35 protein-coding genes are annotated in these 42,198 nt (G+C 58.1%); 28 read left to right on the forward strand and 7 right to left on the reverse strand.

The genetic code is table 11. From position 1 onward, the window contains the following. Nucleotides 1–557: 557 nt before the first annotated feature. The 3 genes from IRZ24_RS00810 to IRZ24_RS00820 form a co-directional block, all read right to left on the reverse strand. Nucleotides 558–2,135: a phospholipid carrier-dependent glycosyltransferase gene (locus tag IRZ24_RS00810; protein WP_297159647.1), complete on the reverse strand. Its 1,578-nt coding sequence runs from the start codon at nucleotides 2,133–2,135 to the stop codon at nucleotides 558–560. A gap of 235 nt (nucleotides 2,136–2,370) precedes the next feature. Continuing rightward, complete coding sequence (locus IRZ24_RS00815) at nucleotides 2,371–4,263, reverse strand: AAA family ATPase (RefSeq protein ID WP_297159649.1); 1,893 nt, start codon at nucleotides 4,261–4,263, stop codon at nucleotides 2,371–2,373. Between the two features lie 179 nt (nucleotides 4,264–4,442). Then, nucleotides 4,443–5,105 carry a hypothetical protein gene (locus IRZ24_RS00820; protein ID WP_297159652.1) on the reverse strand — a complete coding sequence of 221 codons (663 nt, stop codon included), beginning with the start codon at nucleotides 5,103–5,105 and terminating at the stop codon, nucleotides 4,443–4,445. Between the two features lie 471 nt (nucleotides 5,106–5,576). Between IRZ24_RS00820 and IRZ24_RS00825 the strand changes: the two genes are divergently transcribed. From IRZ24_RS00825 to IRZ24_RS00845, 5 genes are all read left to right on the forward strand, one after another. Further along, nucleotides 5,577–6,110, forward strand: coding sequence for a glucosaminidase domain-containing protein (locus IRZ24_RS00825; RefSeq protein ID WP_297159655.1), 534 nt, complete (start codon nucleotides 5,577–5,579; stop codon nucleotides 6,108–6,110). A gap of 219 nt (nucleotides 6,111–6,329) precedes the next feature. Continuing rightward, on the forward strand, nucleotides 6,330–7,607 hold the full coding sequence (locus IRZ24_RS00830) for a hypothetical protein (protein WP_297159657.1): 1,278 nt from the start codon (nucleotides 6,330–6,332) through the stop codon (nucleotides 7,605–7,607). Between the two features lie 24 nt (nucleotides 7,608–7,631). Beyond that, complete coding sequence (gene rsmD / locus IRZ24_RS00835; protein WP_297159658.1) at nucleotides 7,632–8,276, forward strand: 16S rRNA (guanine(966)-N(2))-methyltransferase RsmD; 645 nt, start codon at nucleotides 7,632–7,634, stop codon at nucleotides 8,274–8,276. Next, nucleotides 8,251–8,634 (forward strand): VOC family protein, encoded by a 384-nt coding sequence (locus IRZ24_RS00840; RefSeq protein WP_297159661.1) that lies wholly within the window; start codon nucleotides 8,251–8,253, stop codon nucleotides 8,632–8,634. Before rsmD ends, IRZ24_RS00840 begins: the two co-directional genes overlap by 26 nt. Nucleotides 8,635–8,692: 58 nt before the next feature. Next, the gene (locus IRZ24_RS00845) at nucleotides 8,693–9,196 is read left to right on the forward strand and encodes a helix-turn-helix domain-containing protein (protein ID WP_297159663.1); all 504 of its coding nucleotides are present in this window, start codon (nucleotides 8,693–8,695) and stop codon (nucleotides 9,194–9,196) included. Between the two features lie 113 nt (nucleotides 9,197–9,309). Here the strand turns inward: IRZ24_RS00845 and IRZ24_RS00850 are convergent, their stop codons facing one another. Together IRZ24_RS00850 and IRZ24_RS00855 are read right to left on the reverse strand one after the other, a co-directional pair. Continuing rightward, on the reverse strand, nucleotides 9,310–10,272 hold the full coding sequence (locus IRZ24_RS00850; RefSeq protein WP_297159666.1) for an HAD family hydrolase: 963 nt from the start codon (nucleotides 10,270–10,272) through the stop codon (nucleotides 9,310–9,312). Between the two features lie 108 nt (nucleotides 10,273–10,380). Continuing rightward, entirely contained in the window at nucleotides 10,381–10,896 is a 516-nt protein-coding gene (locus IRZ24_RS00855; protein ID WP_297159669.1) for an AAA family ATPase, read from the reverse strand. 332 nt (nucleotides 10,897–11,228) lie between these two features. Here IRZ24_RS00855 and alaS point away from each other — a divergent pair, with 332 nt between their 5' ends. From alaS to IRZ24_RS00895, 8 genes are all read left to right on the forward strand, one after another. Beyond that, nucleotides 11,229–13,871 carry an alanine--tRNA ligase gene (gene alaS, locus IRZ24_RS00860; protein ID WP_297159672.1) on the forward strand — a complete coding sequence of 881 codons (2,643 nt, stop codon included), beginning with the start codon at nucleotides 11,229–11,231 and terminating at the stop codon, nucleotides 13,869–13,871. A gap of 464 nt (nucleotides 13,872–14,335) precedes the next feature. Next, on the forward strand, nucleotides 14,336–15,670 hold the full coding sequence (locus IRZ24_RS00865) for a cell division FtsA domain-containing protein (RefSeq protein ID WP_297159675.1): 1,335 nt from the start codon (nucleotides 14,336–14,338) through the stop codon (nucleotides 15,668–15,670). 175 nt (nucleotides 15,671–15,845) lie between these two features. Then, complete coding sequence (locus IRZ24_RS00870) at nucleotides 15,846–18,503, forward strand: baseplate J/gp47 family protein (protein WP_297159679.1); 2,658 nt, start codon at nucleotides 15,846–15,848, stop codon at nucleotides 18,501–18,503. A gap of 305 nt (nucleotides 18,504–18,808) precedes the next feature. Further along, the gene (ruvX, locus tag IRZ24_RS00875) at nucleotides 18,809–19,300 is read left to right on the forward strand and encodes a Holliday junction resolvase RuvX (RefSeq protein WP_297159681.1); all 492 of its coding nucleotides are present in this window, start codon (nucleotides 18,809–18,811) and stop codon (nucleotides 19,298–19,300) included. After that, a complete protein-coding gene (gene mltG, locus IRZ24_RS00880; RefSeq protein ID WP_297159684.1) occupies nucleotides 19,297–20,406 on the forward strand; it encodes an endolytic transglycosylase MltG in 1,110 nt (369 codons plus the stop codon). Before ruvX ends, mltG begins: the two co-directional genes overlap by 4 nt. Nucleotides 20,407–20,436: 30 nt before the next feature. Beyond that, nucleotides 20,437–21,330: an undecaprenyl-diphosphate phosphatase gene (locus IRZ24_RS00885; RefSeq protein ID WP_297159688.1), complete on the forward strand. Its 894-nt coding sequence runs from the start codon at nucleotides 20,437–20,439 to the stop codon at nucleotides 21,328–21,330. A 221-nt stretch (nucleotides 21,331–21,551) separates the two neighbouring features. Beyond that, complete coding sequence (locus tag IRZ24_RS00890; RefSeq protein ID WP_297159691.1) at nucleotides 21,552–21,731, forward strand: hypothetical protein; 180 nt, start codon at nucleotides 21,552–21,554, stop codon at nucleotides 21,729–21,731. 286 nt (nucleotides 21,732–22,017) lie between these two features. Next, the gene (locus tag IRZ24_RS00895; protein ID WP_297159695.1) at nucleotides 22,018–22,230 is read left to right on the forward strand and encodes a hypothetical protein; all 213 of its coding nucleotides are present in this window, start codon (nucleotides 22,018–22,020) and stop codon (nucleotides 22,228–22,230) included. A gap of 182 nt (nucleotides 22,231–22,412) precedes the next feature. On the opposite strand, the gene fmt is transcribed toward IRZ24_RS00895, so the two are convergent. Then, complete coding sequence (fmt, locus tag IRZ24_RS00900; RefSeq protein WP_297159697.1) at nucleotides 22,413–23,399, reverse strand: methionyl-tRNA formyltransferase; 987 nt, start codon at nucleotides 23,397–23,399, stop codon at nucleotides 22,413–22,415. A gap of 133 nt (nucleotides 23,400–23,532) precedes the next feature. Between fmt and IRZ24_RS00905 the strand changes: the two genes are divergently transcribed. The 9 genes from IRZ24_RS00905 (at nucleotide 23,533) to IRZ24_RS00945 (ending at nucleotide 35,529) form a co-directional block, all read left to right on the forward strand. Next, nucleotides 23,533–25,701, forward strand: coding sequence for a tetratricopeptide repeat protein (locus tag IRZ24_RS00905; protein ID WP_297159700.1), 2,169 nt, complete (start codon nucleotides 23,533–23,535; stop codon nucleotides 25,699–25,701). A 953-nt stretch (nucleotides 25,702–26,654) separates the two neighbouring features. Continuing rightward, on the forward strand, nucleotides 26,655–28,793 hold the full coding sequence (locus IRZ24_RS00910) for an LCP family protein (RefSeq protein ID WP_297159703.1): 2,139 nt from the start codon (nucleotides 26,655–26,657) through the stop codon (nucleotides 28,791–28,793). A 474-nt stretch (nucleotides 28,794–29,267) separates the two neighbouring features. Continuing rightward, nucleotides 29,268–30,473: a hypothetical protein gene (locus tag IRZ24_RS00915; protein WP_297159705.1), complete on the forward strand. Its 1,206-nt coding sequence runs from the start codon at nucleotides 29,268–29,270 to the stop codon at nucleotides 30,471–30,473. Nucleotides 30,474–30,566: 93 nt separating this feature from the next. Further along, nucleotides 30,567–31,535: a protein kinase gene (locus tag IRZ24_RS00920; protein ID WP_297159707.1), complete on the forward strand. Its 969-nt coding sequence runs from the start codon at nucleotides 30,567–30,569 to the stop codon at nucleotides 31,533–31,535. Nucleotides 31,536–31,627: 92 nt separating this feature from the next. Next, nucleotides 31,628–32,026: a RidA family protein gene (locus IRZ24_RS00925; protein ID WP_297159709.1), complete on the forward strand. Its 399-nt coding sequence runs from the start codon at nucleotides 31,628–31,630 to the stop codon at nucleotides 32,024–32,026. Then, a complete protein-coding gene (dnaA, locus tag IRZ24_RS00930; RefSeq protein WP_297159711.1) occupies nucleotides 32,023–33,579 on the forward strand; it encodes a chromosomal replication initiator protein DnaA in 1,557 nt (518 codons plus the stop codon). The genes IRZ24_RS00925 and dnaA overlap by 4 nt, the downstream gene beginning before the upstream one ends. Nucleotides 33,580–33,654: 75 nt before the next feature. Beyond that, nucleotides 33,655–34,452, forward strand: coding sequence for an HAD-IIA family hydrolase (locus tag IRZ24_RS00935; protein WP_297159713.1), 798 nt, complete (start codon nucleotides 33,655–33,657; stop codon nucleotides 34,450–34,452). Between the two features lie 158 nt (nucleotides 34,453–34,610). Beyond that, entirely contained in the window at nucleotides 34,611–34,931 is a 321-nt protein-coding gene (locus tag IRZ24_RS00940) for a winged helix-turn-helix domain-containing protein (RefSeq protein ID WP_297159715.1), read from the forward strand. A 4-nt stretch (nucleotides 34,932–34,935) separates the two neighbouring features. Continuing rightward, nucleotides 34,936–35,529: a restriction endonuclease gene (locus IRZ24_RS00945; RefSeq protein WP_297159716.1), complete on the forward strand. Its 594-nt coding sequence runs from the start codon at nucleotides 34,936–34,938 to the stop codon at nucleotides 35,527–35,529. 171 nt (nucleotides 35,530–35,700) lie between these two features. Here IRZ24_RS00945 and IRZ24_RS00950 read toward each other — a convergent pair whose 3' ends face one another. Continuing rightward, nucleotides 35,701–36,873, reverse strand: a complete 1,173-nt coding sequence (locus IRZ24_RS00950; protein ID WP_297159718.1) for an acyl-CoA dehydrogenase family protein — start codon at nucleotides 36,871–36,873, stop codon at nucleotides 35,701–35,703. 198 nt (nucleotides 36,874–37,071) lie between these two features. Here IRZ24_RS00950 and IRZ24_RS00955 point away from each other — a divergent pair, with 198 nt between their 5' ends. The 6 genes from IRZ24_RS00955 to IRZ24_RS00980 form a co-directional block, all read left to right on the forward strand. Continuing rightward, entirely contained in the window at nucleotides 37,072–37,650 is a 579-nt protein-coding gene (locus tag IRZ24_RS00955; protein ID WP_297159720.1) for a hypothetical protein, read from the forward strand. 377 nt (nucleotides 37,651–38,027) lie between these two features. Beyond that, nucleotides 38,028–39,320 (forward strand): pitrilysin family protein, encoded by a 1,293-nt coding sequence (locus tag IRZ24_RS00960; RefSeq protein ID WP_297159722.1) that lies wholly within the window; start codon nucleotides 38,028–38,030, stop codon nucleotides 39,318–39,320. Between the two features lie 316 nt (nucleotides 39,321–39,636). Further along, on the forward strand, nucleotides 39,637–40,587 hold the full coding sequence (locus tag IRZ24_RS00965; RefSeq protein ID WP_297159723.1) for a Phenylacetic acid catabolic protein: 951 nt from the start codon (nucleotides 39,637–39,639) through the stop codon (nucleotides 40,585–40,587). 5 nt (nucleotides 40,588–40,592) lie between these two features. Next, nucleotides 40,593–40,946 (forward strand): metal-sulfur cluster assembly factor, encoded by a 354-nt coding sequence (locus IRZ24_RS00970; RefSeq protein ID WP_297159724.1) that lies wholly within the window; start codon nucleotides 40,593–40,595, stop codon nucleotides 40,944–40,946. Continuing rightward, nucleotides 40,943–41,221 carry a hypothetical protein gene (locus IRZ24_RS00975; RefSeq protein ID WP_297159725.1) on the forward strand — a complete coding sequence of 93 codons (279 nt, stop codon included), beginning with the start codon at nucleotides 40,943–40,945 and terminating at the stop codon, nucleotides 41,219–41,221. The genes IRZ24_RS00970 and IRZ24_RS00975 overlap by 4 nt, the downstream gene beginning before the upstream one ends. 192 nt (nucleotides 41,222–41,413) lie before the next feature. Beyond that, nucleotides 41,414–42,198 (forward strand): Phenylacetic acid catabolic protein (locus IRZ24_RS00980; RefSeq protein WP_297159726.1); only part of this gene is annotated, 785 nt, incomplete at its 3' end.

The raw sequence follows: 42,198 nt of genomic DNA on the forward strand, positions 1-42,198 counted from the left end.
GCTCTACTGCTCCCCATATCACGCTCTACATAGTAGTGCCATGTTGTGGCTGCTCCAGCGCAGTCTGGACCGCTATGGGAGCCACTGCCGATGCTGCCTGGCGCACCGGAAGGACTGGCGCCTTGCTCTCCTTTGCTGCTACCTAATGATATCATGCTAGCGAGACTTTGCCCACCGGCTCACCGCACCGGCTCGCTATTCGGTTGAGCAGCAGCAAAAGGCTGCAGCACGGATGCTGCAGCCTATCGATCTCCACCTAGATCTGTGGGCTGATGCCTGGCCTTCTCTGTGGGCAGGCGCCTCTGCAGGTGCAATGCAGTGCAGGCCGAAGCTCCAGGTAGGGCACTGGCTCTAGCGCTGCTCTGTTTGTCGGCGCGCTTGGAGGAACGAGAGAATCAACGATCCAACCAGGACACCCAGCAAGAGCAGCTCCATTGTACTGAATGTGCGGCGTCCCGTCATGGGCACCACTCCTTTCCGCTTCATGGCTTGCTTATTAAGCGAGTAACTGCTGCTTTTGCCAGAGCTAACCTGGCCAGCTACTCAACCAGGTTAGCTCAACGCACCCATAATTCTTGAGGATATCCTATGCTATCCTTGCCGTAGACACGCACCAAATGGAAATGTTGTGTCACCCAGCTATGATACTCCTCAACCTCTTGCAAGTGGAAGCGTGAGCTAAAGAAGAGGACGGCACGTACCTGCGGCTGCTCGCTGGCCTTGATGAGATCCTGCAGGGTCAAATAGCCGCTCTGGATACGCACCGATGACGGATCGACCAGCCAAGGAGGAGTATCGCGCCCAGCGAGAGCAACTGCTAGCGGTTCATCGCTGATTACCAGATCACCCGGCTGTGTAAAGCGCTTCAGATCGCTCGCTGCCTGCTGAAGCGGCCCTGTAGGTGTCACCGGAGGAGGCGGCTTCAATAGATAGATGATGTCTTGCCCGAAGGCATAGGCGCAGCCCACCGCCAGAACAATCGTGACGATCGCGCTGGTCCGAGTGAAGGAACACTGAGTCTGGCTCCTCTTGACCGAGAGCTGGCTGAACAGCGGCGAAAGGGCGGAACAGCCCAAGACACTCAAGCTGACGAGTGGCGGCACCAGCGCGACAAGGTGGTGGGCAAACAGCGGTCGTTGCTCCAGTAGGACAAGGATCGTGCCCAGGAACCAGACAAACAGTGGGATCACACGCCAGTCACGGCGCAGCACGGCTACCATTATCCCCGCAAGACCAGTGAACGTTAAGGGCGTTGAGAGGCCTTGTAGCAGCAAAGGGAACGTAATCGTGCGCAAGGTGTAACGAAAGATCACATTTGATTTTGTATGAAAAGAGACGATGCTCTGGAACATGGTGGAAAAGGAGCTAGTCCAGGGCAGGAAGAGCGCAAGTGTCACCAATACGAAGGCCCCTATACCAGCCACTGGCGCCCAGTAGGCCAGGGGCGTTGAGGAACGTTTCCCCTCAGATGGGCGTGTCAATTGCCAGAAGCGCATCAGCACCAGGATGCCGACGGGTAATAAGGCTGGGGCCACTAGAAACTTCGTCATAATACTCAGCGCCAGGCTGATTCCGCTCAGAGCTGCGAGCAGCAAGCCACGCCGGCCCGTCGGCTGTTTCCACCATTGAAAGGCCAGGCCTACGCCCAGCAGTGACAGGGCAACTGAGGGGCCATCTGCTTGAAGAACGCGCGCTTCGTGAAGAAACGACACACTGGTCAGAGTTAGAAGCAGCGCTACAAAGGCACCTTTATAGCCATAGAGGGCTTTGCCCAGTAACCAAGCGCCAAGCAGGCCCCAGAGCGAGAGCAAGGCCACGGCCAACCGTCCTGCCCAAAGGCTTTGGCCTGCGAACATATAGATCGGAAAGACCGATTCCAGAAAGAAAGGCGGCTGCGAGTAAAAAACCTGGCTATAGAGAGCAAAGCCGTGGCTCATCGCGCGCAACGACTGCAGATAGACGCCTTCGTCAAAGTCGCGCTCTAACGGCTGCCCAAGCTGATAGAGACGCATGCCCATCCCGATGGCTAGCAGGAGGCACAGCGCAGCTCTCGGCAACCAGCGAGAGCGTACGCTCCGGGAGCCGTCTGTCGCGGATACGGGGGCCTGACTATCCACGATGACCTCGCTAGTCATAATCTAACAAACCTCAAGCGATTCTAGGCTCTCTCCCTTGGAGAGACGTATTCCACTATACAACACAATAGTGCAATGGTCATCATCTTGAGAGAAATGGCCTGGTCTGCTTCGAGGAGCGCAAAAAATTCACGCCGCTCTCTGGGCGGCGTGAACAGCAGTCAGCGCTAAGAAGAAGCACAGCGATAGTGGATAGAGCTGTCCTACTGAGGGCCCTGCTGTCGAGAGAGGCCCATCAGCCTCCCTGGTGAGGAGCACTCTCAGAAGGAGTACTCTCGCCGGCAGCGTGGCCATTGCTGGCTGGCAAGAGAGCCAGATGGCTATCGCCATCGGCTTCATCCTGGCTTAGACCAAGCACCGGAGCCAACTCGGGCAGCAATTCGACAGTCACGCGATGAGTATCGGCCTGATTAATCAGCTCCTCGACCTCTTCGGGGGAAAGCTCGTCGCGCTCAATCAACGACTCGGCCACAGCTATCACCGCCTCGCGATGCTCCTGCAGCAAGCGTTTCACGGCCTTGAACTGCGATTGAAGTACAGCTTCAATTCGCTCTCTGAGCTGATCCATCGGGAACGAGGAGAGTATACTGCCTATGTCGGAGTCTTCAGGAACAAAGGCGCCGTAGGAGACCAAAGTACCGTCCATGCCGTAAAGGCCAATATAGGAGGCAGCCAGCTCAGTGGCGTGACGCAGGTCGCCAAAGACCCCGTCCAGTTGCGTATTCAGAAACAGTTCCTCAGCGGCGCGGGAAGCCAGACTCACCTGAATGTGGGCAAGCAACTCCTCTTTGCTCGTGGTCACAATTGTTTCCTTGGGACGTGGGAGAGCGAAGGCCGCCGCGGTCTTCAAATCGCTGCGCTGATGAATCGTCACGAATGGTGGCAGATAGCGATCCCGCAGATAGTAGGAAGCCACGGCATGGCCTGCCTCGTGATAGGCGATCCGTCGGCGCTCCAGGAGGGAGAGGTTGCTCTCACGGCGATAGCCCAACTCATGAATGTCCTGGGCCTCGATAATATCCTGATAGATCACCTCATCGCGCCCAGAGAAGTAGGCAATGATCACTGCCTCGTTGATCACGTGCTTGATCTCCACCGGCGTGTAGCCGGCCATGCGGTAGACCAGGGTATTAATCGGGATATTGGGATCATGCTTGACTTTATCCAGGTAGTACTGAATCACCTCGCCGCGGTACTTATCCGTGGGCGGAGCCACATTGATACGCCGATCAAAGCGCCCTGGGCGCAGCAGAGCCGGATCAAGCGCCTCGGGTAGATTCGTGGCCCCAATGGTCAGCACCGGCTCGCGTTGGACTCGACCGTGATAAAGGCCCAGGACGCGCAGAATCTTCTTAAACCAACCAGTTTCGACGGGCGGCGGGTCCATCTCCATCAGTAGCTGATTGAGGGCTCCCCCAGTGCCCATGAAGCCGAAGAGACCGCCGCCCATAGCGGGAACGGGCATGCGGCCCGGGCTGGTGCGCGAGGCTCCCAGGGCATCGATCTCGTCCAGGAACAGGATACAGGCCCCGTACTCACGCGCCAATTTGCGCGCCCGCCGATAGAGACGCATGATAATCAGCACGTCAATGCCCCAGAACATATTGCGGAAGCTGGCAGCACTGGCGTAGCCAAAGGGGACCTGAGCTTCACTGCTGATACACTGAGCCAGATAGCTTTTGCCTGTGCCGGGCGGTCCAGAAAGCAACAGCCCCCGAATGGGCTGGCCACCCATATCGCGGAACTCTTTGATCCCTTGGAGGATCGTCACGATTCGCCGTGCCTGCTCCAAAACCTCAGGATTGCCCTTATAGTCCTTGAAGCTAACCCCCGTCTCGCCAGGCATCAGCCAGTAGAGGCGGGGACGGCCCAAAAACCAGAAGAGGGCAATGAATTGGATCAGGATATAGAAGATGGCAAAGGCGACCTCAAACAGGTAGGCAAAAATTGCCTCAGGCGAAGGAGCACTCAACTGGGGGAAAATATTGCTGAAAAAGTACCAGAGAACAAAGCCTCCAAGAAGGAGCCAGAACCAGTTATGACGGACGAAGCGTCCAAACTGGTCGAGGCCCAGATCGATTGACCTGTCCAGCTCCTCTTGTTTCTCGAAAGGTTTCTCTGTCGCCATGAGCAGTCCCCTTTTTTTTCTTACTAGCCGGGGTCGGCGAGCGACCTCTTTGCTGACTGTAGCAGACAAGCAAACGAGACTAGTCGGTCCTGTCTCGCCTGCGCTCAGATAATGGCAGCCACGAACCTAGAGCCTGATTGATCCGACCAATGATTTCATCAGCGGCTGAGCTGCTCACGCTAGCTCAGGGCGTTTCGGAAGCTCACAAGGTCGATCCAGAGCAGCAAACCCCCATTCTGAGGCAGGGTCGTAAAGTGCCAGAGCATGAAACCGCTGGTGCCGCCGCCCGGTCCGCGCGCTCCCAAATTGACACTCACCAGACTATCGACAGTCGTATCTGATTGCTGGTAGACGCCGATCACGTGGATATCACGCCAGACCAGATTCGTTTGCTTTTCACTGTACTGGCTGACCAGCTCGGCTGGATCGGGGGGCTGAGCCATACGTAGCGTTGATTGCAGCATACGCAACGTAGACACATCGCCGTCACGCAGCGCATAGAGCCAGTCTTTCACTTTATCGCCGCCACCGCTGCCGCCATTGATATGGAAATTGAACTGATCCTGGGCGATGCCGAGCGGCCACTCGCCGGTCAGCGCATAGTTGGTGACAGTGGCGGTGGCCAGGAAGATCACGACGACCCCCAGGCTGAGCAATTTGTGATTACGAATCAGTGTGGCCAGATAGTAGATAGCTTTGATTGGTGGGCGTAAGATGGCCTTAACCTTGCGCGCAAGAGGTCTCTGCCCCAGGCGTGGGCGCAGCGGTGTGGCTCTTGGCTGCTTAAGCTCGTTCCTCTTCGCTTCCGGTAATCGCGGATAAGTGGGTGAAGGGTGAAGCATAGGACGTGCTCCTCACAGAGAAAGTCGGGGCAGAAAAGCTGCCCATGTGCGAGTTGATCCGCTCGCCGTGACAGTCCCCCATCCTGCTGTCTCTCTCGACTCTCCTCTGAGTTATAGCCTGTTTTCCTGTATCTAGCGGATCTTGCCCCTTACTTGCCTTCCTCATAAGATCGGGTGCCTTATTTTTACTGTATTGTACGGTGCGCTAGCCTGGCTGACAAGTGATTCTTATGAGGAAATCATCGACTGCTTTCCAACTGACGCCTACCTGACAAGTCCAGCAAGCGGCTGGCGTTTTCCCCTCTTCCATGCGATAATAGCCCCCGGTGGAAAGCCGACAACGGTCTTTATGCTTAGCAGCACTGCCAGGGCATGATACGCAGGAAGCAGACTCGTAGAGGAAAAACCAGAGGAGGTCGTCGCCGCCCTCGAAGCCGCAACCGGCAAAAGCGGCGCCTGCTAAGCGAGTGGATGCTAGTGCCGTTTGCCGCGCTAGTCATGATGGCGCTGCTCTGGCTAATCGCGGATCCTCTCGCTCTGCGGGGGGGAAGTCACTACGCGGTGGTCGGCGCCCCCTCAGTGTCAGCCAACTTCATTGATCAAGTACTGACGGCTTATGAGTCGCCGGCGGCGGGCAAGGGCCAGGCGCTGTATGCCGACGGCATAGCTTACCATATCGATCCTGTCTATGCCTTAGCTTTCTTTCTGGTAGAGAGCCGCTTTGGTACTGCTGGCGTAGCGCGCGTCACGCACTCCCTGGGTAATATCCGCGCGCTTCCTGGTGAGGCGAGCTATGAAGGCTACCGACGCTACACGAGCTGGGAGCAGGGTTTTGCTGATTGGTATCGTCTGATCGACGAGGAGTACGTTGCTCGAGGCTTGATCACCATCGACCAGATTGTGCCAGTCTATGCCCCTGCCACCGACAGCAACGATGTGGCGGCCTATATTCGTACAGTAAAGCTGGCCGTGGACACCTGGCGAGCAGGGAAGGTCTTCGTCTAGCCAGTCGTGCGCTACCTGTATGCCAGGTCTGAACCCTACTTGCGGGCACCAGAGAGATATTCATTTGGGGTATAATTGGGAGAACCAACCACGAGAAGCTCGGTGCGGTCTACTCGAGCAGCGTCATTGATTAGTGGCCTACTGGCGATGGTGGAGAGGGCGGACGGCATCTTGCCCGGTGGCGCCTTGACTGACGCGGACAGAAAGGCAGGTCTTGCTATGGATGAGGCTGTAGCGAAGGAGAGAACTTCAACTGGTGGGGCCTATATCTGGTTCCACTACAAAACACAGTTTGCTGCTCACGGGCGTCTCCATATCGTTCAAGTGGAGGTACCGGTGCCTGTAGATGCTGGCGCTGAGGAGCGTGAACGTCTCCTGGAGGAAGCTCTGAGCGGTTTGGATCAGTTCAGCACTCGTCTGGAGCAGCGTCTCAAGCAGATGGTGGCGCCATCCACGATGCCTGAGGCCTCACCCCCTGGAGATGAGAGTGGGCGCCCACCGTCCTCACATCTTGCCAGCTCGCGCGAGTCCTTGGAAGCGACGCGCTCTGCGCAACGACCGCCCTCGGCTCCTGCCGCTTCGGCCACCAGCCAGAGGCTGCCATCCGCCTCACAGCTCCGACGTCGCATGGCGCCTGCTTTGCCCTCAACTCCGGGCGTTTTTGGCAATCTCAATAGCGATCTCACTCTCCCTCAATTTTTGCAAATCCTGCGTGATAACTTCAACATGGATTCGAAACAGGCCATGAAGCTGCTCGGAGTGAGAAGCCTCAGTAATCTCAACTTGCGCGAGGCTCTGGACCAGCTCCGCTACCTCGTCGCCCAGCGAAGCCAAGCGACGAGTCCCTCCATGCCTGGCAAAGCGGCCTCTCTGGAATCTGCCTATCCTGGCTATCCCGCTGTCTTTTCGCAGCGCGAGTGGCATCAGGGGCATGCTCGCGGAAAGCTGATGATTGAAGCGGAGGAGCAAGAGCAAGAGGAGGCATATCAGGAGCCATTGGAGAAGGAACGCGCCGGGCAAACCTCTGCCCACGAGGCTTTCTACGCTGAAAGCGATATCGATGAAGAATATCAAAAAGCATCTTATCCAGAAGAAAGCAGCTTTCAACAAGATATAGTATACGAAAATGAAGAATGTGATGGCGGTCTAAATAAAGATAGTGAAGAGAATGAAATGGGAGAGGAGGGAGAGGAATGGAGTGCCGAGAGCCAAGAGGGACGACAGCTCTCAGTGCGGGAGCGCGTTCATGCGCGGACACTCTTAAACAAGCTGCGCGAAGTGCGCGGCAACACACCGGTCAGCCAGACACATCTGGCTGTTCTCTGGAACGTCATCGGAGACCAGATCAGTGAGGACGAGCTGTGCGAACTGATAGGCCGCATCTGGGGGGTCACGGCTCTCAAGCAGCTCAGCATCGATCAAGTCGAGGCCTTGATCACCTGGGCCAAACAGGATGACTTCGAGCGCGACGTTGCCATGATTCTGGCCCTGAATTGAGCGAGCTGGACAGGAGAGACAACTATGCGCGTGGTTGCTGGAGAGGCCAAAGGGCGGCGTCTCAAATCGCCACGTACGCCCGGTACCCGCCCAATTATTGATCGCGTCAAGACAGCGCTCTTCGATATTCTGGCTACACGCCTTGAGGGTGCCCGCTTTCTAGACCTCTTTGCCGGGACCGGTAGCGTGGGCATCGAGGCACTCAGCCGAGGCGCGGCCTTTGCCACCTTCATCGAGATCGATCCGCGCGTCCTTAAGGTCCTGCGTGAGAATCTCCAACTGACGGGACTGCTTGAGCGAGCTGAGACGCTGCGTGCTGACGCCTTCAAATGGCTAATGGCCCAAGCTCAGCAGGAAAGCAGGCCAGGGGTCAGCAGCGCTACGGTTCCCCCATCTGTACGGGCAGCCTATGATATCATTTATGTAGCCCCGCCACAGTATCATCAGCTAGCTGCTCGGGCGCTAGCTCTGCTCGATCGCTCACCACTCCTAAGCGAGAGTGGTCTCGTGATCGTCCAGATTCATCCTCGCGAGCGAGATGAACTGCTGGCGGTGCCGCTGACGCGCCTGACCGTGGAAGACGAACGGCGCTACGGCAGTACCCTCTTGCTGTTCTACGCCGTCAAAAAGGAGCTTACTGGCTATGACACTCAAGCTGGAGAAGCCTGACTATATTGTGGTTTACGTCAGCGATATGGAGCGCTCAACGGCCTTCTATCGCGATGTGCTCGGCTTACCTCTGCGCTTCAGTTCGCCGGGCTGGACCGAGTTTGAGACCGGCTCCGTGCGCCTGGCGCTCCATCGCGCTGGAGGCCAGGGACAGGCTCAGTTCTATCCTGGACGGCCACCGGCTGGCGTCGCTCATTTGGCCTTTGTAGTTCCCGATATCCAGGCGGCCTATGAGGAACTGAAGGCACGCGGAGCGACCTTCTCGCAGCCGCCGGAGAAGCAAGTTACCGGCAATCTGATCGCCGTCTTGCATGATCCCGACGGCATGGGGATTACGTTGCAGCAGCGTCTGACATAACGGGTGATAGCAAGGTGGCCACTCGCCTCACGTTGACAGGGGCAAAGGAGTTCAGACTATGACCACCGGTGGACCGGCCCGCGGGCGCTTCGCCTTTCTGGATGCTGGCGAAACAGCCCGCCGTTTAGGGATTGATCGACGCACACTGGAACAGTGGGTCCAACAGGGACGGATTCGGGCCTACAAGGGAGTAGGGCGCGACTACTTTTTCAAGACCGCCGACGTGGAAGCTCTCTACAAAGAGCTACACCCTGAACCTGAGCTGGCTCAGGCCATTGCTGCCGATGAGCAGGAAAGCGCCGAGGCTGCAGGCGGCTCGGGCGGTCCACAGCCGCTGCAATTCATACCGCGGCGCAAGCAGCAGGACCCGGCCATGCGCGTCTACCTGCGCCTGCAAGCCGACACCAAGTGGTACGATGTTTCTGAGGAAGACATCCGAACCTGGTTCATGCAGCTTGCCCCGGAAGGCTATGAGCGCAATCGGCGCAATGCCTTGCATGCCATTCAGAAGCTGCAATACCTCGTTAGCCTGATTGAAGAGGCGCAGAAGCGTGGGCCCTGACTAGCAAGTCGGGGCCGTGCTTTGCCGGGGGGCCAACGACTCCAGTGCTTGACCTACCGGAGGAGGCCGGCACTGGAGTCGCTGGCAGCTTTTTTCTCACAGAAGAAGGCGGCTTAGAGAGAGGACAGACAGGGAAGCAGCTCGGCTACCTCGCGGATAATCAAATCAGCACCGCGTTCCCGATACAGATCCACCTCATCGGGGAAGACGCGCATCACCGCTAGAAAATCCGGCTCGCCCGGGGCCTGGGTACGCCGATAATTCAGGACCAAATCGAGATCGTCAGCCGTATCGCCCACGTAAAGACCACCAGCGGCCCCCACAGCCGCAATGGCCAGGCGCAGCGCGCGCGGATCAGGCTTCAAACAATCATCGCCGCTGATCACCACATCCCACCAGGGTCCACCACTGTGAGCGGCCAGCCGCTCCAAAGCACTATCGACCTCGGGGCCGATGCGGCCAGTGATCAGCCCCAGCTTACGCAGGCCGGCGTCATGCAGGCGCATTGGCAGATCAGGAGGCAGCAGCAACGTCTCACGATGAACGAAGCCAGGCCAATCAGGCAGATAACGCGGTTCGCGTCCGAAGCGTCGGCGATACTCAGCCGCGCCCCAGTAGAATTCATGGCACAACTCGCCCACCAGCTCAAAGTCGGGCAGAGCGCTGGCAGGAATCACCGAGCGCACCCACTCCAGGCCGCCATGTCCCTCCAACATTGCCGCCCGTGCCAGTTGCATCCATTCGCGATTACTGCGCTCCGCCAGCGGGGTCCCACGCCACTCACGCAGCTTTGCCGTATAGAGTCCCGCCAACAAGTAGCACATATGCCAATCGTCATTGAAGCCGCCGGCCTGTTTAAAGAGCTTGACATCATCGAGCGTGAGCAAGGGGCGACCCGCAGAGCGGCCCCAATCCAGGCCGTGGAGCGTTCCCACAATATACTCAGCCACAGCGATATCGGTAGCACGGAACGATTCGCTCGTTTTGATCAAAACGCCATCAACATCAAAAAAGAGCGTATCGCAGGGAACCGGAAGACGCAGACCATCACGTTTCCACGGGAAGATCGAATCCATCGAATAAAGGCAATCCTTTCTCTCAAAGTTGAGTTAATCTCATAACAGAGCAGAAAGAACAGGGCGAGCTGACCTGAGTGCCATAGTAGGCATGGCACAGGTCGAGAATCAAGGATCGATTTCGATGACAGCCTCCATATCCCGCTCATCGAGCAGATAGACACGATCCCATTGCTCGCTTGGGATCTCCTGCAGGGCCTTTTGCAGGAGGCGAGCATGGTACTCGATCACCTGGGGGCCAACCTGGCGCTCGCGCTGGCGGTCGCGCTCCAAGCAAGTAGCGGGCGAAACGTTGAAGACCACCAAGCATTTCAGGTAGCCGAAATGGAAAGCCAGCTCCCAGAGCTTGCGACGAGCCTCTGCATGGAGGGCTGTGCTATCCGCGACCGTAAAGCGTCCATTGAAAAGGCGCTTCCTGATTATATAGTGGAAAACGTCGAAAGTATCGCGGTTGACCTGCTGATTGGTCGGATCGTCGCAGACCAGGGCCCGGCAGTAGTCGGAGGAGACCACCATTGTTGGCACTGCACTGAAGTAGCGCGCTGCAAAGGTACTCTTGCCGGAGCCGGCTGGCCCGCAGAGGACCATGAGCGTGCGACGGGGAAGCTTCATTGAAACAGGCATGCACCTCGCTCCTTTCCACAGGCATTGCGATAGGTCCCTGGCTTTGATATAATGCCCGTGCACAAATGGCTCTAGTATTACCTATGCCCGATCTGGCGGGACGCGGCATCGTGCTGGGGAGGACGCTGGTTCTATTATCCACACCGGATCTCATCTACGCTACGTATAGCGATCTGGACCGATGAAGTGGCGCGCTTGAGCGCTCACCATACCAACCAAGACCAAGGTGCTGAGCCTATCAAGCCGATCTGTTTTGGATTGGTAACTTCCAAGCCGTCCCGCTCAGGTGCCGCGGGTGAGCCCGGCCCGATTGTACTAGTGAGGAGGCAGCTGTGTCTGTAAAAGTGCAGCCTACCACTGCAGAAATTCGCCAACGCTTCCTGGACTTCTTTGTCCAGAAAGGTCACTATCTGATGCCCAGCTCGTCGCTCATCCCGCGCGACGATCCGACGGTGCTCCTGACCACCGCCGGCATGCAGCAGATGATTCCTTTCTTTCTGGGGCGCGAGACGCCTCCCGCCACGCGGCTCACCTCGGTGCAGAAGTGTTTCCGCACGACGGATATTGATAAAGTGGGCAATGAGCGCACGCTGACCTTCTTCGAGATGCTGGGCAATTTCTCGGTGGGAGACTACTTCAAGCGTGAGGCGATCGCCTATGCCTGGGAATTTCTGACCCAGGTCGTAAAGATCCCTCCTGAGCGTCTCCATCCAACGGTCCACCCCGAGGATGACGAGGCCCCGCGCTACTGGACGGAGATCACCGGCATTCCTGATGAGGCCATTGTGCGCCTGGAAGATAACTGGTGGGGGCCGCCGGGAGCCGCTGGCCCCTGTGGACCGGATTCGGAGATCTATTACGATCGCGGCGTCGAGCATGGCTGCGGTAGACCAGACTGCAAGCCCGGCTGCGAATGCGAGCGCTTCCTGGAGATCTGGAACCTGGTCTTTATGCAGTTCTATCAGGATCTCGATGGCAAGCGCACACCTCTGCCGCGCAAGAACATTGATACGGGCATGGGCCTGGAGCGCCTGACGATGGTCCTCCAGGGCAAGCAATCGGTCTTTGAGACGGACGTCTTCCGAGCGATTATGGACCGCTTCGCCAGCCTGGCCGGCACGGCCTATGGCCGCGATGCCCGCACCGATACGTCGCTGCGCGTCATCGCCGACCACGGGCGCGCCCTGGTCTTTCTGGCTGCCGATGGCGTGCTGCCCAGCAACGAGGGCCGCGGCTATATCTTTCGCCGCATCCTGCGTCGCGCCGTCCGTCACGGTCGCTTGCTTGGACTGGAGAAGCCCTTCCTGGCCGAGGCTGCCGATACCGTGATCGAGCTGATGGGCGGCCACTACAGCGAGCTGCGCCAGCACCGCGATCGCATTGTGGCTCTGCTCAGTATGGAAGAGAAGAAATTTAATCAAACGCTCTCCACCGGTCTGCAGCTGCTGACCGAGCTGCTAGCTGAACTGAAGGAGCGCGGCGCGACGGTTATCCCCGGGGTCGAGGCTTTTAAGCTGTACGATACCCACGGCTTCCCCTTGGAATTGACTCAGGAGATTGCGGCGGAGCAGGGCTTCACCGTCGACGTAGCGGGCTTCCAGGAGGCCATGCGCCAGCAACAGGAGCGCAGCCGTGCTGCCAGCCCCTTCGCCCAGGCCCGCAACGATCAGCAGCTCGCCGAAGTCGCAGGCCGTGTCACCTCAACCACCTTCCTCGGCTATGAAACCACCAGCGCTAGCGGCACGGTTGTGGCGCTGCTGGTCAATGGTGAAGAAGTCGAGAGCGTCAGCGCACCGCAAGAAGCGCTAGTGATTCTGGATCGCACCCCGTTCTACCCCGAGGGCGGCGGCCAGATCGGCGATCGAGGCCTGCTCAAAGGAACGGTAGGGACCTTTGTCGTCGAAGATACCCAACGCCCTGTCAAAAGCCTGATTGTCCACTATGGCCGCGTCACGGAGGGCTACCTGCGGGTCGGCGAGACGGTCCAGGCAGAGGTCGATGCCCAGCGTCGTGAAGACACTATGCGCAACCACAGCGCCACTCATCTGCTGCATAAAGCCCTGCGAGACCTGCTTGGACCCCAGGTTGAGCAGCGCGGCTCGCTGGTTGAGCCGGAGCGCCTGCGCTTCGACTTTGCCTCTCCTCGTGCTCTCACCAGCGAAGACCTGATCCGTCTTGATGAGCTGGTGAATACCTGGATTCGCGCCGACTATCCGGTTATCACCGAGATTATGCCACTGGAGGAGGCGCTCAAGACAGGGGCGATGGCCCTCTTCGGGGAGAAATATGACGAGCAGGTGCGCGTTGTCTCGATGGGCAGCAGCAAAGAGCTGTGCGGAGGTACGCACTGCCGCGCCACCGGGCAGATTGGCATCTACGTCACAACGCAGGAGACAAGCGTTGCCGCCGGCATTCGCCGTATCGAGGCTCTCACCGGACGCGGCGCTGAGCAGTATCTCCGCGGGCGTAAGACGCTCGTCGAAACCCTGGCGAGCCGCTTGCAGACCCAGCCGGACCATCTGATCGAGCGCGTTGATCAGCTACGCGACGAGCTAGCGGCATTACGTCGCCAGCTGGGGCAATATCAGCGAGAAGAGGCCAGACGCCAGGCGGCCTCCTTGGCAGAGCAGGCGCGCGAGGTGAAGGGTGTACCGGTGGTGGCAGCCAGCCTTTCGGCTCCCGACGATCGCGTGCTGCGTGAGATTGCTGAGATGACGCGCAATAAGTTGGGACGCCCAGGCGTGGTAGCGCTTGCCGCATCCTACGATGAACGAGTAAGCGTGCAGGTCCTGGTCGCTCCCGAGCTGGTCCAGCGTGGTGTACACGCTGGCAAGATCGCCTCCGCCGTGGGCCAGCGGCTCGGCGGAAAAGGCGGCGGTCGGCCAGAATATGCTCAGGGTGGCGGACGCGACAAAGAGGCCCTCAGCGCAGCACTGGCCCTGGTGCCTTCGCTCGTTGAGCAGGCCCTGAGTTGAGAGCTGACCGGCTGGCCCGAGCAGGGGCCTGCCAGGCCTCACCCAGGACAACATCAGCAGGCTCCTACTTGGGAGAGGGCTGGCTCCACAGTGAAGAGAAGCCAGCCGATGGAATCGCTCGCTGGCTCTGCCAGGGCCAACCAACCAATCGACCTGGCTGGAATGAGCCAGGCGTAAAGCAAGGATGCTGCCACACTGAGGTCGGACCCGGGCGCTGCCTACCTAAGTAAGGCCGGCAGCGACCTCGCGGTCAGGAAGACGAGGGAGACTCATCATCACAGGGCAGGCGGTGCACACTGGCTGAGTGGGGCGGCCCACAGAAGGTGCGAAGCTGGTGCCCCTTGTTGTCCAGCAGGCATTGTGTTATAACGTACGTGTAGTGCTCGTGTTCACCTATTAAAGCCTGGACCGAAAGGCGGCATGTTCTCTGTGGCATGCATCAACAGGGGATGTTGTGAGTTCTGATGGTAAAGCTCTTTGACCGCTTGCGCTCTTTCTTCCGAGGACCGATCAGAGAGGGCAGCTATGAGTATATCCCCGAGGACGGCTACGAGGAGCAATACGGCGACGGGGGCGGACGCCAGTTCTATACTGCCCTCGATATTGGTACGGAGTACGCCAAGGCGATCGTCTTCGAAGTAGTGGAGGATCAAGGGATCGTGCTGGGTGTGGGCCGACATCGCCAGAGCTACTCACATATGTCCGATGGCATCGTCACGGATATCGAGGGGGTCATCCATGGCTGCAATGAGGCTCTAATCCAGGCTGAACGAGCTGCCGGTGATATCGTGGCGCCGGATGCCGTGATAGGCATCGCTGGGGAGTTGGTCAAGGGAAGCTCGATTACTGTGACCAAGACCCGCCAACAGCCAAACAAGTTCATCACACCCGATGAGCTGGAGAGCCTGATCGGCATGGCGCAGCAGAAGCTGCTGAAGAATGCCCGCGATCGTATTGCAGCGGAGACGGGGTATCAAAACATCGAGGTGCGTCTTACCAACGCTGCGGTGATCTCCGTGCGCGTCGATGGGCAAGTGGTCACCAACCCCATTGGTTTCCGTGGTCGCCATCTCTCTCTTACTCTCTTCAGCGCCTTTGCGCCCCTCATGCAGCTAGGAGCGCTGGAAACAGTGGCTCAGGGCCTGGATCTGCGCCTGGTGGCCATTGTGGCGGAGCCGTATGCTCTGGCGCGCTGCCTCAGCACCAACGCCAGTGCGGATAGTGGAGCGATCTTCATCGATGTGGGAGGTGGAACCACCGATATTGCCCTGGTGCGCCAGGGAGGCATTGAGGAGACACGGATGTTTGCCCTTGGGGGGCGAACGTTTACCCGGCGCCTCGCGACGGGCAAGGGTCTCTCTCTGAAGGAAGCCGAGAAACTCAAGGTGCTTTACAGCAATGGGGGGATTAAGGGGCATGAGCGCGAAGAGATCAAGGCGATTCTGGCTCCCGAATGCCAAACCTGGATGGATAGTGTAGAATTGCTCATCGAAGAGTTGGCGAAGAACGAGCTTCTACCTCCTGCCATCTATATGGTCGGCGGAGGCTCAGCTCTCCCCGACTTGCAAGAGAAACTGCGTAGCTTCCCTTGGACAGAACGGCTGCCCTTTGCTCGTCCACCGCTCATTGAGACGGTTCAGCCAGATATGGTCACTAGTATCCTTGATCCGCGTCAACTGCTGCGTGATGCGCAGGATATTACACCGATGGCTCTGGCGTATCAGGCGATCGAGCTTCAGAACGAGAACAGCGCTCTAGAGCAAGCGCTCTATAAAGTCATTCAAAATATGCATCTCTGATCCGCCAGCGCGCAGCGAGCGGACAAGCAAATGAGCAGGCATGAAGAACGTTTACCTCTTCAAATGTTCGCCTGAGCTGACAAGCTGAAGAGCACAGACAAGATGGAACAACGACACGAGGCAGGGCCCACGTAGAAGCAGTTGCGTGCTGGCCTGCATGCAGGGAGTAGGGCACATGTCTGACGAGCAGCAGATTATTTATCTTGGTCCCGAGGAAGAACTGACCGACGTGCGCCAACGCCTGGAGAAGGCGCAGGCGCGGCGCCTCATTCTGGTGGTGCCCCCGCAGACCAAATTGCGCAGCCATGTAGGGTGGCGGCTGCTGCATGCACGCACACGTGAGCTGGGCAAAGATGTGCTCGTCGTCAGCTCGGATCGTCAGGTCCGTGTAGTGGTCAAAGCTGCCGGCTTCAAGGTAGCGGAGTCGCTGACCTCTCCGCCCAGCAGTCGGGCGCGGCCTGGCAGCCGGCCTGCACGTGTCCTGCAGCATGGCTCTAGCTCGCGGCCAGCAACACGCGGCTCTACGGGGCGTATGCGGACTGAGCAGCAGCGTAGCGCCTCTGCCGGCGCTGGAGAACGAGAGAGCAAGCCAGTACCGCCGCGCGCGCCCCTGGTTAGCCAGGGTGGGTGGCCAGAAGTGGAGGAGCGCGAGACACTCTCAAGCTCCCTGGGGCGTGTACGCGAAAGCCAGGGTCCTTTCATCGAAGACCTGGCCAGTCCTCAGCATCCCGCTGAAGCCGGCGGCTCTGCCCGCCGATACTCTCAGCCATCGACCGAGCACTCCTATGACTTTCATATCGAACCAATCGATGCCTCCGCGGCGATCTCTCCACTCCTCCCGTCTGAGCAAGAGGAGGATGAGACTGAGGATACGCTGCTGGAGGATTTCCGCACTGCCCAGCACATCCGCCAGGCCGCGCAGCAAGGTTCCACTTACGCTGCGTCTGCCGCCCTGGATCGGCAGTCCTATACTACTGCCCCCCTTGGGACAGAGGAGAGTCACCAAGCGGAAGAGGAAATCTTCGACCCTTTCAGCCGCATCGAGGACCTCTCTCCCAGCCCTCTCCCCGAGCAGCGCGGAGCGTTTGCACCCGTCAACGAGGTGGAGGACGACATTCCGGCGATCTCCAGCCGACGTGGCACCCTTCTGGAAGCCGAGGTCGAGGATCTGGGTGATCAGGGGGATATCGCTCTGCCATCGACGCACTTTTCTGCCGACCGCTGGAGTACCTCTGGTAGGGAAGAGACCGCCGAGGAAGGTGAAGATCTCGCGTCCGCCGTGCCCAGCTCGGAAGGGCGGGCCTATGGCCAGGCGTCAGCTTCGCGATTGAGTGGCCTGGGAAGAGAAAGTATTCTTCCTGGTCCTGAAGAGGAGGGTGATGAAGAGAGTGAAGAAGGGCTACCGGATATTGAGGCACTTCCTACCCGGGCTTTGCCTCCCCGTCCTACTCCCGAGTCTCCTCGTGTCATCAGCGGTTCCCTGGTAAGGACACCGGCGGGGGCTACTTCCTCTCGGGCAGCTTCACCAGGGACAGCCCCACGTGGGCCAGACGAGCCGCTGCCGGGCCGACCTCAGAGCAAAGCTGCTCCTCTTCCCAGTGCCGGTAGTCGAGTGACGGCTGCTCGTGCGCCTCGTCGGCCTGCGGCCGCTCGTGGGGGAGGAGCCAGAGGTCCATTGCTCTTCGTCGGCGTGCTCGTGCTGTTCCTGGCTGTGATCGTGATGCTGGCCTACTATGTTCCCTCTGCAGATGTCAGCTTTACGCTGCCTGCAAGAACCTTCAGTCAGCATCTACAGTTTACCGCTACCTCAACAACACGCCTGAATCTGGCCGCTCGCACCCTGCCAGCACAGGTGCTGTTCTTCAATCGCACCGCTCAGGCTCAAGGGAGGGCCAGTGGACAGGCTAGAGTCGGGGTGGTCAAAGCGCGTGGTACGGTTGAGTTCACCAACAAAAGCACACATTCGCTGGTGATCCCTACGGGAACGATTGTCGAGACTGCCTCTGGCATCCAGTTCAGAACCACTGCCGAGCCGCTGGTTACACCCGGCATGACCTATCCGGTACAAGTTGAGGCGGTCAATCCGGGCACCAGTGGCAATGTGCCAGCCAATAGCATTACCGTTATTCCTCCTGAAAGCCTGCAGCAGATCGGCGCCTCAGCCAGCGAGCTGACCGTGACTAACCCTCAGCCTACCTCGGGCGGCGGCCTGGGCAGTGTCCCCCAGGTGACTAACGCCGATGTCAATGCGCTCAAGACCCAGCTAGAGGCCCGCCTACAGCAACAGATGCACGACTGGCTCAAGCAACAGCTACATAACGGAGATGTAGCCGGTCAGCCAGCGATCCAGGAACAAGTGAATGCCGTCCCCGCTGCCGGTCAGATCGCACCGGGGGGCAGCTTCGCAGCAACGCTTAGCCTGCAGGCCGCTATCCTCGTGGTGCGGGCTGCTGATATTCAGGAGGCAGCGCGTGCTGCCCTCAACGCCGCCATCGCTAAGCAGCAGCATGGCTATGCGCTCGTTGCTGAGAAACCAGTCTCTATTGGGCAGCTCAAGAGCACGCCCAACAACAGCGGTAGCTCGCTGACCGTCGCCTTTGACGCCACTGGCCTTGCGGCGCCGGGCCTTAGCGACGAAGAGCTGCAGAGCCAGCTCAGCGGCAAAGCCAAGGACCAGGCCCTTAACGACCTTAACAGTCTGTTGGCCACTCGCCTTGGGAAGCAGGCGGTAGATATCCAGACAGCCATCGCTGTCACCCCGAGTTTTTACCCCTGGATGCCGCTGCTGCGCGAGCATATCCATATTCACCGGAACATAGTAACCGTCTCTTAAGAGGACAGGAGAGACTGCGGACGAAAGAGAGAGCCGACGGAACAAAGACCGATCAGACTGGTCGGTCACTCCGTCGGCCTTTTTCATTGGCGGGCGACGGGCGCAGCGAAAGACAGAGCCGCTGGCAGAAGGCTTGTCAGTCCCGGCAAAAGGCGCTGGGAATGGGTGCCTGCCCGCCAGTCATTGCCATTCTTTCTCTCACGGCGTAGACAGCGAAGGGTTCCTTCGTTAGAATGCTATGGATACTGCTCTATAGTAAGAAGTAGTAACGGAGAAAGATAGCACGCTTGCCTGTCTGACTTTGTATGGCTCGCATACTGGCTTTAGATGTGGGAGAGGCGCGTATCGGAGTGGCCATCAGTGATGCCTCGCAGATTCTGGCCTCGCCCTATACAACACTGGAGGTAAGCGGCAACGAAGCCCAGCTTTGGGGGGCGTTGCAGCGCATCATTGAGGAGAACGAGGCCGAGGCGCTCGTAGTAGGGCTACCGGTCAGCCTTGATGGACAGATCCATCAACAGGGGCAGCGTGTGCTTGCCTTTGTAGAGCGCTTGAAGCGCCATATCAAGATCCCGGTGGATCTCTGGGATGAACGCCTCTCGACGGTAGAGGCACAGCGTTTGCTCGCAGAGCGGGAGCAAGAGGCAAGGGGGAGGCGTTCCAGGCGTAGTGGTCACCAAGGTGGTCAGGGCAAGAAAGGAAGGAACCGGCAGGGGATCGATGCTCTGGCAGCGACGCTTATTCTGCAGCAGTACCTAAATCACCGGCACCAAGCTTCAGAGGAAGCGTCACAATGAAAGTACGAGGTCCTCACCCTCCCCGCTCGCGGGGGGCCATTCTCATCGTCTTTCTGGTCTTCGCGCTGGTCCTGGGCCTCATCTATGTCTCCTGGAATTTAGTCACAGCGATGTTTGAGCCAGTCAGTCCTCCGGGCCAGGGGCATACAGTGACAATTATTGTCCAGGAGAACGAGACGGTACAGCAGCTAGCCAATGACCTCCAGGCCAAGGGGCTGATTCGGAACACGTTGGCATTTCGTTTCTGGGCCAAGATCAAGGGCCTGGACCAGCATTTGCAGGCCGGCGTCTACCGCAATTTGAACACCAGCATGAACATGAGCGATATCATTGATGCGCTCATGAATGCCCAGCCCGATCAAATCGTCGTCCGTATTCCGGAGGGCTGGCGGCTAGAGCAAATCGCGGACAAGATTGAGGCTGCGGGCCTGCCGCGTTTCAGCAAGCAAGATTTTCTCACCTATACGAAGAATCCGACGAAATTTCCTGATCGCAACAAGTTCCCCTTGTTGAAGCAGCTCCCGTCGGGGGCGACGATGGAGGGTCTCCTTTTCCCCGATACCTACTTTTTCGACCTTGGGGCAACTACGACCGATGTGATTGACCGTCTGCTACAGGAGTTCCAGGCCAAGGTACAACAGTACCATCTTGACACCAAGGCAGCGGCCAACCACATGACCCTCTACCAAATGGTAACGCTGGCCTCGATCGTTGAGCGAGAGGCGGCCTTTGATAGCGATCGTCCCTTGATTGCTAGTGTTTACTGGAACCGTATCTATCGCCCTAACGCAGAGACAGCCGGCTTTCTGGACGCTGACCCGACCGTCCAGTACGCGCGCGATTCGCAGCCTGGGACGAAAACCTACTGGGCGGCGCTGACTGCCGCGGGCAGGCAGGTGCTACCCGACAGTCCCTGGAATACGTATACCCATAAGGGTTGGCCGCCTACGCCGATCTGCAGCCCGAGCCTGGCCAGTCTGGAGGCGGCGGCCTCACCAGCCAAAACCGATTACTACTTTTTCCTGAACCGGCCTGATAATGGGCGGGCCGTCTTTGCAAAGACCAAGGCCGAGTTTGATCAGGAGGTTCAGAAGTACCTCAAGTAAGGAAGCAAAGCAAAGGCGAGAGTTGAGCTAATGAATCTGAATCTCGGACAGGTCATTTTTCTGGCTCTATTGCAGGGGGTTACCGAGTTGTTCCCCATCAGCAGCCTGGGGCATACGGTGGTCATCCCTGGGCTGCTGGGCTGGGGGGATCTTGTGGATAACGAACGCTTTGTTCCCTTGATTACGGCCCTGCACCTGGGAACCGCGCTAGCGCTCCTGATCTATTTCTGGCGTGATTGGCTCCAGGTGGTGCGCACCTTGTGGAAAAGTGTCAAAGAAGGTCGTGTAGAGCGTGGCACTGAAGAGTGGGTAAGCTGGTTGATCATTATTGGCTCAATCCCGACGGGGATTCTGGGAGTCTTCCTTGAGAAGCCCCTCAAGCAACTCTTTGCATCACCGGTCATCGCGGCGACTTTCCTGGTCGTCAATGGTTCGCTCCTCTTCTTTGGTGAAGCCTTACGCCGCTATCTGACAGCGCAGGAAGAGCGGCGTCTTGCGAGGAAGGATAGCAAGGCGGTATTGCGCCCGCTGGCCTCACTGTCCTGGAAGGAAGCGGTACTCGTGGGCTTAGGGCAGTCGCTGGCCTTGATCCCGGGGATCTCGCGCTCCGGAGCCTCAATGGTGGCTGGATTAGGGGTTCGTCTCAGCCATGAAGATGCGGCCCGCTATTCTTTCCTGCTGGGGACTCCGATCATCTTTGCGGCGGCGGTGCTAGAGATCCCACAGCTCTTTGGCCTCCCCTCATCGGTCCTGCTGCTGGTCTTTACCGGCATGGTACTCTCGGGTGTGGCGGCTTTTCTCAGTACTAAATTCTTACTGAAGTACTTCGAAACAGGAAACCTCTATCCTTTTGCCGTCTATTGCTGGGCTGCTGGGCTGATTGGGCTTGTTCTGCTCTTCTTTGTATTGCATAGCGCCTCCTGATTAGGTAGAATTGCTTAGAGGCCGCTGGGGCGACGAAGCCACCGGGGTAGGGCTGGTCAGGCAAAACAAGGCTGGCCCTGTCTGGGGTGGCTGCCCCTGGCCTGGCAAAGGCCCCCGTTCTGGAGAAAGATGGTCCTGCCGTCAGCCCTACAGGTCGCCATCTTTCCTGCGGACCGAGGTCCCTATTTTGAACTTTTGAGGAGAAGGTAGGAACACCGCGTATGAAGAACCAGTATCTTTTTTACGCCGCTCTTGCTGTAGGTATTATCCTGCTTATCCTCGGCGTTGTGTTCGAGGTGTCTCATCATCCTACGCGCGGCCTGGTTAGCCTGATCGTCGGTGCGATCCTGCTGATAGTTGGGATCGTCGGTATGGTCATGGGGCGTCCCAAAACAGCCTAGCCTTGCCGAGCCTGCCCGCTCTCACGGACAGGTAGACAGACAGGGGCTGAGCTGATGGGTAACCAGAGAGGTGGGAGCAGGGAGCAACTCCGAAGGCATGGGCTGATCCTCTCATAGCTGTTCCCTAGTGCTCCCTCCCTTTCTGGTCGTGGGCCAGCGATCAGGAGCTGGCCCGGTTATACTCGCCTGATGCTGGAGCAGCGCTCTCTCCAAGTCCCTATCTCTCACGACAGACGCAAGTTAGTAGCATTAATACTGGTATTTTGCTTTAGGAAAGGGTGGAACAGTGAAAAATTCTTCTAATCCTACAGTATTTGTCTTGGCTATCATCGTAGCGATTGTAGCCTTGATCGCAGGAGTCTATTATCTGATCCCTGGCATTCCTCACGTGCTCGCCTCGCCGCCAACCGCCGTACATGTGAAACATGCGGTGCTCTTTTTTGCGATTGCTGTGATCTGTGTCATTGGAGCCCTGGTGACGCGACCACGAGCGGCCTGAGCCTGGCGCTGGCTGGTTGGGCGAGGGGGAGTGAAGAAAGAAAAGAGAAGAAAGGCGGGGTACTTCCAGTCTTCACTTGAGAAAGGAAACAGATGCAGGCAGAGAGCGCTGGTCACCGTCTCTCTGTCTGCATCTGTTTTATGATATCCCGAACAGCAGGGTGATTTATTATCGGAGAGAGTTTAGCTGGTGGCTCCAAGTACGCTGTCCACGATCTGAGGGTAGCCGCGCAGAAACTCAGCCGCGCTAACCGCCTTGCGTCCTTCTAGCTGCAAGCGGCTCACCAACAGCCAGCCCTCTCCGCAAGCGACTGCCAGTAGCTCATCACCAGCCACCGTGAAGCGCTTCACCGTCCCGGGGGGCAAGCCTGTCGGAAGCGCTTGCCCGGTCATGGCAGTGGCTGTCAGGATCTTGAGCAGCTTGCCGCGCCAGAAGGTATAGCTACCGGGCCAGGGGGTATAAGCGCGTACCATACGTGCCAGCCAGACAGCCGAGCGCTGCCAGTCGATCTGGCCATCCTCCTTGCGCAGCATGCGCGTATAGCTTGCCTGGCTCTCGTCTTGGGGCTGAGGTGTGATCTCGCCGGCGATCCAGCGCGGCAGTGTTTCCAACAAAGCGGTTGCGCCTAGGTCAGCGAGCTTAGCGCTCAGCGTCTCCGTCGTATCGTCGGGAGCGATCGGCAGGCGGCGCTGATGGAGAATAGGGCCAGTATCAATGCCGGCATCGAGGAGCATAATGGTCACGCCGGTCTCGCTCTCTCCCTGGAGAATCGCCTCACTGATCGGCGAGACGCCGCGGTATTTTGGCAACAATGAAGCGTGGATGTTCAACGTACCATAGCGTGGCTGATCAAGCACAGCTTGCGGCAGAATCTGACCGAAAGCCGTGACGATATAGAGATCAGCACCGAAGGCCGCCAAAGCCTCAATCGTTTCAGGACGCTTCAAAGATCCGGGCTGCCAGACACGAAGGCCATGAGCGAGCGCGACCTGCTTGACAGGTGAAAAGGCCACTTGGTGACCGCGGCCTGCCGGCTTATCGGTGCGTGTAATCACAGCCACGATCTCGTAGCCCTCCGGCAAGACCGCCCCGGGCCTGGCTCCGCGGATCAAGGCCTCCAGAGGAGGCACGGCGAACTGAGGGGTACCCATGTAGATCAAGCGAAGCATAGGTCTGCTAAGCCTTCTCCCTTCTACGCGAATAACATTCCTATAGTAGCATTTTCAGGCTATCCGCTCCTTGAGGCGTGCCAATATGGTATACTGCATTCACCACAAGTGAAACATCGAGGTACAGCGTTGTATGCAAGGGTGGGAATACAACAACCTGGTCTCTGGGGGCGGGCAAGCTGGCAGTGGGACGCCGCCACTCTCCGCCGCTCTGCAACCGACACCTCAGCGCCAGCAGCAGTTCACCTTCGGGATCTACTCGACTACACCGCCCGCGACAGATCCTGAAAGTATTCTGCAGCGCGCCGATGAGGTGAATACGGTAAGGCGCATGCTAAGCAATCCCAATACCAGCGCTGTCTTTCTCACTGGCGAGCCGGGAGTCGGCAAGTCAACGCTGGCTGCGCTCGTCTACAAGAGCATCCAGATGATGGCCCAGGTGGCGAAGGAGCCGCCGCTACGACCGCGCTACTTTGTCTGGCTCAGCATCAGTTCTTTTGCCAATCTACCGGATGTGATCGCCGCTATCCTGCGCAGCATCAACGTTGACACCTCTACCTTCTTTCTCCTCAAGCCCGAGCAACAAATCGCGGCTCTGGTGCGGGCTTTGCGTCGTCCGCAGGAGAGCGCCTTCATTGTGCTTGATCAGTTCGAGCAGCTGCTGGATCCGGAGACAGCGCAGGGATTGGTTGGGCGTGGGGCATTAGCGGCTTTCTTTGAAATGCTCCAAATGGATTTAGGTACCAGTCGTCTGCTGCTCACAAGCTATCTGTCGCCCTATGGCCCCCTCAACGATGATGAAAAGCGTGTGCGCTCGTATCTGGTTTCGCGGGTCAGCATTCCAGAGGGCGTCTCGTTGCTGGTACAGCGCGGCCTGCAAGGCTCATACGAAGACCTCTCGCTGGTCTGGCAGCGTTGCGGAGGCCATGTTTTTGCCTTGTTGCTCGTCTGTGCCCTTGTACAACTCTCAGGCGTCTCTCTCCCCTACCTCTTGCATGCCGCCGAATATCAGCCGCTCTGGAGCGGCGATGTGACTCTGCAGACCATTGGGGCCCTCTATCGCCATCTGTCTCCGCTTCAGACCCTGCTTCTGCGAGCGCTGGCACTCTTCTCGGAGCCGGTACCACTGGCGGGCATCGTGATGACAGTCACGGGCCAGTATGCTTCAGCGCATGCCCTGCGTTTCGAGCAGGAGCTGATGCAGCTCGTGCAGCTTTCTCTCGTCCAGCGCTCACTCAATGAAGCAGGAATCACTTGCTACGATCTGCATAGTTTACTGCGCCAGTATGTGCTTGCGGCTTACCTGGAAGGGAATGATCTCCGCCATAGTGAGGCCCTGGAGAGCATGTTAGGTCTGCGCAGCCCCTTGCTGGAAGCCCTAGATGGGCTAAGACCAGATGAGCCAGAGGCACGCGAGATCGCCCTGGCGAACAGCCACTTACAGGTTGCCGCCTACTATCGCCGTCTGGCTCAGGAGCTGTGTCCACCCCCCGAGCAGCGTACAGGCCTACAGGACGTCGTACCGCTGCTCCATGCCATTCGTCATCTCTGCCTAGGCTGGCGCTGGCAGGAAGCTTGCGATCTGCTCTTCAGCGAGAGCTTGCATGAGAGCCTCATGCGTTGGGGAACGTGGAATACATTGATGAGTCTCTATACTGGGATGCTGCCACCCAGTGGCCTGCTGACACGTCATGATGAAGGCTTAGTCAATAGCCATCTGGGACTGCTCTATGCCCGCCTGGGAGAATATGAACAGAGCCAGGCTTGTTATGAACGGGCACTGAGCATTCAGCAGGCGCTAGGCGATCAACATGACGCTGCGGTGACGCTGGTCAATATGGGCGAGCTGTATCGTAGCATGGGGGCGCTCCAGCAGGCCCAGGCCTATTTTGAGCAGGCGCTCTTGCTCAATCGCCAGCTCGCTGAACCTGATCCTGAGATTGAATGCGTAGCACTCCATAACCTGGGGCTGCTCTGCCAGACGCAGAAACAGTATCAGCAGGCTCTGAGCTATTATCAGCAGTCGCTCAAGCTGGCTCTGCGCACACAAGAACGCTATGACATTGGCATGATTGTCACCAATATGGGCATGCTTCTCTATGAGCAGGGAAGACAGGCCGAGGGATTGGCCTTGCTCTTCTTTGCCCTGCAATGGCGCCAGACGCTGCAGGACCCCACAGTGAGCACGATCGAGCTGTTTCTGAACACTCTGGAGCAGCGCCTGGGATCCGAGTCCTTCGCTAGCTTGCGTCAGGCCGCTCTGCTCCAACAAGAACAGCTCATTCATCAGCTCTTTAGCTAGCTGAGCTGGATCAAGACGAGTAGGCTAAGAGCGTTGGCTGTCTCTTTATCCACAGAAGTGGTCAGTGCAACACCCTACGCGCAGGCCACTTGACCGCTGGCAACCCCGAGAACCCCCGGGCTGGCCCAAAAGGTCCTGTTTGCTAACTTGCTGGAACACCATGCGTTATAGTAAGTGACTAAGAAATCAGGAAAGCTTTCCGATTAAAGGCCAGAAACCGTTCGTGCGCTGGCGCCACAAGCGTCCGTGTCGCCACCGACACGGCTGGAAGGATAGGGTACCAAACTGGTTAGTGACCTGTATGCAAGGGAACTAGCCTTGTGGCGCAAGAGGCTGACTTTTTCAGCATCTGACTGACGAACCTGGCCGGCACGGGCCTGCCCACAGGCAGGCGCAGTTGAACTCTCTACCTCGCTCTCTGGCTAGCCAACTAGCAGCCGGGAGCAGCTCCTTTCCCGGATGGGTCAATTCTGCTGCGGTGGGGTCCAATCAACAAGCAGTCGGGTAAGTCAGGCGTGAGCGGTCGCTGCCGCTGATCAGCTTGCTCGTTCGCTGCGAGAACTCTACCATACATACGGTTGCACGCATGCCTTTCCTTTGTCACCTTGCTATTGCTATCCTTCAGGATAGCCATATTTTGTGATTGTCATGGAAAGCGCCTTGCCGAAACGTTGTACTTGTCAGTACAAAAGATGGGCAGGTCTCTTCTGGCGAAGAGTAAGGGCTTCTGGCTTGCTATTTCCTCAGCAAGCCAGCGAGCAAGATCATTGCTGCTCACTGCCAGGCCATTGAATTGAGAGGATCACATGAGGTGGTGGTGGCAGGGCCGGGTAAATACAAGGCTCCTGTAGGGAGTAAAAGTGACTTTAGAACATCATAAGCGCGGTGCGCGCAGCAATATCGGCGCGTGCGCATAAGGCTCGCTGCTAGGAAGTTGTCAGGAAGTGAGTTGAATGACTGCGAAACGCCAGTTTATCAAGAATCCGGCTCAGATTCTCAATGAGCCTGTTGAGCAGGAGCCTCAGTCGGGTCTGTGGTCGCCGGGTGGCGAGCAAATGGGGGGAGAAGCCACGGCGCAAGATCGGCAGGCAGGACCGGCTGCAACACGGTCGACAGGTTCAGGTCTCTGGCAAAAGAATCCGAAGGGAGGGCCACCAATGCTCTCTCTACCTGGTATTCCTGGACCTGCGGCGCCCTCGCCTCTGGCAACGCCTGCTGACCAGTCGCCGCATGGAACCGGCGATCTGCCTCTGCCACTTTCTCAACCGCAGGGCCTACCGCCCTTTTCTTTCAATCAGGTTTCTTCGCATCAGACAGATGCTAATGTATCTTTAAATCATTTACCGGATTTGCTGAAGCAGGGGCCAGCTCAGCCGCTGTTGTCGACCAATGCCTCCGGTGGCCCGCTCAGTGCCCCGGGCTTTGGGCCTTGGCCTGGTCCGGCCCCGCTACCATCAGCTGGACCTGCGACGGGAGAGCTAGGCTCAACTCCAGCTAGTGGTAGTCTTGCGGCGCCGGCGCCGATAGCGGGTTATACAGGCCCGGCGCAGGGTATAGGTCTGACTCCTGGAACTGGGCCACTAGCTATGGAAGGGCCAGCTACAGCTCCTCCTATGACGCCGCTGACCACTCACGCGGCCTCCCTGCCGGGCTTGAGCAGTAGCACGCCTGCCATCGGACCCACGCCAGGCATTGATTGGCCTTCTTCTCCTGGTGGCTGGAGTAGCCCGCCTCAGCAGGCGCCTCTTTATTCGCCGTCACCGGCCAGGCCATCGCTTCCGCGCCCTACCAGGCAAGGGCAGAAACGCCGGCGTCGCTTCCCGCTTTGGGCGCGGATTGTGGCCGCTATCTGTCTGGTTCTCTTCCTGCTTACGGGCGCCGCCGTGGCTTACTACTACTATGCTTTCGCTGGTACCGTCAATAATATCGTTGGCCAGCAAGTGCCGCGTCTGCGAGGAGATAGCGGCTCCGACTCCACCCGAAACAACAGCGGTGGCTCTATCTTGAGCGGAGGACGCTTCAACATTCTCCTGCTCGGCAGCGATACCGACGAGAAATTCGCTGGCCACTATATCGCCCAGACGGATATTGTCGTGACCATTGATCCGGCCACCCATAGTGTGGGCATGCTCTCGATCCCTCGTGACTTCTGGCTGCCCATCCCTGGGGTTGGAATGGGCAAGCTGGATGAGGCTTATGGCTATGGGGGCGTAGCGCTTTCGCGTGCTACCATCCATGCCGATTTCGGTATCCCAATTGATTACTATGCCTGGGTTGGCCTCGATGGCTTCGTCAAAGTGATCGATACGGTTGGCGGCGTTGATGTCGATATCATGCACCCGATTACGGACGATACCTATCCTGATGATGTCGGCAATACAACCGGTGATATCCATGCCTACAAGCGCCTCTATATTGCTCCGGGGCCGCAGCATTTGACCGGCCTCCAGGCGCTGGAATACGTTCGCTCGCGCCATGCCGACTTGGTCGGTGACTTTGGCCGCTCGGCCCGTCAGCAGCAGGTGCTCACTCAGCTAAAAAGCAAACTGGATAATCCTGAGATTTTCAGTAAGCTGCAGGAAATCGCTCAGGATCTCAACGGTTACGTCAAGACGGATCTCACCCTGCCTCAGGTGCTGGAGCTGATGAATTTCGCTCGCACGATTAATACGGCGAACGTACAGCGAGTGACGCTTGGCCCACCCTATTCTCACGCCGCTACTGTGACTCGCAATGGCCAGTCAGTCGATGTGGAGATTCCCAACTGTGAGGCGCTGCTGCCCGTAATAGCCAAGATGTTTGCGCTGGGAGACAAGGCTCAGTGCAATATCGGAACAGCTGACAAGATATCGTCATCGGTAGTGGCTCAGGCGGCGGGTCAGACAGGCCAGGCTTACTCGGCAGTTCAGTCCTCCCTGAATGTCGCTCAAAACGCTCAGGGCGCTAATCCTCTCTCAACGGCTGGCCAGATGGCTAATCTCGGCCTGATGAGTCTGCAGAATGGAAGCAGTGATAATCTCTTGGGTATGCGCAGTCTACTCGATTTGATGTTGGCTGTTGTCTTTGAATCGTTCGATGCAGCACAAGTCTAGTTGGGCGACAGGTAGATAGCTGAAAGAGCGGGCCAGCCGTGGTCTTTCTTGCCTTAGGCAGCTAGGACGCCTGCTATATTGACATGCACCACTAGCCTAGCCTGGCGGCAGAATGGTGAGACGAGACGGAGAGCTGCGGCGATTTTATGATTAAGAGAGAACGGTGTCCGTAAGAGAGGAAGGGAGAGAGGCAATGTCGACGCGGGCTAGCTAGCTGCCCGCAGTAGACGCTCAGCCCACAAATCTCCTGGCCAGTGGAGGGCATGACGACTGGCCGATCTGCACTGCAGTCGGGCAAGCGCTCGGCTTGTAGGCGGTTTGCACGCTGGGAGGCGAGGCTGAGATGAGCAGCATATGGAACTTCCCTCTACCTGCCCGTCACGGGCACCACGGGTATAGTCCCACTTCCTCCCGCCCTACCTACCTAGCAAGCATACGAGCTGAGCGAGCGATCCAGAGAAGAGAAGAAGAGCTATGAAGAAGCACAGCAACTCGTGGCGCCTGGGTATCTTGCTCTCATGCCTGGTGGTTCTGCTACAAGGCTGTCTCTGGTTTGGGGGCAGCGGCAGTAGCTTCAAGCAGACCACAGTCGGGAACCGTCAGGTAGGAGTCAACCAGAATCCCAACATCTTCAAGGGAAAGATTTACCTGACCATCGATCATAACCTGTGGGTGCTGGACGGAGCGACCAATAGCTTGCACCAATTAACCAAAGGCCAGACGGTGAGCGACCCTGCAGTCTCGCCCGATGGGAAATGGATTGCCTTCACAGTGCGTTTCAAGAACTACTCCAATATCGAGTACATGTCGGTCAACGGCGGACCGTGGCATATGCTCCTTGATGGCAATGGTCACTACTACTTTGTGCCTGGCCTGGATGTTCCCAAAGATGATTTCAAATGGAATGCGCAGCCGCGCTGGGCACCAGATAGCAAACACCTGCTCTTTCTGAGCGACTTTCAAAAGGAGGACTGGTATCAGTACACGCACTATGATGCGCCGGTGCTCGACCTACAGATCTACGAGATGTCGATCGATGAGCCGAACAACTACAATGCAGTTAAAGACGTAGCTTACGCCTATGTAGGCGATGGCGGCAACAGTGATCCCAGTTTCCGCCCGGGTCATCCCGACCAGATTATTTATACCCACTATGCCTACGATAATACGCGCACGCAGCAGGTGATACAGCTCTTCATGGAAGATCCAAACGAGATCTCGCGCAAGCCTCACGGCACCTACTATCCCGGACTGCCGGGCTTTGATCCGGGGATCGCCATCACGCCGCCCGATGTCCAGTGTCTGCAACCAGCCTTTTCGCCCGATGGCAACACCATCGCCTACATCCGGCGTGAGAAGGACGGGCAGATGGGTCTTTATGTCATGCCTACACCGGAGGGGATCACAACCAACCCAAACGATCCGACAGTTGAGAAGCAGGCCCTCTTGCCTTACCAGCAGTCAAAGCTGCTCGTCAAAGGACAGTTTGTCAGCCAGCCTGTATGGTCGCCAGATGGAAAGGCCATTGCCTACTTTTTCTACTCCAACGAGGAGTTTAATCTCTGGCTTCTCAAGCTCAACTATAATCAAAAAACCAAGACCTACACTCCCGCTGGTAGTCCGATCCAGCTCACCAGTGGTGGCGTCGATGGTGATTCTCACCCATCCTGGACGGCATGAGTGCTTTGATGATATACTTACCCTGCGCACTATACTGGGAACAAATAACGATCCTTTTTGATATCACCTTGCCGGGGGATCTGAGGTAGAGCATTGAGTCAACTGGAAGGCACGCTCATCGCGGGACGTTACGAGATTCGCGAGCACATAGCCACCGGTGGTATGGCCAGCGTCTTCAAGACATGGGACCATCGGGTGGAGCGCATCGTTGCCATCAAGGTACTTCGCTCGCTCGATAAGAATGACTTGCGCGCCGTGGAGCGCTTCCGCCGGGAGGCACGCGCTGCGGCGGCGCTGGCCCATCCCAATGCGGTCACCATCTACGATTTTGTAGAGGAGGGGGGGCAGTATTTCCTGGTGATGGAGTATATCCAGGGGCCGACGCTCAAGCAGTTGATTACCCAGCGCCGTCGCCTGCAGGTGCGTGAGGCCTTTGAAATCGCCTGCCAGGTCTGCTCGGTGCTACAGGTGGCCCACGCGCGCGGCTTTATTCATCGCGATATTAAACCCCAGAATATTATGCTGACCTGGAATGGAATCACGCCGCACTCCCACGATCTGAGCAGCGGTCTCTGGGTCAAGCTGACGGATTTCGGGATCGTGCGCGTGGCTGAGGATGCTGGGCTGACCAATAGCGGCATTGTGCTCGGCACGGCGGATTATCTCTCGCCAGAGCAGGCGCGTGGCGAAACGCTAACGGCTTCCTCCGACTTGTACTCGCTGGGCGTGGTCCTCTTTGAAATGCTAGCTGGGCGCCCGCCATTTGTAGGGCCGACTGCGGTCTCAATTGCGATGCAGCATGCCTCTACCAATCCCCCGCTCCTGCGCCAGTTCAATCCCTCGCTACCGGTGAGTGTTGAGCGCGTGGTAATGCGGGCGTTGGAGAAGGAACCGGAGGAGCGCTTTCATTCGGCCCTGGAGCTACAGCAGGCGTTGCGGTCCTGCTTACGAGAACTGGTGCAGCAGGGTCATCCTGCTGTGGTCTCTCCCTGGCAGGGCTTGGCCACTCCGACTGGCGGCGCTGGCCCTCTGTTCCCACCCCAACGGGGCCAGTACCTCTAAGAGGATTGGCCCCATCAGTATCATACTCTTAGAAGAGAACCTGGAAGAGAAGGAGGGGCGCTTGAGAGAGCGCCCGCTGTTGGAATTGCCATATGGAGCGAACAAAGATTACTACTGCGAGCGCACCTGCGGCGATCGGACCGTATAGCCAGGCGATCCGCTGTGGCCAGTTTATCTATACCTCTGGGCAGATTGCACTTGACCCAGCCAGCGGCGAGCTGGTTGGCGACGATGTGGCAGCCCAGACTCATCGCGTCCTGCAGAATCTGCAAGCCGTACTGCAGGCCGCCGGTAGCTCTCTCTCGCGCGTGGTCAAGACGACCGTTTTTCTGAGACGCATGAGTGATTTTCAGGCGATGAATGCGGTCTACGCTACCTATTTTGGTGAGCCGGCCCCGGCTCGCTCGACAGTAGCAGTGGCCGAGCTCCCGCGTCAGGCCCTAGTCGAGATCGAGTGTGTTGCACTCGCCGAGGATCAGGCGGGAGAGTGAGCCGCGTGAATCCCGCCATGCTCTGGCACAAGACGCTCCGTCGTCTAGAGCAGTTCCCTGTCGACATTGTGGCCAGAGTCTGGCTGCGCACTGCCCGGCTGATGCCCGTCGCTCCTACGCCCGTAGGTGAACCGCTTGCCGCTGCAACGGAGACACGGGCGCTCTCTTTCTGGCTCCTGGTCCCCGATGCTTTCGCCTGCGCCCTGATTCAAGAGCAGTGGCAGCCTGCGATCGAGCAGGCCTTGACCGAGTTGGTTCAGCAGCCGGTTACGCTCAGGGTGGTGACGGCGGATGATACCCCCCAGGAAGCTCGCGCCGATGAGGAGTTGGAGATGGCCGCTATGGAGGATCGCCAGTCAACGACAGAGACCTTTGTCACTCGCTACAGCAGAGATGACTATATTACTCCTCCTTCTCCCTACTACAGTGATGATCTCCCCAGCAAGTTACCTACACATGAGCCGCGTGATTCCCGGTTGCTGGAGTCACTGGCTGGCGGAGCGCCTTCCTGGGAGCAGGAGAGCGCGGGGGCACTGCCAAATCGCTTGAACCCCCGTTATACCTTCGATGCCTTCATCGTGGGCAATAGTAATCGTCTGGCTCATGCTGCCTCTTATGCCGTGGCTGAGGCACCCGGCGAGGCCTACAACCCGCTCTTCTTGTATGGAGGGGTCGGCCTGGGAAAAACGCATCTGCTGCACGCCATTGGCCATAAAGGCGCCCAGGCTGGCCTGACTGTACTCTACGTCTCGTCCGAGCAGTTCACGAACGAGATCATCAATGCAATCCGCTATCGCACTACCGAGGAGTTCCGCGCCAAGTATCGCTCCGTCGATATCCTGCTGGTCGATGACATCCAGTTTATCGCCGGTAAGGAGTCGACCGAGGAGGAGTTTTTTCATACCTTTAACAGTCTCTATGAGATGAGCAAGCAGATCGTCATCTGCAGCGATCGCCCTCCCAAGGCCATTGTCAGCCTGGAGGAGCGACTGCGCTCGCGCTTCGAATGGGGACTCATCGCTGATATTCAGCCGCCCGATCTCGAGACACGCATGGCGATTCTGCGCGTAAAAGCCGATATGCTGCATTATCCGGTGCCGGATGAGGTCATCGCCTATATCGCCAGCCGTGTCCAGACCAATATTCGCGAGCTAGAGGGTTGCCTCAATCGCCTGATGGCCTATCAGCAGCTACATCGCACAGAGTTGACGCTTGATGTGGCGCGGGCCGCCATGTCGTCCCTGGGCAATGGACCGCGCGAAGTTCAGTTGAGTGGCCGGCAGATCGCTCAGGCCGTGGCCGATTACTTCCATATTCCGCTGGAGGCCATGTGTGGTAAGCAGCGCGATAAACAGGTTGTGATCCCACGCCAAATTGCTATGTATCTGATTCGCCAGGAAACCCAGCTCTCGCTGTTGGAGATCGGTCAACTCTTTGGTGGCCGTGACCATAGTACGGTATTGCACGCTTGCGAGAAGATCGAGCGGGCCATTCAACTTGACCCCGCCTTGCGCCGCGAGGTAGTCGCTATCCGTGAGCTGCTGCCGCGCTAGGTGCCTTCTCCAGTGAGTGCTGTTTCTGACTGTAATTCTAATTTGTGCTTTGCCAACGTTGTGGGAAAAAGGTATATGCTGCCTTATACGACCTACCTGATCGATTTGGACGGTGTGGTTTACCGTGGAAACGAGCTGTTGCCAGGCGCGCGCGAGTTTGTGCAGTGGCTGGAGGCCACCGGTAAGAAATACATCTTTTTAACGAATAACTCGTTCGCCACCGGCTCGCAGATTCTGGCGAAGCTGGAGCGCCTGGGTATCCCGGCGACCCCCGAGCACTTGATGAGCGCTGGCCAGGCGGCGATGCAAAACATCGCCCGCCGGCTGCCTGGGGCGCGTGTCTATATTGTGGGCGAGCAGCCACTCGTCGAACTGGCCCAGGAGTATGGCCTGACGGTGGTGGAGGTGGACGCAGAAGAGGCTGATGTAGTGCTTGTCGGCCTGGATCGCTTTTTTGATTATAGTAAGCTGACCTGTGCGGTGCGCATCGTGTTGGCTGGGGCCCTCTTTATTACGATCAATCGTGACCCCTTGCTGCCGATCGCGGGCGGCGGCTTTCTCCCCGGTTGCGGGACCCTGGCGGCGGCTATTGAGGCCGGTACCGGCGTCACACCGGAGGTCGTAGGCAAGCCGGAGCCAATGCTCTTGTTGGAGGCAATGGAGCGCCTGGGCAGCAAGCCAGAGGAGACGGTCATGATCGGCGATGGCCTGGATGTGGATATTCTGGCCGGTCAGGCCGCCGGAACGCATACCATCCTGGTCCTCTCAGGCCGAAACAACCGCGCCGATATCGAGGTCTCGCCGATCAAGCCCGAGCATGTTTATGAAGATCTGGCCGATCTGCTGCGCCAACTGCAGCAGGTGAAGTCTTGACAATTCGGACCCCTTCTATCTAGCTTCACGGCCTCCGTCTGTCAAGTGGCAAGGATCTCCACCTGCGGAGATCCTGCGCTTTTTGGGAGAGGATGATCGATGCGCAAGCTGTGGTATAATGATGGCACCCTGACAATCCTGCTCTACCACGGATGCTTATGTCTGTCCCAAATTTTCAAGAATTTCTCTGGCCCTTGCTGGAGCTGGCCGGCGATGGTCAGGAGCATACGCTGACCGAGGCGGCTGAGGTTGTAGCTCGACGCTTTGGCCTCAGTGAGGCTGAGCGGAATGAGCCGCTGCCCAGCGGCAAACAGACTAAGTTTTGGAACCGCCTTTCGTGGGCCCGGACCTATCTGCAGAAAGCACAGTTGCTTGTCAGTGCAGGCCGCGCGCGTTTCCGCATTACGGAGCGCGGCAGAAAGGTTCTGTTGGAAAAAACCTCCCGTTTTGGATATAGCCTATCTAAAGCGCTTTCCTGAGTTTATGCAGTTTTTAAACGGTTCAGCTCATAATGGACTACCTTCCTTAGCAGCGCAAGAGGCCCTTGATCATTCTGGTCAGACCCCCCAGGAACTATTAGAGACGACCTATCAGACGCTTAAGCGCGAACTAGCTCAAGAGCTGCTTGAACGCGTCAAGAGGGGAACGCCGGTTTTCTTCGAACGGCTGGTTTTGGATTTGTTACTGGCAATGGGCTACGGTGGCTCACGCAGGGAGGCGGCCCAGGCTCTGGGCGGTACCGGGGATGGCGGAGTTGATGGCGTCATCTATGAAGATCGCCTTGGGCTGGATCGTATTTATATCCAGGCCAAGCGCTGGCAGGGAACAGTGGGTAGACCAGAGGTACAGGCTTTTGCTGGGGCCTTGATGGGCAAAAAAGCCCGCAAGGGGATCTTTATGACAACCGGTACCTTCTCTAACGATGCCCAGGGCTATGCCCGCAGCGTTGATAACCTGAGCATTGTCCTAATCGACGGTGAGCAGATGGCGCAGTTAATGATCGACCACGGCGTAGGAGTGACTGAAGAAACACGCTATATCTTGAAAAAGATAGATAGCGACTATTTCGGAGAATGAGAGATTTGCCATGCTGGCCAGAGAGACATGAAGAAAGAGAGATCGGCCTGTGCCTGCTGGCTCAGCACAGCAAACTGATCTCTCTTCCTGCTGTCCGGGCCGTGCCTGAGATGGACCCGGCTCCGGCCTGGGACAGATCAGCGACTTTCCTGAAGGGGCCGTCGACGACAGCTAATCCCAGGTGCCGAGGCGGACATAGCCTTTCAACAGAGCACGAGCGATAATATAGTGCTGGATCTCATCTGTACCCTCGTAAATGCGCGTCACGCGCACATCGCGATACCAACGCTCAATCGGTAACTCCTTCGTGTAGCCCATGCCACCGTGGATCTGCAGGGCGCGATCAACCACCCGATTAACCATATTCGAACCATAGAGCTTGGCGATACTGGCCTCATAGCGGTTGTCCAGTCCCTGATCGGCCTTCCAGGCGGCATGCAATGTCAGCCACTTGGTAGCCTGGATCTCTACTGCCGAATCGGCCAGCATCCACTGAATGGCTTGGCGATCGGCGATCGGCTTGCCAAAGGTAACACGCTGGCGCGCATAATCGATGGCCATCTGCAGCAAGCGTTCAGCAGTGCCGACTGCCCGAGCGGCGATCAGCCAGCGACCCTGACCAATCCACTGCATGCCCAAGGAGAAGCCCTGACCAACCTCTCCCAGCACATGATCCTCGGGAACGCGCACATTATCAAAAAACAGTTCGGCTGGTGACCAGCCGCCCATTGTAGGGATCGGACGCGAGGTCCAGCCCATAGCGCGGTCGACCAGGAAGCAGGTGACACCACCTTTCTGCGGGGGCTTCTCGCGGTCGGTGACGGCGAAGACCATTGCAAAATCGGCCTCATTGCCGTGGGTGATAAAGACCTTCTGGCCGTTGATCACCCAGTGATCGCCGTCTTTGACGGCAGTCGTGCGGATTGCGGAGGGATCGGAACCGGCGCCCGGCTCGGTTAGGGCAAAGCACGAGATGCGTTTCCCCTCGATCACTGGAATGACATATTCTTGCTTCTGCTTCTCGGTGCTGTAGTGCAGTAGAATATTATCGACGCTACCTCCGAAGCTGAAAGGTACGATAGTGCGTCCCAGCTCCATCTGAATAAGAGCGGTCATCACTGACCCCAGATTGGCGCCGCCGTACTCCTCCGGCGTATTGATCCCCCAAAAGCCCAGCTCCTTCGCCTTGAGCTGCAACGCCCGGTAGCGCTCCGGCTCAATACCCGTGGGGTAGCGTCCTTCATTGCGCAGGACCTCATGCTCCAGGGGAATGAGTTCACGCTCAACGAACTGGCGCACAGTCTGCTGAATCAGCTTTTGCTCCTCTGTCAGGGAGAAATCCACGCTGGCCTCCTTGTCGCTCACTAAAGGGAGATGCCATCGCAGCAGGATGGCTCTGGCCAAGATTATAGCACGTGGATCAGGCGCGCAAGTGAGAGCGCTACCTGCTCCGGCTGCACCGCTCTGCCCTGCTGACCCCAGACCTACCTGAATAGTCCGCGCGAGGCGTCCAAGCTCATGAAGGCAAGAAAGGAGTGGCTTATGCGTGCGATTCGTGATTGTGCTGATCACCCCTTGCATTGGCGCGAGGGAACGCTCCGCCGCCATCGACTCCTGGCGGGAGAAGAGACACTGGCGCTCGTCAGCTTCCTGCGGCTCGCAGACACCACAGCGCTGGCCGAAGTAGCCGAAGGACGTTTCTACTTTGAACGTCGTGGTCTCTGGCTGCCCCAGGTGGCGGTTCGCCAGAACAGTGAAGACGGCGAGGAGCTGGCTGTGTTTGAGCCCCAGCTCTGGAGTCGGGATGGTGTGCTCATCGGTCTGCGCGGGCCTCTCTATCGTTGGAGCCGGGTCAGTAAAGAGCACTCTGAGCAGGGAACTAGCCTTGGCCCCTGTTGGGAATGGCAGGACCTTGCTGAGCGTCCCCTCCTGCATTTCAACCAACTCATTTGTTTTCCCCATCTGCGCATGAGTGGCATGCTTACCATCGAGCCAGCGGCCACCAGACTGAGCCTGCTCCCCCTGCTGGCAACCCTCGGCTGGTACCTGCTCGTGCTCTATGAACATGGAGCAACCAGACCCCTGCCTGAGGTCCATTCAGCACGGCCTCATCGACCATGATCGGCCTAAGGCAAAGTGTGCAGCGTGGCAATGGCATGGGTCAGAACAGGGGGCAGCTCTTGACTCAGCAGAGCACAGCATCAGTGGAGCAGCAACGAGCGCTGAGGTCTGAAAATCAGACCAGGGTCGCGCCTGTCCTGCCCTCCTGCGCTGACCCCAGGCCCTCACCAGCTCTGCTGGTCGCTGGCTTTGCAGAGAAGCACCAGCGGGCAGAGTAGGGCGGGGGGCGATCGACGCTGTCACCAGACGCGCTGAGCAATAGCCCAGAACTGTTATGATATACTGGCTGTAGTATAAGGAATCAGCGCAGATGAATCACTCACTGGCTCCCCTAAGCTAAGCTAGCCTGGGAAATCGGAAAGGAAAGTTACTTCTCTATGGACAGTCAACAGGATCGGCAGTTGCCACCGGACTTCTTCTATCATCGCCTGCCTAATGGCCTGGAAATCATCGGGCAATATATGCCCAGCCTGCGATCGGTAACCTTTGGCTTTCAGCTCGATGCGGCAGTCATTCACGAGCCTGAAGAGAAGAGTGGCTTAGCTCATCTGTTCGAATATATGTTATTTCAAGGAACCAAGGAGAAAGATGCCCGCACGCTGAACGAGGCCTTTGAATCGCTGGGGGCGCGCAAAGGAACAAGCACGACCCTGGAGACAACGCAGGTCTGGGCCCAGATTGTGAATACTAAGCTCGATGCCACCCTGGATCTCTTCCATGAGGTGCTGCTGACGCCGACCTTTCCGCGTGATGAATTGGAGCAGATGCGCAATATTATCCTGCAGGAGATTCGGCGACGCGACGACGAGCCGATGAGTCGCATCTTTGATCTGGCCCGTGCGCATTTCTACGCCGGCAGTGCCCTGGGACGGCAGATTTATGGTACTGCGGAGAGTGTGCGCGCGCTCCAGCAAGAGGACCTGGTCAACTTCTGGCGAGAACGCTATCGCCCCAATAATGCCTTGCTCTCGATCGCAGGTAACTTTGACTGGGATCATGTTGTCACCAAGGTGGAGGAACTCTTCGGCGACTGGCAGGGGCTGGCCAGTCCCTCGCCGCAACAGCATCCACACCCCTCTAACACTATTGTCCTGGAACATCAGGAAGGGAAGCAAGAACACCTGGGCCTGATGGTTCCTTTTCCGAACTATACTCATCCCGACTATTATGCGGCCCAGATCATCAGCGAGGCTCTTGGTGGTAATATGGCCTCGCGGCTCTTTGTCGAAGTACGCGAAAAGCGTGGCCTGGTTTACAGTGTGTCCGCAGGACTGAGCAGCAATAAGGCCATTGGGGCCTTGCGCATCTACGCTGGCACTACACCTGAGCAAGGACATGAGTGCCTGGCCGTGATCCTCAATGAGTTGCAGCGCCTGCGCGAAGAGGGCCTGACTGAGGATGAGCTAGAGCGTGCCCGCGTGCAGCTCAAGAGTGAGCATATTATGCGTAGTGAGGGATCGGGCGCTCGTATGAGTGCTAATGCTCGCTCGTGGTGGTATGAGCGCCGCCTGCGTACACCCCATGAGGTCAAGGAAGCGATTGACGCTGTCACTGCTGAGCAGATTATGCGCGTGTTGCGCGAATTCTCTCCGCTGGAGCCATTGACAGTGGCCGCTATCGGCCCACTCAGCCGCGAAGAGCTGGTAGGCAACCTGCTCCCCTTCCCTTGATCTGTCTCAGTACGCCCTGCTCCGGAGGCTGAGGGTGTTCGCGCCATCTTGACTTCGCCGTGCCCTCAGCGTACAATTTGATATGTCCATATGGATATATGGCTGGAAGCAAAGCCTGGCTTCCCTTAAGGGACAGTCGGCGGCGGCCTTCGTCTGACCGGCCTGGTTGGTTGTCTGGGCTGTGAGCTGTGTGCTGGGGCTGGCGGCGAGGGTGGGCCGAACCGAGGAAGGGGCCTGCGTAGGCTGGTGAGGATGAAGGCGAGGCGTCACGGGGGGGCCGGGAATGGTTTCGTTCCAAGAGCAAGGAGCAACAGCTATGGTCGCGCCAGCCTTGCAGAGCGAAGAAGCTCTTTTGAATCGCATTCGGCGGCAGCAGCTCATCGAATCGGTGGAGCACATGAGTCCACTCTATCTGGAAGGGATCAAGCGCATCCTGACAGTCTCCGCCGACACCGAGCTAATTAGCGCGCCGGCCTACTATCATGCCGCGGTGCATGCCCCTACTCTGAACGCTTTTGGCTCAGCCGTCGCCATCATCCAGGACGAGCTAGGGCACGCCCATATTGCCTATCGTCTCCTGCGTGATCTGGGCGTTGACACCGAGCAACTGATCTTTGAGCGTGACCCGCGCCAGTTCAAGTACCCCTATGCTTTTGATGTGCCGCTTGATAGCTGGGTAGAGCTGATTGTGGCCAATGCCTTCTATGACCGGGCCGGCTATGTGCTGCTCAGCGACATCTACCATAGCACGACCTTCGGGCCGTGGAAGCGGGCGCTAGTGAAAGTAGACAAAGAAGAGACCTTTCATCTGCGTCATGGTGAGCAGTGGATGAGGCGCCTCAACGCCACGCCGGAGGGCCATGAGCAGCTCCAGCGCGCCGTTGACTGGATGTTCCTGCTGACCGTTGAATGGTTTGGCTTGCCCGATGATCTGAAGAAGCATAGCGAGCAACTGGAGTACGGTTTTAAAGGGCACACCAACGACGAACTGCGCCAGATCTGGATGTCAACGGCGGTACCCTTGTGCGAAGAGTTACAACTAAAGGTACCGGCGCACTACGACCCGGAGCAGCAAAAGTACGTCCTTGACTGCCCCTTCCCGGCGCACTTCGATGCCAAAGCCAAGCGCTGGTTGCTAGAGGAAGGTCCCTGCAGTTGGGACGACGTGCTCAAGCGCTGGAAAGCGCGCGGTCCAGCTAATGAGGAGTTTGTTGGCCTGATTCAGCGTGGTAAGCGCGAGATGCTCCGTCTGCTGGAGCAGGAGTAAGAGCGATGACGGCGGTCTATCCATCGCTGCGTACGCATCCTGCTGACGATCCCAGTTGTCCGGCGCTCTGGGATGCCCTGCGCGAGGTGACCGATCCAGAGATCCCGATCAGTGTCGTTGACATGGGGCTGATCGTCGATCTAAAGCAGCGCGATGGCAGCGTAGAGGTCAAGCTCACTTTCACGGCCCTGGGCTGCCCTGCGATGGAGTTCATTATAGACGATATCCGGGCGCGCCTCTTGCGTGAACCGGGAGTACGTGAGGTGCGCATCGAGGTAGTCTGGGACCCTGTTTGGAGCAAAGAGCGCCTCAGCGAGGAAGGCATCGAAGTGATGCGTACCTGGGGGATCTCAGCATGAAGAGGATGAACAGCGATGCGCCCAAATCGGGCGCGGCGGAAAGCGTAGCCAGCCTTGGCAGCGACCAACCTCGGCGTGAGGCCCTCAATGAGCGGCGCGTGTGGCACGTCTATGCGCGGCGCAAGTACGATGAGCCGCTACACGAGATCGGCAATGTCGTCGCCGACGATGTGGAGTTAGCTCGGGTCTATGCGCGCAGTATCTATGATGAGTTTCCCTGGATCGAAATGGTACTGGTGCCGCGTGATTGTATCGTGACCGTGATTGCCCCCTGACCTGCCCTCCCGCTCTGAAGATGCGGATGAGCTGTTCGGTCCAGGTGCGGCCTCTCAAGCGAGGCGGGCATCCTGATCTGGCAGGGCAGGTCTGGGTTGAACAGACGGGATGGTCGCGCGCATCGCGCTGCCAGGCCAGAAGCGGCTGCGGCTACCTTCTCGACTGCTGAAAGAAAGAGGGAGCTTACTGTTATGACTGGTACTGCTGCTGCCCGCATCGATAATGCGGCGCTTTTCGCGGTGCTGGCGTCGCTGGCGGACAATAAGCAGGCAATGGGGCGGCGTTATGCCTATTGGGCCAACGGCGCACCCGCCCTGGAGGCGGCAGTGGCTGCCGCGGCGATGACGCAGGATGAAATCGGCCACGCGCGTACACTTTACCCGCTACTGGAGGACTTTGCTCAGGCCGCAACGGACCCGCGTCAGGTGGCTCCCGAGACACGGACGTTGCGCTATCATGTGGCCTTTCTCGATCGCGAATTCGCCAGTTGGTCCGATTTTGTTGCCACAAACTTCTTGCTGGATGGGGCTTTGACGACCTTTTTCGAGGCCGCCCAGCAGTCGCTCTACGAGCCACTGCGCCAGCGTGCGCGCAAAATCGTACAAGAGGAGCAGATTCATCGCGCCCACGCCGAAGGCTGGATACGGCGCCTGGCCAAAGCGGGCGGTGCCGTACGTCAGGCTCTCATTACCTCGCTGCGCGCTCTCTGGGAGGAAACGCTCTGCTGGTTTGGTCCCGATGATGATCCGGTGATGCTTCAGCTCTATCAGGAAGGCTTTATTGATGCCCCGCCGGCGGAGCTGCGCAGCCGCTATCTCCAGCGCGTGATGCCGCTGCTAGAGGGCCTTGCCATCGAGATGCCTGCGCGGTTTGACCCCGCATGCAAATGCTGGGTACCGGCGCAGGGGCTACCCTGGGAGCGCTGGGAGGCTGAGAGCCGTCGCCTGCGTCCCAGCGATCTCCAGGAGGCGGCAGG

Source organism: Thermogemmatispora sp., assembly GCF_019683755.1.
Lineage (GTDB): Bacteria > Chloroflexota > Ktedonobacteria > Ktedonobacterales > Ktedonobacteraceae > Thermogemmatispora.

Bases quoted from the DNA above. Each gene is read 5' to 3' on its own strand.
- IRZ24_RS00810 (WP_297159647.1), bottom strand. From the start codon at position 2,135: ATGACTAGCGAGGTCATCGTGGATAGTCAGGCCCCCGTATCCGCGACA.
- IRZ24_RS00815 (WP_297159649.1), bottom strand. From the start codon at position 4,263: ATGGCGACAGAGAAACCTTTCGAGAAACAAGAGGAGCTGGACAGGTCA.
- IRZ24_RS00820 (WP_297159652.1), bottom strand. From the start codon at position 5,105: ATGCTTCACCCTTCACCCACTTATCCGCGATTACCGGAAGCGAAGAGG.
- IRZ24_RS00825 (WP_297159655.1), top strand. From the start codon at position 5,577: ATGCTAGTGCCGTTTGCCGCGCTAGTCATGATGGCGCTGCTCTGGCTA.
- IRZ24_RS00830 (WP_297159657.1), top strand. From the start codon at position 6,330: ATGGATGAGGCTGTAGCGAAGGAGAGAACTTCAACTGGTGGGGCCTAT.
- rsmD (WP_297159658.1), top strand. From the start codon at position 7,632: ATGCGCGTGGTTGCTGGAGAGGCCAAAGGGCGGCGTCTCAAATCGCCA.
- IRZ24_RS00840 (WP_297159661.1), top strand. From the start codon at position 8,251: ATGACACTCAAGCTGGAGAAGCCTGACTATATTGTGGTTTACGTCAGC.
- IRZ24_RS00845 (WP_297159663.1), top strand. From the start codon at position 8,693: ATGACCACCGGTGGACCGGCCCGCGGGCGCTTCGCCTTTCTGGATGCT.
- IRZ24_RS00850 (WP_297159666.1), bottom strand. From the start codon at position 10,272: ATGGATTCGATCTTCCCGTGGAAACGTGATGGTCTGCGTCTTCCGGTT.
- IRZ24_RS00855 (WP_297159669.1), bottom strand. From the start codon at position 10,896: ATGCCTGTTTCAATGAAGCTTCCCCGTCGCACGCTCATGGTCCTCTGC.
- IRZ24_RS00865 (WP_297159675.1), top strand. From the start codon at position 14,336: ATGGTAAAGCTCTTTGACCGCTTGCGCTCTTTCTTCCGAGGACCGATC.
- IRZ24_RS00870 (WP_297159679.1), top strand. From the start codon at position 15,846: ATGTCTGACGAGCAGCAGATTATTTATCTTGGTCCCGAGGAAGAACTG.
- ruvX (WP_297159681.1), top strand. From the start codon at position 18,809: ATGGCTCGCATACTGGCTTTAGATGTGGGAGAGGCGCGTATCGGAGTG.
- mltG (WP_297159684.1), top strand. From the start codon at position 19,297: ATGAAAGTACGAGGTCCTCACCCTCCCCGCTCGCGGGGGGCCATTCTC.
- IRZ24_RS00885 (WP_297159688.1), top strand. From the start codon at position 20,437: ATGAATCTGAATCTCGGACAGGTCATTTTTCTGGCTCTATTGCAGGGG.
- IRZ24_RS00890 (WP_297159691.1), top strand. From the start codon at position 21,552: ATGAAGAACCAGTATCTTTTTTACGCCGCTCTTGCTGTAGGTATTATC.
- fmt (WP_297159697.1), bottom strand. From the start codon at position 23,399: ATGCTTCGCTTGATCTACATGGGTACCCCTCAGTTCGCCGTGCCTCCT.
- IRZ24_RS00905 (WP_297159700.1), top strand. From the start codon at position 23,533: ATGCAAGGGTGGGAATACAACAACCTGGTCTCTGGGGGCGGGCAAGCT.
- IRZ24_RS00910 (WP_297159703.1), top strand. From the start codon at position 26,655: ATGACTGCGAAACGCCAGTTTATCAAGAATCCGGCTCAGATTCTCAAT.
- IRZ24_RS00915 (WP_297159705.1), top strand. From the start codon at position 29,268: ATGAAGAAGCACAGCAACTCGTGGCGCCTGGGTATCTTGCTCTCATGC.
- IRZ24_RS00925 (WP_297159709.1), top strand. From the start codon at position 31,628: ATGGAGCGAACAAAGATTACTACTGCGAGCGCACCTGCGGCGATCGGA.
- IRZ24_RS00935 (WP_297159713.1), top strand. From the start codon at position 33,655: ATGCTGCCTTATACGACCTACCTGATCGATTTGGACGGTGTGGTTTAC.
- IRZ24_RS00940 (WP_297159715.1), top strand. From the start codon at position 34,611: ATGTCTGTCCCAAATTTTCAAGAATTTCTCTGGCCCTTGCTGGAGCTG.
- IRZ24_RS00945 (WP_297159716.1), top strand. From the start codon at position 34,936: ATGCAGTTTTTAAACGGTTCAGCTCATAATGGACTACCTTCCTTAGCA.
- IRZ24_RS00955 (WP_297159720.1), top strand. From the start codon at position 37,072: ATGCGTGCGATTCGTGATTGTGCTGATCACCCCTTGCATTGGCGCGAG.
- IRZ24_RS00960 (WP_297159722.1), top strand. From the start codon at position 38,028: ATGGACAGTCAACAGGATCGGCAGTTGCCACCGGACTTCTTCTATCAT.
- IRZ24_RS00965 (WP_297159723.1), top strand. From the start codon at position 39,637: ATGGTCGCGCCAGCCTTGCAGAGCGAAGAAGCTCTTTTGAATCGCATT.
- IRZ24_RS00970 (WP_297159724.1), top strand. From the start codon at position 40,593: ATGACGGCGGTCTATCCATCGCTGCGTACGCATCCTGCTGACGATCCC.
- IRZ24_RS00975 (WP_297159725.1), top strand. From the start codon at position 40,943: ATGAAGAGGATGAACAGCGATGCGCCCAAATCGGGCGCGGCGGAAAGC.